The 57,671-nt window shown below is 28.4% G+C and carries 59 protein-coding genes, 2 tRNA genes and 1 pseudogene (2 of these 62 running past the window's edge); 36 read left to right on the plus strand and 26 right to left on the minus strand.

What is annotated here, in order from left to right:
• A pseudogene (locus WFJ11_RS00565) lies at positions 1–14 on the plus strand (double-cubane-cluster-containing anaerobic reductase); it begins 1,262 nt to the left of the window's first position.
• Positions 14–268: a DUF3343 domain-containing protein gene (locus WFJ11_RS00570; RefSeq protein ID WP_039868531.1), complete on the plus strand. Its 255-nt coding sequence runs from the start codon at positions 14–16 to the stop codon at positions 266–268. The pseudogene WFJ11_RS00565 and the gene WFJ11_RS00570 overlap by 1 nt, the downstream one beginning before the upstream one ends.
• Positions 269–308: 40 nt before the next feature.
• On the opposite strand, the gene WFJ11_RS00575 is transcribed toward WFJ11_RS00570, so the two are convergent.
• From WFJ11_RS00575 to WFJ11_RS00610, 8 genes are all read right to left on the minus strand, one after another.
• Complete coding sequence (locus WFJ11_RS00575; protein ID WP_293439565.1) at positions 309–761, minus strand: hypothetical protein; 453 nt, start codon at positions 759–761, stop codon at positions 309–311.
• Positions 762–778: 17 nt separating this feature from the next.
• Complete coding sequence (locus tag WFJ11_RS00580) at positions 779–1,210, minus strand: hypothetical protein (protein ID WP_313961308.1); 432 nt, start codon at positions 1,208–1,210, stop codon at positions 779–781.
• A 30-nt stretch (positions 1,211–1,240) separates the two neighbouring features.
• Positions 1,241–2,311: a PIN/TRAM domain-containing protein gene (locus WFJ11_RS00585; protein WP_313961307.1), complete on the minus strand. Its 1,071-nt coding sequence runs from the start codon at positions 2,309–2,311 to the stop codon at positions 1,241–1,243.
• Positions 2,312–2,320: 9 nt separating this feature from the next.
• Positions 2,321–2,800, minus strand: coding sequence for a CarD family transcriptional regulator (locus WFJ11_RS00590; RefSeq protein ID WP_009354432.1), 480 nt, complete (start codon positions 2,798–2,800; stop codon positions 2,321–2,323).
• Between the two features lie 102 nt (positions 2,801–2,902).
• Positions 2,903–3,805 carry a ribonuclease H-like domain-containing protein gene (locus WFJ11_RS00595; RefSeq protein ID WP_338817455.1) on the minus strand — a complete coding sequence of 301 codons (903 nt, stop codon included), beginning with the start codon at positions 3,803–3,805 and terminating at the stop codon, positions 2,903–2,905.
• A 77-nt stretch (positions 3,806–3,882) separates the two neighbouring features.
• Positions 3,883–3,966, minus strand: a tRNA-Leu gene (locus WFJ11_RS00600).
• 5 nt (positions 3,967–3,971) lie between these two features.
• Positions 3,972–4,048: transfer RNA gene (locus tag WFJ11_RS00605), tRNA-His, on the minus strand.
• Positions 4,049–4,135: 87 nt separating this feature from the next.
• Positions 4,136–4,636, minus strand: a complete 501-nt coding sequence (locus WFJ11_RS00610; RefSeq protein WP_009354671.1) for a Fur family transcriptional regulator — start codon at positions 4,634–4,636, stop codon at positions 4,136–4,138.
• A gap of 111 nt (positions 4,637–4,747) precedes the next feature.
• Between WFJ11_RS00610 and WFJ11_RS00615 the strand changes: the two genes are divergently transcribed.
• The 10 genes from WFJ11_RS00615 to WFJ11_RS00660 all read left to right on the plus strand — a co-directional run bounded on the left by WFJ11_RS00615 (position 4,748) and on the right by WFJ11_RS00660 (position 14,784).
• Positions 4,748–5,704: a metal ABC transporter solute-binding protein, Zn/Mn family gene (locus WFJ11_RS00615; RefSeq protein ID WP_338817456.1), complete on the plus strand. Its 957-nt coding sequence runs from the start codon at positions 4,748–4,750 to the stop codon at positions 5,702–5,704.
• A gap of 116 nt (positions 5,705–5,820) precedes the next feature.
• Positions 5,821–6,384: a metal ABC transporter ATP-binding protein gene (locus WFJ11_RS00620; RefSeq protein WP_338817757.1), complete on the plus strand. Its 564-nt coding sequence runs from the start codon at positions 5,821–5,823 to the stop codon at positions 6,382–6,384.
• Entirely contained in the window at positions 6,384–7,187 is an 804-nt protein-coding gene (locus WFJ11_RS00625; protein WP_009354672.1) for a metal ABC transporter permease, read from the plus strand. Before WFJ11_RS00620 ends, WFJ11_RS00625 begins: the two co-directional genes overlap by 1 nt.
• Before the next feature lie 97 nt (positions 7,188–7,284).
• On the plus strand, positions 7,285–8,271 hold the full coding sequence (locus tag WFJ11_RS00630; protein ID WP_313961303.1) for a lipoate--protein ligase: 987 nt from the start codon (positions 7,285–7,287) through the stop codon (positions 8,269–8,271).
• Positions 8,272–8,281: 10 nt separating this feature from the next.
• Positions 8,282–9,136, plus strand: a complete 855-nt coding sequence (lipA, locus tag WFJ11_RS00635) for a lipoyl synthase (protein WP_009354854.1) — start codon at positions 8,282–8,284, stop codon at positions 9,134–9,136.
• Positions 9,137–9,238: 102 nt separating this feature from the next.
• A complete protein-coding gene (locus WFJ11_RS00640) occupies positions 9,239–10,168 on the plus strand; it encodes an alpha/beta fold hydrolase (protein ID WP_313961302.1) in 930 nt (309 codons plus the stop codon).
• 35 nt (positions 10,169–10,203) lie between these two features.
• On the plus strand, positions 10,204–10,818 hold the full coding sequence (locus WFJ11_RS00645) for an SAP domain-containing protein (RefSeq protein ID WP_313961301.1): 615 nt from the start codon (positions 10,204–10,206) through the stop codon (positions 10,816–10,818).
• 345 nt (positions 10,819–11,163) lie between these two features.
• Positions 11,164–12,474: an NCS2 family permease gene (locus WFJ11_RS00650; protein WP_313961300.1), complete on the plus strand. Its 1,311-nt coding sequence runs from the start codon at positions 11,164–11,166 to the stop codon at positions 12,472–12,474.
• A 126-nt stretch (positions 12,475–12,600) separates the two neighbouring features.
• The gene (locus WFJ11_RS00655) at positions 12,601–14,193 is read left to right on the plus strand and encodes an ABC-F family ATP-binding cassette domain-containing protein (RefSeq protein ID WP_338817457.1); all 1,593 of its coding nucleotides are present in this window, start codon (positions 12,601–12,603) and stop codon (positions 14,191–14,193) included.
• A 252-nt stretch (positions 14,194–14,445) separates the two neighbouring features.
• The gene (locus WFJ11_RS00660) at positions 14,446–14,784 is read left to right on the plus strand and encodes a hypothetical protein (RefSeq protein WP_338817458.1); all 339 of its coding nucleotides are present in this window, start codon (positions 14,446–14,448) and stop codon (positions 14,782–14,784) included.
• Positions 14,785–14,854: 70 nt separating this feature from the next.
• Here WFJ11_RS00660 and WFJ11_RS00665 read toward each other — a convergent pair whose 3' ends face one another.
• The gene (locus WFJ11_RS00665; RefSeq protein WP_338817459.1) at positions 14,855–16,228 is read right to left on the minus strand and encodes an amino acid carrier protein; all 1,374 of its coding nucleotides are present in this window, start codon (positions 16,226–16,228) and stop codon (positions 14,855–14,857) included.
• Positions 16,229–16,585: 357 nt separating this feature from the next.
• Here WFJ11_RS00665 and WFJ11_RS00670 point away from each other — a divergent pair, with 357 nt between their 5' ends.
• The 3 genes from WFJ11_RS00670 to WFJ11_RS00680 are packed head-to-tail and all read left to right on the plus strand — an operon-like array spanning position 16,586 to position 18,435.
• Entirely contained in the window at positions 16,586–17,020 is a 435-nt protein-coding gene (locus WFJ11_RS00670) for a hypothetical protein (protein ID WP_313961296.1), read from the plus strand.
• A gap of 14 nt (positions 17,021–17,034) precedes the next feature.
• Positions 17,035–17,733: a hypothetical protein gene (locus tag WFJ11_RS00675; RefSeq protein ID WP_338817460.1), complete on the plus strand. Its 699-nt coding sequence runs from the start codon at positions 17,035–17,037 to the stop codon at positions 17,731–17,733.
• A 15-nt stretch (positions 17,734–17,748) separates the two neighbouring features.
• On the plus strand, positions 17,749–18,435 hold the full coding sequence (locus WFJ11_RS00680) for a hypothetical protein (protein WP_338817461.1): 687 nt from the start codon (positions 17,749–17,751) through the stop codon (positions 18,433–18,435).
• Positions 18,436–18,626: 191 nt separating this feature from the next.
• Here the strand turns inward: WFJ11_RS00680 and WFJ11_RS00685 are convergent, their stop codons facing one another.
• From WFJ11_RS00685 to gcvT, 4 genes are all read right to left on the minus strand, one after another.
• Positions 18,627–19,646 (minus strand): NADPH dehydrogenase, encoded by a 1,020-nt coding sequence (locus tag WFJ11_RS00685; RefSeq protein ID WP_338817462.1) that lies wholly within the window; start codon positions 19,644–19,646, stop codon positions 18,627–18,629.
• Between the two features lie 144 nt (positions 19,647–19,790).
• Complete coding sequence (gene gcvPB / locus WFJ11_RS00690) at positions 19,791–21,239, minus strand: aminomethyl-transferring glycine dehydrogenase subunit GcvPB (RefSeq protein ID WP_338817463.1); 1,449 nt, start codon at positions 21,237–21,239, stop codon at positions 19,791–19,793.
• Between the two features lies 1 nt (position 21,240).
• Positions 21,241–22,584, minus strand: coding sequence for an aminomethyl-transferring glycine dehydrogenase subunit GcvPA (gene gcvPA / locus WFJ11_RS00695; RefSeq protein ID WP_009355000.1), 1,344 nt, complete (start codon positions 22,582–22,584; stop codon positions 21,241–21,243).
• A 26-nt stretch (positions 22,585–22,610) separates the two neighbouring features.
• On the minus strand, positions 22,611–23,714 hold the full coding sequence (gene gcvT / locus WFJ11_RS00700) for a glycine cleavage system aminomethyltransferase GcvT (RefSeq protein ID WP_338817464.1): 1,104 nt from the start codon (positions 23,712–23,714) through the stop codon (positions 22,611–22,613).
• A 683-nt stretch (positions 23,715–24,397) separates the two neighbouring features.
• On the opposite strand from gcvT, the gene WFJ11_RS00705 reads away from it, so the two are divergent.
• The 7 genes from WFJ11_RS00705 to WFJ11_RS00735 all read left to right on the plus strand — a co-directional run bounded on the left by WFJ11_RS00705 (position 24,398) and on the right by WFJ11_RS00735 (position 29,083).
• On the plus strand, positions 24,398–25,513 hold the full coding sequence (locus tag WFJ11_RS00705; protein ID WP_338817465.1) for an ATP-NAD kinase family protein: 1,116 nt from the start codon (positions 24,398–24,400) through the stop codon (positions 25,511–25,513).
• A gap of 353 nt (positions 25,514–25,866) precedes the next feature.
• Positions 25,867–26,235: a YtxH domain-containing protein gene (locus WFJ11_RS00710; RefSeq protein ID WP_009354316.1), complete on the plus strand. Its 369-nt coding sequence runs from the start codon at positions 25,867–25,869 to the stop codon at positions 26,233–26,235.
• Positions 26,236–26,245: 10 nt separating this feature from the next.
• A complete protein-coding gene (locus tag WFJ11_RS00715) occupies positions 26,246–26,716 on the plus strand; it encodes a hypothetical protein (protein ID WP_009354606.1) in 471 nt (156 codons plus the stop codon).
• 58 nt (positions 26,717–26,774) lie between these two features.
• Positions 26,775–27,527 carry a formate/nitrite transporter family protein gene (locus WFJ11_RS00720; protein WP_338817466.1) on the plus strand — a complete coding sequence of 251 codons (753 nt, stop codon included), beginning with the start codon at positions 26,775–26,777 and terminating at the stop codon, positions 27,525–27,527.
• 11 nt (positions 27,528–27,538) lie between these two features.
• Complete coding sequence (locus tag WFJ11_RS00725) at positions 27,539–27,901, plus strand: LysR family transcriptional regulator (protein WP_338817467.1); 363 nt, start codon at positions 27,539–27,541, stop codon at positions 27,899–27,901.
• A gap of 126 nt (positions 27,902–28,027) precedes the next feature.
• On the plus strand, positions 28,028–28,363 hold the full coding sequence (locus WFJ11_RS00730; RefSeq protein WP_009354766.1) for a carboxymuconolactone decarboxylase family protein: 336 nt from the start codon (positions 28,028–28,030) through the stop codon (positions 28,361–28,363).
• Between the two features lie 222 nt (positions 28,364–28,585).
• On the plus strand, positions 28,586–29,083 hold the full coding sequence (locus WFJ11_RS00735; RefSeq protein WP_338817468.1) for a QueT transporter family protein: 498 nt from the start codon (positions 28,586–28,588) through the stop codon (positions 29,081–29,083).
• A 237-nt stretch (positions 29,084–29,320) separates the two neighbouring features.
• Here the strand turns inward: WFJ11_RS00735 and WFJ11_RS00740 are convergent, their stop codons facing one another.
• On the minus strand, positions 29,321–29,959 hold the full coding sequence (locus tag WFJ11_RS00740; RefSeq protein ID WP_041954673.1) for a flavodoxin family protein: 639 nt from the start codon (positions 29,957–29,959) through the stop codon (positions 29,321–29,323).
• 131 nt (positions 29,960–30,090) lie between these two features.
• Between WFJ11_RS00740 and WFJ11_RS00745 the strand changes: the two genes are divergently transcribed.
• The 3 genes from WFJ11_RS00745 to WFJ11_RS00755 all read left to right on the plus strand — a co-directional run bounded on the left by WFJ11_RS00745 (position 30,091) and on the right by WFJ11_RS00755 (position 32,169).
• Complete coding sequence (locus tag WFJ11_RS00745; protein ID WP_338817469.1) at positions 30,091–30,912, plus strand: undecaprenyl-diphosphate phosphatase; 822 nt, start codon at positions 30,091–30,093, stop codon at positions 30,910–30,912.
• A gap of 103 nt (positions 30,913–31,015) precedes the next feature.
• Positions 31,016–31,612: a hypothetical protein gene (locus WFJ11_RS00750; RefSeq protein ID WP_338817470.1), complete on the plus strand. Its 597-nt coding sequence runs from the start codon at positions 31,016–31,018 to the stop codon at positions 31,610–31,612.
• A gap of 113 nt (positions 31,613–31,725) precedes the next feature.
• Positions 31,726–32,169: a hypothetical protein gene (locus WFJ11_RS00755; protein WP_338817471.1), complete on the plus strand. Its 444-nt coding sequence runs from the start codon at positions 31,726–31,728 to the stop codon at positions 32,167–32,169.
• 407 nt (positions 32,170–32,576) lie between these two features.
• On the opposite strand, the gene hpf is transcribed toward WFJ11_RS00755, so the two are convergent.
• Complete coding sequence (hpf, locus tag WFJ11_RS00760) at positions 32,577–33,101, minus strand: ribosome hibernation-promoting factor, HPF/YfiA family (RefSeq protein ID WP_009354801.1); 525 nt, start codon at positions 33,099–33,101, stop codon at positions 32,577–32,579.
• Between the two features lie 164 nt (positions 33,102–33,265).
• Here hpf and ymfI point away from each other — a divergent pair, with 164 nt between their 5' ends.
• Complete coding sequence (gene ymfI, locus WFJ11_RS00765; RefSeq protein WP_338817472.1) at positions 33,266–34,003, plus strand: elongation factor P 5-aminopentanone reductase; 738 nt, start codon at positions 33,266–33,268, stop codon at positions 34,001–34,003.
• Between the two features lie 111 nt (positions 34,004–34,114).
• Complete coding sequence (gene rpsD / locus WFJ11_RS00770; protein ID WP_029950238.1) at positions 34,115–34,714, plus strand: 30S ribosomal protein S4; 600 nt, start codon at positions 34,115–34,117, stop codon at positions 34,712–34,714.
• A 95-nt stretch (positions 34,715–34,809) separates the two neighbouring features.
• Here rpsD and brnQ read toward each other — a convergent pair whose 3' ends face one another.
• Positions 34,810–36,090 (minus strand): branched-chain amino acid transport system II carrier protein, encoded by a 1,281-nt coding sequence (brnQ, locus tag WFJ11_RS00775; protein ID WP_293439456.1) that lies wholly within the window; start codon positions 36,088–36,090, stop codon positions 34,810–34,812.
• A 280-nt stretch (positions 36,091–36,370) separates the two neighbouring features.
• Between brnQ and WFJ11_RS00780 the strand changes: the two genes are divergently transcribed.
• Complete coding sequence (locus tag WFJ11_RS00780; RefSeq protein WP_338817473.1) at positions 36,371–37,027, plus strand: hypothetical protein; 657 nt, start codon at positions 36,371–36,373, stop codon at positions 37,025–37,027.
• 157 nt (positions 37,028–37,184) lie between these two features.
• Positions 37,185–38,978 (plus strand): oligoendopeptidase F, encoded by a 1,794-nt coding sequence (pepF, locus tag WFJ11_RS00785; protein WP_338817474.1) that lies wholly within the window; start codon positions 37,185–37,187, stop codon positions 38,976–38,978.
• Positions 38,979–39,049: 71 nt separating this feature from the next.
• Here the strand turns inward: pepF and WFJ11_RS00790 are convergent, their stop codons facing one another.
• The 7 genes from WFJ11_RS00790 to dnaX form a co-directional block, all read right to left on the minus strand.
• Positions 39,050–39,367, minus strand: a complete 318-nt coding sequence (locus WFJ11_RS00790; protein WP_009355097.1) for an AzlD domain-containing protein — start codon at positions 39,365–39,367, stop codon at positions 39,050–39,052.
• A 20-nt stretch (positions 39,368–39,387) separates the two neighbouring features.
• Positions 39,388–40,104, minus strand: coding sequence for an AzlC family ABC transporter permease (locus tag WFJ11_RS00795; protein ID WP_009354625.1), 717 nt, complete (start codon positions 40,102–40,104; stop codon positions 39,388–39,390).
• 25 nt (positions 40,105–40,129) lie between these two features.
• The gene (gene recR, locus WFJ11_RS00800; protein WP_338817475.1) at positions 40,130–40,738 is read right to left on the minus strand and encodes a recombination mediator RecR; all 609 of its coding nucleotides are present in this window, start codon (positions 40,736–40,738) and stop codon (positions 40,130–40,132) included.
• Between the two features lie 2 nt (positions 40,739–40,740).
• On the minus strand, positions 40,741–41,082 hold the full coding sequence (locus tag WFJ11_RS00805; protein ID WP_009355034.1) for a YbaB/EbfC family nucleoid-associated protein: 342 nt from the start codon (positions 41,080–41,082) through the stop codon (positions 40,741–40,743).
• 236 nt (positions 41,083–41,318) lie between these two features.
• The gene (locus WFJ11_RS00810; RefSeq protein ID WP_338817476.1) at positions 41,319–42,476 is read right to left on the minus strand and encodes a serpin family protein; all 1,158 of its coding nucleotides are present in this window, start codon (positions 42,474–42,476) and stop codon (positions 41,319–41,321) included.
• Between the two features lie 62 nt (positions 42,477–42,538).
• Positions 42,539–43,687, minus strand: coding sequence for a serpin family protein (locus WFJ11_RS00815; protein ID WP_338817477.1), 1,149 nt, complete (start codon positions 43,685–43,687; stop codon positions 42,539–42,541).
• Between the two features lie 46 nt (positions 43,688–43,733).
• The gene (gene dnaX, locus WFJ11_RS00820; RefSeq protein ID WP_338817478.1) at positions 43,734–45,395 is read right to left on the minus strand and encodes a DNA polymerase III subunit gamma/tau; all 1,662 of its coding nucleotides are present in this window, start codon (positions 45,393–45,395) and stop codon (positions 43,734–43,736) included.
• Between the two features lie 221 nt (positions 45,396–45,616).
• Between dnaX and WFJ11_RS00825 the strand changes: the two genes are divergently transcribed.
• Together WFJ11_RS00825 and WFJ11_RS00830 are read left to right on the plus strand one after the other, a co-directional pair.
• The gene (locus tag WFJ11_RS00825) at positions 45,617–46,297 is read left to right on the plus strand and encodes a membrane protein (RefSeq protein WP_338817479.1); all 681 of its coding nucleotides are present in this window, start codon (positions 45,617–45,619) and stop codon (positions 46,295–46,297) included.
• 87 nt (positions 46,298–46,384) lie between these two features.
• Positions 46,385–47,563, plus strand: coding sequence for a M20 family metallopeptidase (locus tag WFJ11_RS00830; RefSeq protein ID WP_338817481.1), 1,179 nt, complete (start codon positions 46,385–46,387; stop codon positions 47,561–47,563).
• A gap of 519 nt (positions 47,564–48,082) precedes the next feature.
• On the opposite strand, the gene WFJ11_RS00835 is transcribed toward WFJ11_RS00830, so the two are convergent.
• Positions 48,083–49,237: an NADP-dependent malic enzyme gene (locus WFJ11_RS00835; protein WP_338817482.1), complete on the minus strand. Its 1,155-nt coding sequence runs from the start codon at positions 49,235–49,237 to the stop codon at positions 48,083–48,085.
• A 172-nt stretch (positions 49,238–49,409) separates the two neighbouring features.
• On the opposite strand from WFJ11_RS00835, the gene radA reads away from it, so the two are divergent.
• On the plus strand, positions 49,410–50,777 hold the full coding sequence (gene radA, locus WFJ11_RS00840) for a DNA repair protein RadA (protein ID WP_009354665.1): 1,368 nt from the start codon (positions 49,410–49,412) through the stop codon (positions 50,775–50,777).
• A 36-nt stretch (positions 50,778–50,813) separates the two neighbouring features.
• Here radA and WFJ11_RS00845 read toward each other — a convergent pair whose 3' ends face one another.
• Complete coding sequence (locus WFJ11_RS00845; protein ID WP_338817483.1) at positions 50,814–51,359, minus strand: DUF6648 family protein; 546 nt, start codon at positions 51,357–51,359, stop codon at positions 50,814–50,816.
• 36 nt (positions 51,360–51,395) lie between these two features.
• A complete protein-coding gene (locus WFJ11_RS00850) occupies positions 51,396–51,821 on the minus strand; it encodes a hypothetical protein (RefSeq protein ID WP_009354595.1) in 426 nt (141 codons plus the stop codon).
• Positions 51,822–52,130: 309 nt separating this feature from the next.
• Between WFJ11_RS00850 and WFJ11_RS00855 the strand changes: the two genes are divergently transcribed.
• From WFJ11_RS00855 to WFJ11_RS00870, 4 genes are all read left to right on the plus strand, one after another.
• Positions 52,131–52,835, plus strand: coding sequence for an ABC transporter ATP-binding protein (locus tag WFJ11_RS00855; protein ID WP_009354479.1), 705 nt, complete (start codon positions 52,131–52,133; stop codon positions 52,833–52,835).
• 1 nt (position 52,836) lies between these two features.
• Positions 52,837–56,058 (plus strand): FtsX-like permease family protein, encoded by a 3,222-nt coding sequence (locus tag WFJ11_RS00860; protein ID WP_338817484.1) that lies wholly within the window; start codon positions 52,837–52,839, stop codon positions 56,056–56,058.
• Between the two features lie 21 nt (positions 56,059–56,079).
• Positions 56,080–56,376, plus strand: a complete 297-nt coding sequence (locus tag WFJ11_RS00865; RefSeq protein WP_338817485.1) for a GNAT family N-acetyltransferase — start codon at positions 56,080–56,082, stop codon at positions 56,374–56,376.
• A gap of 223 nt (positions 56,377–56,599) precedes the next feature.
• Positions 56,600–57,671 carry the 5' portion of a type I restriction-modification system subunit M gene (locus WFJ11_RS00870; RefSeq protein WP_338817486.1) on the plus strand. Its footprint extends 509 nt past the window's final position, so only the first 1,072 of its 1,581 coding nucleotides appear in the window; its start codon is at positions 56,600–56,602; its stop codon lies beyond the right edge, outside the window.

Genomic DNA, 57,671 nt, shown 5'->3' on the forward strand with positions numbered 1-57,671 from the left:
AGATGTTAAGCTAATGCTATATTATATATTCTTTAAAGATACCAAAAGTGGACAGGAGCTTTATAAATTAATGAGAGAAAATGGAATAAAATGCACAATAGCACCAACTCCAAAAACTGAAGATCACTGTTGCGGAATAAGTATTTTATTTTATGATATTGAAGATAAAGCATTAATTAAAAAATTGATTTTTGAAAATGGTATCGAAATTTTAAAATTTTATGAAAAAGAGAAAGATATAAATCCGGATAGGATGAAATTTTGTTAAAAAAACTTCGACAATTATGTCGAAGTTTTACTTTTTCTGATTATCTTTCAACACTGAATTTAAAAGTTTCTTCATCTTTATCAAAAGTTAAAGAATAAGTTTTTCCTTTTTCAACTTCTAGTGAAAGTTTTGTAGGTCCCCAAGTTGTAGTTACATTTTTATGTAGAACTCCAGGTCTTGTATAGCTGTAAGTAAGTTCTACATCAACAGTTCCTGGTAATGCATAAATTACAGACTTAGTTCCTTCATAAGCGATTTTTGGATAAGCATTTGGACTTAAAATTGTTCCAGAAAGTGTTTTTGTAGTAATTGCATTAAAACCAGTATTTAAATAGATTTTAACCGCATCAGGATGATCTGAAAGCCATTTATCATATCCTTGTTTTCTTTTTTTCATCCAAATAATCATTCCAACAATGTAAACAATAAAAACAGCAGGAATGATATAAGCCATAATACCCATATTTTTAATCATTTGTGAAAAATTATTCATAATTTCCTCCTATATATTTATTCCGCTTTAAGCGTAATTGATTCTGCTTTATCTCCGACTATACTAAGATCTTCAATAAGTTTTTGGAACTGATTGTAACCTAATAATGATAAATCATAACTTTTAGTGTTATCATTTGAATCGATAACATATAAAGTAAAAATATCATTCTTAACTCTAGCTTTAATTGCACATTCATCTATTACATATTCATCAATTTTTTTACCTTTCACTATTGTGAGTGTTTCATCAGTAACTTTAACATATAACTTTCTGTCTCCAAGAGTCATAACTAATGATGAAATAGCCACAATTGATACGATAATTACATTAACATAAAGTTGAACAAAAAATCGTAGAATAAATGCTAAAAATGCACAGGCTGCAACCAATATTACTAATTCCTTTACAACTTGAAAAGAAGTTGATTTGTAAATTCTCTCGTTCATAAAATCCTCCCTTGTAATTACATAATATATCTATTTTAAATTCTTTCTAGTAAAAATCATTTTACCTGCGGGAGTTTGCAATATACTCGTTACAGTTGTTTCTATTGTTTGACCAATATAATCTTTCCCATCTTCAACTACAATCATAGTTCCGTCAGAAAGATAACCAAGACCTTGTTCAGGTTCTTTACCGCGATTGATAACTTCAACAATGAGCTTTTCACCTTGGATTACAACTGGTTTTACTGCAAGAGCAAGCTCATTTATATTAAGTATAGAAATTTTTTGAAGAGATGCAACTTTGTTCAAATTGTAGTCATTTGTAATAAGTTTTCCGTGATAATCTTCTGTCAATTTTAAAAGTTTATGGTCAACTTCTTTGATATTCTTGTAATCTTTATCTACAATTTTTATTTCAATATTTTTTTCATTTTGTAGTAAATCTAAAATATCAAGTCCTCGTCTACCTCTTTGTCTTCTATTTGGGTCTTCAGAATCTGCAATATATTGCAATTCTTTAACCATAAACATAGCAATAATAATTGGACCTTCTAAAAATCCAGTTTTTATTATATCGTAAATTCTTCCGTCAATTATAACAGAAGTATCTAAAATTTTAGGACAAGAGTGTCCTTTTTTAATATTTTTTTCTCTTGAAAAAAGTTTAAATTTCAATATTTCTTCTTTTTTGTCTCTTGCAATTTTAATTCCAATAAATCCAAGTGCGATATATATAAATATAGTAATTGTTGCACTTAGTAAATTTCCAATTACTGGAAATTTAATATTAGAAATTGGTAAAGAAATTAAAAAAGCTATAACTAATCCAATTATAAGTCCAACAATTGCAGAAACAATATCTGAAGTTGGAGTTTTTTGAACTTTTTTAATCATATCATCAAAATTATCTGTAAGTTTCTTAAAAATTATCGGGAATAATAAATAAAAAATAATACCAAAAATAATTGCAAAAATAGAATAAATTGAAACTAAAACAGATTTATTTAATTCTAATTCTGTTACTTGACCAAATGCGTAAGCTAATAAAATTCCTATAAGCCCACCAAAAATAAGGGTCAAGTACCTTAAAATTTTAAGCATACCTTCCTCCTAGTGTTCCATAGAATAATCTATTATTTTGTTGATTTTGTTTTTCGGAAAACCGCTGACCATAACAAATTCAGAAATTAAAATTCGTCTTGCAAGGTTTAACATAAACAATTCTTTTAAAGAAAGTTTACCTTTCTCATTTCTAATAGCTAAGCCTTTAAAGACATAAGCTATCTTAAAAATATCTGAAGACTTAAGTCTTTGTGTATTTTCTTTGTATCTTTGTACCCAATTATTAGGCATAGGGCAATCGACATCATTAAGATAATTGTAAACTTTATCAAGGGTATCTTCATTGACAAGTTGTCTAAACTCAAACTTATCAATATCTACTTCTTTAATAAATATATGCAAATTTTGCTCCATTGGAAGTTCAATCACATAAAATCGTTCGCAATCGTCACCTAAGTACTTGTTTTCTATACTTTTAATCAATCCTGCACCATGCATAGGATAAAATATTTTGTCTCCAACGTCCATAGCAAACTCCTAAATTTCACCAACAACTACATAACAACCCTCCAATATTATTATACACTAAAAGATGAAAAAATTAAAGGATTTTTTATCAATTTACCGAGATTAAATTAAATTCAGTAAAAGGAGTAAATTTTCTTTAATTATTTTATTATTTTTTATTATCAGAATAAAGTTTTCAGTTAAATTCTGAGATTTTTTAAATATCTTATTTTCATATTTTGATTTAAAAACTTTGGCTTTTATATTGTTTTCAATTAGACCTTCTTCTAATTCTAAAGCTATTTTGATTTCATATTTATTGCTTGTAATACTGTAATTATTTTGATGAAAATTTATTTCTGCTTTTTCTATATTTGAAAGTCTAGCAATAAGATAATTTTTTTGAAGATAAATATTTTTTAAAATTCCTTTAAATTTTTTATTATTTATAGTCAAAATTTTATTTAAGATGCTTTCCTTGTATTCATAAATATAGCTTAAAACTTGCAAGTCAATATAATTGTGATAAATAAGTTTTGAAAGCATCTCCTTATCCTTAAGCTCTTGATACATTTTATAAATTTTAGGCATTTCCTGCTGATTAACATGGTCATGAACATCAAATCCAAGTCTTTTTCCTAAATTTATAGCTTTTAGACTAGGTTCATCAAGAAAAAAATTTATTTTTTGGAATTGTCTATAAATATCTATATTCTCAAAGTCAACTTTTGAAATATTGTACTTTTCCATCTTTTTTCTAATAAATGGAAAATCAAACCTGTCTCCATTATATGAGATTACTTTTTTTGAATTTAAAAGCTCTTTTACCTTTAAAATGAGTTCTTTTTCTTCTGATTCATCTTCGATATAATATTGAGAATAAATTAATTCTTTTCCCTTTTTTTCACAAATTCCAAACATATACATAAAATCTTTAGTTCTACTAAGACCAGTTGTTTCTATATCAAATAGGGTATAGTCTTCAAAATTAGAGTCTGTTTTTTCTATATTTATAACTTTTTTCATAACAACTCCTTTTTTATTTTGTAAAGAAAAAAAGTAGAGTCAAAAACTCTACTTTTAAACTATTACAAATAGTAACATGGTGCAGGAAAGAGGACTTGAACCCCCACGTCAATGACACTAGATCCTAAGTCTAGCGCGTCTGCCAGTTCCGCCATTCCTGCATATATGGGGTGGATGATGGGATTCGAACCCATGACCTTCAGAGCCACAATCTGACGCCCTAACCAGCTAGGCCACACCCACCAAACTTTACATTCATATTAAATGCTTGTATATTATATCAATTTATAAAAACTTTGTCAAGTCTTTAATAATAATTTTTATAAATAATTATATACAATGTTCATCTTTACATTTATGTTTACTATCTGGTTCTTTACTGGAATCTTTTATAAATTCCAATTCTTCTTTTGAAAGTTTTTTCTGACAACTTTTACAAATACCTTTGATTTCTAAATAATGACCTGTTACGATAAATTCTGTTTTATTTTCTATGTCATCGATTAAACTATGTATTGGGCAATGATTTATCGGTATTATTTTTTTGCATTTTTCACAAATTAAACTGTGAATATGTCCATTATTTAATTGATAATATGTAGTTCCATCTATTTCTGCAGTTCTTTTTGCAATATTTTTTTCGCAAAATTGATTCAATGCTCTATATATACTTGAAATACTATATTTTTCGCCTTTTGTAGAGATTGCATTGTAAATATCTTCTGCTGTAGTAGGAACTTCTCTTTTTTCTAATTCTTTAAGAATTGCCATTCTATTTTTTGTGATTTTTAAATCATTATCTTTTAGAGTTTTCAAAAAAGCCTTTTTCATAAATACTCTCCTTTGCTTGATTTTTCGACAAAATGGGTATATAATATTCTGTATGTAAATGAGTGCTATTTGCAAATGCAAATAATATTGATTAATTAAAAAGGAGTCATTATGAAAAAAATCATAACTAAAATCATTTCCTTTGCCATTATTATATCACTTTTTACAGCCTGTGGCAAAGAAAAAGTAAAAAACAACGAAATGAACGAAGTAAAAGAAAATAAAAAAGTAATATATACATCATTTTATCCATTACAAAGTATAACAAAGGAAATTGTTGGAAATAAAATGGAAGTTAGAAAATTAATTCCTAATGGGCAAGAAGTTCATCATTGGGAACCAACTGCCCAAGATATGAAAAATTTATCTGAAGGTAGTGTAATTTTAGTAAATGGCTTAGGCTTAGAAAGTTGGATGGATAAATTCAAGGCATCTATTAAAGATTTAAATATTGTTGAAGTTTCAAAAGACGTTAATCTTTTGAAAGCGGAAGAAGAGCATGAAGAAAATGAAAATCATGAAAGCGAAGAAAAACATCATCATGGTGAATATGATCCACATATTTGGTTAAGTCTAAGAAATATGAAAGTTATTGCAAAAAATATTTGTGATCAAGTTGTTAAGATGGATAAAGACAATGAGACATATTATAGAGAAAATTTAGCCAAGGTTCAAAATAGACTTGATGATTTGGATAAAAAATATTCTGAACAGTTGCAAAATGCAAAAATCAAGTCAATTATAACTTCCCATGAAGCTTTTGCTTATCTACTTAAGGACTATGGTTTAAAACAAATTCCGATTGAAAATTTAACTTCTGATTCTGAACCTAATTTGGCAAAGATGAAAGAAGTTATAGAACTCGCAAAAAATGAGGGAATAAAATATGTTTTCTATGAAGAATTAAGTGAAAATAAGGTCGAAGAAACTATTGCTAAAGAAATTGGTGGAGAAGTTAAAATGCTTTATACAATAGAGGGACAAACAGAAGAACAAGCTAAGGAAAATAAAGATTATTTTGAACTTATGGAAGAAAATTTAAAAGCTTTAGTTGAAGCTACAAAATAGGAGAAGTATGGATAATATTATTTCAATAAAAAATTTATCTTTTTCTTATAGTGGAGGTATTAATGTTTTAGAAAAATCTTTCTTTTGATATTAAAGAGAAAGATTTTATAGCTATAATTGGAGCAAATGGTAGTGGAAAATCCACTTTGTTAAAACTCATTTTAAAAGAACTTAATCCTTCAAGTGGAGAGATATTTATATCAAATACAAATATTAAAAATTTTAAAGAATGGAATACAATTGGATATGTTCCACAGATAAATGCAAGTAATATTCCTAACTTTCCGATAACTGCTTTAGAGATTGTAACTTTAAATCTTTATGAAAAAATGGGCTTTTTCAAATTTTCTAGAAAAAGTCATAATGAACTTGCAAAAAGAGCATTATCTCAAGTTAATATGCTTGAGTTTGCAAATACACCTATAAATAAAATGAGTGGTGGACAACAACAAAGGATTATGATTGCAAAATCTTTGATTAATAACCCAAAGATTTTAATCTTTGATGAACCTACAACTGGTATTGACAAAGAAAGTAAAAATCAACTTTTTAAGATTTTAACACATCTAAACAGAGTGCATGGAATTACAATTCTGCTTGTAACTCATGAGCTTGAGATTATGAAAGATAATTTGACAAAGGTTGTAGAAATAAAAGATAAGAAAGTGGTGGTAAGATAATGTTTCAACTTGAATTTATGAGAAGAGCTTTTTTAGTTGGAATTATGCTATCCATTGTTATACCTTGCATTGGAGTTGTTATGGTAAATAAGAGAAATTCTATGATTGGAGATGCCTTGTCCCATGTTTCTCTTGCTGGTGTTACAATTGGTCTTATTTTTAGAGTAAATCCAATTATAACTGCCATAATTTCCTGTGCAATTGCAAGTTTTTCTATTGAAATTATGAGAAGATATTTTCCGAAAAATTCGGATATATCAACAGCAATAATGATGAGTTTAGGTATTGGGCTTGCAGCTGTTCTTTCTGATTTTGTAAAGGGAGCGGCTAATTTCAACAGCTTTTTATTTGGGAGCATTGTAGCAATTAGTGATTTTGAAGTTATTTTAGTTACATTGGTATTTTTCATTGTAATAACAGTCTTTATAGTTTTATACAAAGCACTTTTATATGTTTCTTTTGATGAAGTCGGAGCAAGGCTTGCAGGAATTAAAGTTCAAACTGTAAATATAATTTTTACATTTTTGATTTCTCTTTCCATTTCAATAGCTTCAAGAACTGTTGGAGTTTTGATGGTTTCATCACTTATGGTAGTTCCCGTCGCATGTGCATTAAGGATTTCAAAATCGTATTTTCAAACTGTTATTTACTCAGTACTATTTGGAATGGCATTTACTATTGCTGGAATTGTTATATCTTTTTATCAGGGGTTAAAGCCTGGTGGAACAATGGTTTTAACTGGAATAGCAGTGCTTTTTACAATAGTAATAGTTCAAAACTTAAGAAAGTTATTAAAAATTTAAAGAAAATCATTTTGGTTTTCTTTTTTTGTGCACTATTTTTATAACTTATTTTGTGGTAAAATATAGTTAAGTTAAAATTAATTTATGGAGAAATATTATGATTTTTGTTGAAAATAAAAATTTTGATCCTGCATTAAATCACGCAATCGAGCTTTATCTAATGGAAAATTATGATGAAGATATTTTTATGCTTTGGAGAAATAGACCTTGTATTTTGATTGGGAGATATCAAAATATTGATTTAGAAGTAAATTTAAATTTTACAAATGCAAATAATATGGATGTAATCAGAAGATTATCCGGTGGTGGTGCAATATATTGCGATACGGAAAATATGCAATATAGTTTTATAACCAAAAAAACTGGTGATGATGTAGATTCATCTTTTAAAAAATTTGCAAAACCCGTTGTTAATTTCTTAAATTCTTTGGGACTTAATGCAGAATTCACAGGAAGAAATGACATTCAAATAGATGGGGCAAAGGTAAGTGGAAATGCCCAATATCAAAATAAAGAAAAAATCCTACATCATGGAACTTTTTTGTTTAAGGCAAATTTATATAATCTAACTAATTCTTTAAAATCAAGAGATATTAAATTTAAAGGAAAAGCTGTTCAATCCGTAAGATCTAGAGTTGGATTTATTGGTGATATGATTGATATGGATGTCGAAAGCTTTATGGATAAAGCAATTGAATACATAAAAAAAGAATATAATATAACTGATACTACGATTTTAACTGAAGAAGAGATGAAAAAAATCTATGAAATAAGAGATTCCCTTTTTGCAACAAAAGATTGGAATTATGGAAATGGCTCTTTAAAGAAAAATAGAAAGGCTGAAAAGTATTCTTGTGGAGTTGTGGAAATAGGCATTGATGTTGAAAATGGAAGAATCAAAGACATTTCGATAGAAGGGGATTTCTTTAGTGAATTGGGTATAGATAAATTATGTAGTATATTAAAAGGAGTTCAATGTTCTAAAGAAGCTGTTGAAGAAGCTCTTAAGGATATTGAAATTGATAGATACATTAAGTCAATGGATAAAAAAGTTTTTATTGATGATATAATTAAATTATTTTAAGAGGTGTAATATGCTAAGAAAAAAAGCAGAAATAATGAGAAAGCCTGAATGGTTAAAATTAAAAATTCAGGGAGATAAAAATACAACAGATGTTGAAAGTATGATTGAAGGTTTAAACTTACATACTGTTTGTCATGAAGCAAATTGTCCTAACAAGATGGAATGTTATTCAAGAAGGACTGCAACTTTTATGATTTTAGGGAGAAACTGTACAAGAAACTGTACTTTTTGCAATGTAACAAGACATGCACCTGATCCCGTTGATTTAAATGAACCTGAAAATCTTGCTAAAGCTGTTCAAATTTTAGGATTAAAACATGCTGTTGTAACATCAGTAACAAGAGATGATTTGCCTGATGAAGGTGCAAATCAATTTGCTGAGGTCGTAAGACAATGTAGAAAGTACAATCCTGAAACTACTATAGAACTTTTGATTCCAGATATGTCAGGAAGAAAAGAATTAATGGATATAATCTATGAAACAAAGCCTGATGTGTTAAACCATAACGTTGAAACAATTCCTGCATTTTATCCAAAAGTTAGACCTGCTGCAAACTTCCAAAGAAGTTTAGAGGTATTAAGATATGCAAAGGAATGTGGACTTAAAACAAAATCAGGACTTATGGTAGGCTTTGGAGAAACTGAAGAACAAGTTGTTGAAGTTTTCAAAGCACTCAGAGATGTTGGATGCGATATGGTAACTGTGGGACAATATTTGCAACCTACAAAGTTCCATATTGCTGTTAAAGAATATGTACATCCTCAACAATTTGATAGATATAGAGATATAGCTTTTGACATGGGCTTTTTAAGAGTAAACTCAGGTCCGTTGGTAAGAAGTTCATATCATGCAGAATCACTTTAATTTTTAAACTCATTTTTACATTTGTAGAAATGAGTTTTTTTAACTATATTTATTTAGCAATTTGTGGTAAAATAAATATATATTGTGATTACGGGGTGTTTTATGAAAGAATTTTATATATATTCAAGTCTTGACAATAAAAAATTATGCTGCATCGACTTTTCTGAAAATTTAAAAAATCCGAAAATAGTTCTGCAAATTTGTCACGGAATGGCTGAACATATAAGAAGGTATAAAGACTTTGCTCTGTTCTTGGAAAAACATGGAATCAGAGTTTTTGGAATGGATAATAGAGGACATGGAAAAACTTGTGAAGACGAAGAAGAGAAAGGTCATATTGCTGATAAGGAAGGTAATATAAAACTTGTCGAAGATGTTTACGACCTTAATAAATATATAAAAGGGCAATTTCCTAATAAAAAAGTTGTAATATTTGGACATAGTATGGGCTCAGTTATAGTTAGAAATTTTTTAAATAAATATTCTGACTCGGTTGACGGAGCAATAATTTGTGGAACGACTGAACAATATGGAATGAAACACAGATTTGCAATGTTATTAGCTAGAATTTTATCGAGAAAAAATGGAACTAAAAAAAGTGAATTTGTAAATAGACTGGGCTTTAAAGGATATAATTCTAGAATTAAAAATAAAAATACAGATTTTGATTGGCTGACAAGAGATGAAAAAGTTGTTGATAACTATATTTTAGATAAAGATTGTGGTTTTCTTTGTACAAATACTTTTTTTCTAGATTTGTTGACTTTAATAAAAGAAGCATCTAATAAAAATAATATTGAAAAAATAAATAAAAAATTACCGATTTTGTTTATTTCAGGTAAAGCTGATCCTGTTGGTGGTTATGGAAAAGGAGTTTTAAAGGGCTATAGAAAATATAAAAAAGTCAGATTAAAAAATATAAAAATAAAACTTTATGCACAAATGCGTCATGAAGTTTTAAATGAAATTGATAAAGATAAAGTTTATCTTGATATCTATAAATTTTTAGAAAATATATATGAAAATAACTAAGAGAGAATAAAGATGATTTTTAAGGAGGAAAAACATTGACAAAAAGACCGGAGTTTCAAGAAATTAAAACGTTTGAAGAATTTTGTAAATATTATTGGTATCGTGAAGAACTTTCTCAAATATGTAAATTACTAGGTTTAGAATATAGAGGGACAAAACAAGAACTTAATTGTACTATTGAGGAGTATTTTAAAGGAAATATCATTAAAAAGACTGTAATAAAAAAAGAAAAGAAGAAAGTGGAAAATATTACTTTAGATACGCCATTACTTGAGTGTGGTTTTTCCTTTAATGCAAAGTTTAGAGAATACTTTTCTAATTTAACAGGAATTTCACCATTTAAATTTAATGCTGATATGGCGACATCTTGGAGAAAAGTAAAAAAAGACAAAGATTTGAATTTTACAATTCAGGATATGCTAAATGTGTATTATGGAAAATCGGATTATGCAAAGTATGATAATTCAGTATGTGAATGGAATCAATTTTTAAAAGATTTTTGCTCTGATGAATCTAGTTTAGACTATTCAAATAAGTTAAAAGTTGCTTCTATTCTTTGGAAAGAGGTTAGAGATTCAAAAAACGAAAAAAAATATTCGAGAAAATTGTTAGATAAGTATTCTCGTAAAGTAAAGGAATATCGAAAATAAATCCCTGTTAATCAGACTAATAAAGGAATATTAAATCATAAAGAATTATTATTCCTTTTTTAAAATTAAATTGAGAATATTAGCTAATAAATAGATATTGACAAAAGATTTATTTGCTGTTATTATATTGATGTGATATTGATAACTCAAAGAGAAAGTGCACATAGGGTTCCGAAGATTTTTCTTGCAGGTCCAAGCTGTGCAGGTGCTATGCACTACACCTAAGGGAGAAAAGCCCAGAAGGTAGGTTTCGCTTGAAGCCTACTTTTTGGGCGTTTATTTTTTAGCTGTTATTTTTTAAGAGTTATTTTTGTTTTTTGCAAAAAAATTTTTTTAGGAGGAATTATGAGCACGTTTTTTGAAAATTTTTTCAAACTCAAGGAACACAAAACAACTGTTAGAACAGAGATTTTAGCAGGTATTACCACATTTATGACTATGGCGTACATATTAGTTGTAAATCCTACAATTTTATCCGAGGCAGGAATGGATAAAGGAGCAGTATTTACAACAACAGCAATCGCATCATTCATAGGAACAGTTATAATGGCACTACTTGCAAATTATCCTTTTGCATTAGCTCCAGGTATGGGCTTAAATGCTTACTTTGCTTATACTATAGTAATTGGTAAAGGATACAGTTGGCAATTTGCTTTAACTGCTGTTTTATTAGAGGGGATTGTATTTTTAATTTTAACTTTTACAAAAGTTAGAGAAATGATTGTAAATGCTATGCCATATTCACTTAAACAAGCAGTAAGCGCAGGAATTGGTATTTTTATAGCATTTTTAGGATTGTATCAAGCTGGACTTGTTAAACAAGGAAAGGGAATACCTCTTGACTTAGGAACAATTACAAGTACTACTTCATTAATTACAATTTTTGGTATTTTATTTACTATTTTCTTACTTGTAAAAAAAGTTCCAGGTGCAATTCTATTTGGGATGTTAGCCACTACAGCAGTGTCAATAATTTGTGGAGTTTCTGAACTTCCAAAGGCAATTATAGGTAAGCCATCAAGCATAGCTCCTATATTTATGAAATTTGATTTTAGCAAAGTTTTATCAACTGAAATGTTTGTAGCTCTTTTTGCTTTTTTATTTGTTGACTTATTCGACACAGTAGGAACTTTAGTAGGGGTTGCATCAAAAGCTGATATGTTAGACAAAGATGGAAATTTACCAAAAGCAAGACAAGCTCTTTTTGCAGATGCTATAGGAACAACTGCTGGAGCAATGTTAGGAACTTCAACGGTAACTACATTTGTTGAAAGTGCAGCGGGAGTTGCAGAAGGCGGAAGGACAGGACTTACTTCAATAGTTACAGCTATTCTTTTCTTATTGGCTTTGATTTTCCAACCTATTTTTGCAGTAATTCCTACTTATGCAACATCTTCTGCATTAATTGTAGTTGGATTATTTATGATTACTGGAATAAAGAAAATTGATTTTGAGGATTATACAGAAGCATTGCCTGCATTTTTAACTATTATTATGATGCCTCTATCATATTCAATAGCAAATGGAATTGTTTTTGGTATAGTTTCTTATGCTGTATTAAAATTAATCTCAGGTAGAGGAAAGGAAGTTTCCCCGGTAGTATATATTTTAGCTTTACTATTCATATTAAAATTTGTAGCAGAAGCATTTATGTAATAAAAAAATATTATTATTTAAAAATGGGTCTTTAAGGCTCATTTTTTAGTTGATTATTTAAACAAAATATAGTATAATCTAACTTATGTTTAATTGAATTAAGTAATATTATTATGAGGTGAGAAAATGATTAGTGTAATAGATTTAAGTTTGAGTTTTCAAGGGCAAAAACTTTTTGATGATGTAAATTTATCTTTTACTCCGGGAAATTGTTATGGAGTAATTGGTGCAAATGGAGCAGGAAAGTCAACTTTTCTTAAGATTTTAGAGGGAAGACTTGAACCTGATACTGGAAGTGTTTCTATTAAGCCAAATACTCGTATGAGCTTTTTGGAACAAGATCACTTTAAGTTTGAAGATGAAAAAGTAATTGATGTTGTAATTATGGGAAATGCTCGTTTAATGGAAATCATTAGAGAAAAAGAAGCCATTTATGCAAAGGAAGATTTTTCGGATGAAGATGGAATTTTAGCTTCTGAACTTGAAGCGGAATTTGCCGATATGGACGGCTGGAGCGCAGAGGCAAATGCTTCTTCTCTTTTACAAGGTCTCGGTATTGGAACTGAATTACATGAGAAAAAGATGAGTGAACTTTCAGGTAAGGAAAAAGTTAAAGTTTTACTTGCAAAGGCGCTTTTTGGAAATCCTGAAATTTTAATCCTTGACGAACCTACAAATGACTTGGATATCAAGAGTATTTTATGGCTTGAAAATTTCCTTATGGACTATGAGGGAACTGTAATTGTAGTTAGCCACGATAGATATTTTTTAAATAATATTTGTACTCATATGGTAGATATTGACTTTAAAAAGATTAAGATTTTTGTTGGTAACTATGATTTCTGGTATGAGTCAAGTCAACTTGCAGCACAGATGTTAAAAGACCAAAACAAGAAAAAAGAAGATAAAATTAAAGAATTACAAAACTTTATCGCAAGATTCTCTGCAAATAAGAGTAAGTCAAAACAAGCTACAAGCCGTAAGAAATTACTTGATAAAATTCAAATTGAAGATATTCAACCTTCAACAAGACGTTATCCTTTTGTTGGTTTTGAAATGGAAAGAGAAGTTGGAAATCAAATTTTAGAAGTTAATGAAATTTCAAAGACAGTTGAGGGAAGATTAGTTTTAGACAAAGTTTCATTTATGGTAAATAAAAATGATAAAATTGGTTTTATCGGAGATGAACTTGCAATTACAACTCTTTTTAAAATTTTAGCAGGAGAGATGGAAGCTGACAGCGGAAGTTTTAAATGGGGAGTTACAACTTCAAAATCTTATTTTCCAAAGGACAATACAGAATTTTTCAAAGACACTCCATATAATTTGATTGACTGGTTAAGACAGTATTCAACAGAGCAATCTGAAATTTATATCAGAGGATTTTTGGGAAGAATGTTGTTCTCGGGAGATGAAGCATTAAAACCTGCTCAAAAACTTTCTGGGGGAGAAAAAGTTAGAATGATGTTATCATATATGATGCTTAAAAATTCTAATGTTTTAATCCTTGATCAACCAACAAATCATTTGGATCTTGAAAGTATAATCAGTTTGAATAACGGACTTAAGGCATTTAAGGGAAATATTTTATTTGCAAGTCATGATACTGAATTTATGAATACAATCGCAAATAGAATTATTCATATTGAAGAAAATGTATTTGAAGATAGACTTATGACTTATCAAGAATATATTGACAGATTTGTTGAAGGTCAATAATAAAATAAATCAATTTAATGAAAAATCCGAGTATATGCTCGGATTTTTTTGATATTAATACATAATTGTAACATTTTACAAAAATATGATAATATTTTATAGAAATATTTGTAATAATATTTCTAAAGTGCTATACTATAGGTCATTTAAATTAGAGTTTTATTTAATATGAGCATTAAAAAACTACTCAAAATTTTGTTTCATTACTAACAATGTAATCCAATTAAAACTATTATTTAAGGAGGAGATAGAATGTCTACAGAAAATATTATAAATGAAAATAAAGTAGAGAATGAAGAAGATAAAACTAGTCAAAATAACGAAGTGGGAACTAAATCTAATAATAAATCTACTTTTTTAAAAACTTTAGGTTATATTTTTTTATTTATAGTTTGGTCAATATTTTGTCTTTTTTTACGAGCATGGAGTGTTGTAGCCGGATTGCCTTATGATTCAATTGAATTTCGTGAAAAAGCACCTGTTTTATTAGCAGTTACAACTTTTGTATACTATGCAACTCCAATAATATGGATTGCTGTTCCACTTATAGTTATACTTTATATAATTGTAAAAACACCTGATAAAAAGTAGAAAATTTTTATAGAATGAAAAAATCCGAGTATGAAAACTCGGATTTTTTTTTAATAAATTTTATAGAAGGCTATCTTGCCTTATCTTTTAAGTAAAATTCTCCTTCAGTATGGAAAAATTCATCTTTAGCTTTTTTAATCTTTCCACTCATAAAGATTAGTCCTATCATATTAGGAATAACTACAAGGCCTAATGTTAAGTCTAGGAATACTCCAGCATGTTTAAATGAAAGTTTAGCAGCTACAACTATCATAATAGTTGCAACAAATCTCATAATTTTACCAACTTTTGTTCCAAATAGATATTCTGCAAGTTTTTCTACATAGAATACTATTACGATTATTGTAGAAAGAACAAATAAGAATAATGAAATTGAAACAACTATACTACCAATATTTCCAAAAATTGAATTAAATGCTCTTTCAACAGCGATTGATTGGTATTCAGGATTTTTCCATATTCCTGTTGTTAAAACTATAAGTGCAGACATTGTACAAACAATTATTGTATCAACAAATACTTCAAAAACTCCCCACATACCTTGTCTTGCAGGATGATCTGTAATAGCAGTTGAATGTGCATAAGGTGCAGAACCCATTCCTGATTCATTAGAGTAAACACCACGTGCAACTCCGTTAGTTATTGCTTTTTTTACAGCCCAACCTGCAGCACCACCAGCAATTGCTTTAGGATTAAAAGCACCAACAAAAATCATCTTAAAGGCTTCAGGAACTTTATCTATATTAATAGCAAGAACTATAAATCCGAAGATTAAGTAAATTAATGCCATAAATGGAACTAACATTTCAGTTACTTGACCAATTCTTTTAATTCCACCATAAACTACCAATATTACTAAAAGGAATACAAGTCCTATAGCAATATATCTATGAACTCCTAATTGTTCCAAAGGACCTGTTGCAGCAAGAGTTTGAACAGTAATTGAAGGTAAAATTTCAATCATAAAGAAAAATGCTACAAGTGAACCTAAAATTTTCCCTGCTTTTCCACCGATACCATGTTGTAAGTAGTAACAAGCTCCACCAACATACTCGCCTTCTTCATTTTTTTGTCTATAAAGAATACCGAGTACAATTTCACCAAATTTTGTTGCTTGACCTACTATGGCAGTAATCCACATCCAAAGTATAGAACCTGGACCTGCTATAAAAATAATTGAAGGTACAACCACTATATTTGCAGCACCGATAGATGATGCAAGGGCTGCAGTTGCTGCTTGGAAAGGTGAAACAGTTCCTTCTCCGGATTTGTTTTTACTAAACATTTTTCCGAAAGTTTGTTTCATTATATAAGGGAAATATCGAATTTGAAAAAATCCTAACCTTATAGTTAAAAAAATCCCGCCACCCACTAACAAAATCAAAAGTGGTGGTCCCCAAAGCCAGTCTGCAAACTTGGACAATACTGAAATTAATGAATCCATAAAAAATTCCTCCTTATTCAATTTTTTGAAAAACATTTTCTATAATAATGTTTTCCTTAAGAATATTATACAACTTTAATAATTAAAAATAGGGACATAAAGATAGTATTATTTTGTAAAATTTGACAAATTAAATTAGTAAATTTTAATGAAAAGTCTAAAAATTTTAAAAAAAAATCAATTAATTATCTTGAATATTTGAGTTGATTTTACACTAAAAATATATAATAATTTCCTTTATCAAAAATAGAAGCTATATATTTTATACTTAAGATATAAGTTAATAGCAGATATTGAATACAATTAGGGTGTATAGTATAATAGTGTATAGATTAAAGAATTAAGGGGACTTTTATTATGACTGATTTTTTTAGATATTATTTGATAGGATTTGAAACTATGTGGCAACATAGTATTACAAGAAATGCTATGATATTTCTTTTTATTGCTTTTTTGATTATAATATTTCGTAGAATTTCAATAGCACTTCGAAGTGGAGGAAGTGTTTTTAGACCTTATCATATTTCAAATGGAAATTTTTATATACACAATGCTTTCTATTTTTTAAATAGAGTTATACCTTTAAAAAAGATAAGATCAATTGAAGTTGATAGAATTAGGTCTGTAAGACTAAATGGAAGCAGATATATGCTAACTATTGAACTTAAAAATGGAAAGAGGACAGCCTTTTTTTTCGGTAGAGATAAAGCAAGTGATGAATTGGTAAGAAACTTAAAACAGGATACTAAAAGGTATAATATTAAAATTCATACTATTAATTTTGATAAGTAAAGATAGGAGATAATATGAAAAAGATAAAATTTCATAGTATTTATTATAGATTTATATTATTTATACTTACTTTTGCAATTCTTATTATAAATATGATAATAGCTGATAAAAATGCAATAATACAATTCTATAATTTTAATATAAAATTATTGAAATTAAATTATATTTTCATTGGAATTTTTATTGCTATTACATTAATTTTTTCTTTTATTGGTTGGAAATTTTATGTCTGTAAAGAAGGAATATACTTAAGAAAAATAGATTTATTCATTCCTTGGGAAGATGTTGATGCTATAAGTCATGTTTGGATTAATGAATTGAGTATAAGACCTAACGGGAAACAATATTTGTATAATAGAAAATCTTTAGTAATCTACAGAAAAGATAATAAACCTATTTGCATTTATAATATTTCTTTATTAGCTTTATACACAATAAAAATATTTAAACCTAGCATTAAAACCAATGTTATTATTGCTACATTGACTACTATTTTTAATGTTGCAGTTAATTTTGGAATACTTTATTATATTTTTTATAGAAAATTGGAATTTATAGATATAAAAGTATTTTTAATTTTTATTAGTATTTATGCTATTAAGAGCTTAATAGTACCATTAATAATGGTAATGTACGAAAATAAAATACATGGACAATACTTATTTCACGATAATGCATATAACAAAAATTCCTCAAAAGTAATTCAATTGTAAGTAATAAGGAGAGTTATGAAAAAGATAAAATTTCATAGTATTTATTATAGATTTATTTTGTTTATTTTTGCTATTTTTTTAACTAGTATAAATTCAATAGATAGAGTTAATAAAGTTACATTTGATTTTAAAGGGTTAAAAGTAGAATATTTAAATATTTGTTTTTTCGTTATTTCAATTGTTCTTATATGGTATTTTGAATTTTTTACTTGGAAATTATATATTTGTAAGGAAGGAATATATCTTAAAAAAATAGATTTATTTGTTCCATTTGAAGAGATAAATTCTGTGAGTCACGTTTGGTTTAGTTCATTAGGAAGTGTTAAAGACCGTTCAAGTTATAGTAGAAAATCATTGGTGATTTACAGAAAAAATGACAAGCCCATTGTCGTTTACAATATTTCTTTATTAGCATTATATTTTATAAAAAAATACAATTCAAAAGTTGAAATAAATATTATGTCTGCAACTTTAGCAACACTATTTAATGTTTTAGTTAATACATGGTTTCTTTATAGAACATTTACAGATTTTAATGGTATGATTAATTATACAGAATTATTTATCTATATCATTATATTTATAATAAAGTTATTAATACCATTTATAATGATTAGAATTCAAAATAAAATACATGGAGATTACCTAGAACATGATGTCCCATGGTATGGTTGGGGAAATGACAAGGTTATTAAGTTGTAGTTATGAAAAAGGTCAATTATTAATAAGAACCCCACCCTTCCACGATGCTTCGCATCGGGTGGGGAACCCGGGAACCTTGTTACTTCGTAATAAGAACCCCACCCTTCCACGATGCTTTGCATCGGGTGGGAACCTGGGAACCTTGTTGTTTCACAATATAAAAAAGTAGCTTATTACAAGCTACCTTTTTATTAAAATTTTATTGCAGAGTATGAATATAGAGGATAATCTATTTCTTTTCCTTCATTAAAATATGCTCCAGCACCATAAACCCAGTTTGGATTTTTAAGTAATGTTCTTCCTTGGTAAATCATATCACATGCATCACTTTGAAGCAAATATTCACATAATCCATAGTCTTCTAAAAGACCAACAGCAGAAACTGTAAGGCCTGCTTTTTTTATTTCTCTACTTAATTCCGCTTGGTATCCCGGATAAACTAGTGGACTTTTTGGTACAATTCCACCACTTGAAATACTATTGAAAACAACTCCGTCTTCTTTTGCAAGTTTTAGAATCTTTATAATGTCTTCTAAAGAATTACCTTTTTCATCATATTCATTAGCAGAAACTCTAATATGAACATCTATGTCAATATTTTTAATTGCTTTTAAAATATCTCCTAAAAATTTATATCTTTTTTCTAAACTACCACCGTATTCATCATTTCTTTGATTTGATAGGGGAGATAAAAATTGATTAATCAAATATCCATGTGCAGAGTGGATTTCTACAAAGTCAAAACCCGCTTGTTTTGCAAGTTTTACAGAATTTATAAAATCATCTTGTAAAGAAATAATTTCTTCTTTAGTCAATTCTCTTGGTGCTTTTTCATCTGCAAATGGAATTGCACTTGGTGCTACAATATCATCATAGGAAGCATCTGCTTTTCTTCCTGCATGACTTAATTGAATTCCAATTTTGCAATCATAATTATGAACTCTATCTACAAGCTCTTTAAAAGCTTTCATTTGAATTTCATTGTATAATCCTAAATCTACTTTTCTAATTCCACCAGTAGGATTAACCATAGTTGCTTCTATAATTATTCCTGCAACACCGCCTAAAGCTCTTGCCACATAGTGATCAAAATGCTCTTTAGTTAAAACTCCATCTACAGTTTTTGAATGGAACATACACATTGGTGCCATAACAACTCTATTTTTAAATCTATTTCTACCTATTTCCATAGGGCTTAAAAGTTTACTCATAAAAAACCTCCTATATTTTTCTGACTAATTTATACCCTAATTTTTTTAGATAATGATTATTTATTAAAATATTTTCTAAAAAACAGTTTAAAAATAGGTAACAAAAAAGCTGTTACTTTCATAACAGCTTTTTAAAAATTTATACTATTTTGTATATTTTAAGATTAATTCTTTTGCAGCTAATGTTTCATCAGGACGTTTAATTTCTGTATCATGAGGTGCTGCATGAACTATTTCAGGATTTGTTTCAGCTTCTTTAGCAATCTTAATTAGAGATTCTGCAAATCCGTCAAGAGTTTCTTTTGATTCACTTTCAGTAGGTTCAATCATCATTGCTTCATGAACAATCAATGGGAAGTATACAGTTGGTGGATGATATCCCATATCCATCAATCTCTTAGCTACGTCAAGAGTTACTAATCCGTTAGGATTCTTTAATCCACCGAGTACAAATTCATGTTTGAACTTAACATTTTCAGGAAGATTGTAGTAACCTCTTAATTTATTTGCTAAGTAATTAGAATTTAATACTGCATAATCACTTGATTTCTTAAGTCCATCAGCGCCTAAAGCTAAGATATAAGCATAAGCTCTAACTAATACACCAAAGTGTCCATAGAAATCTTTCATCTTACCTAATGTTTTTGGAACATCATAAGATAAGCTGTATTTTTCACCATTTTTAACTACAATAGGAACTGGTAAGAAGTCTTTTAAGAAATCTTTACATCCAACATAACCTGCACCAGGACCTCCACCACCGTGAGGAGTAGAGAATGTCTTATGAAGATTGTAATGAATTGCATCAAATCCCATATCTCCAGGTCTAACATGTCCTAAAATTGCATTGGCATTTGCTCCATCATAATATACTAAACCGCCAGCATCGTGTACGATTTTTGTAATTTCTTGAATTTCTTTTTCGAATAATCCTAATGTATTAGGGTTAGTAAGCATAAGTCCTGCAGTATCATCGCCAACAGCTGCTTTTAATGCTTCAATATCAACTAATCCGCTTTCACAAGATTTAATTTCGATAATTTTATAACCTGCCATTGTAGCTGTTGCAGGGTTAGTTCCGTGAGCTGAGTCAGGAATTATAATCTTATCTCTTTGGAAATCTTTGTTGTTTTCATGATATGCTTTAAATAACATAATACCTGTTATTTCACCATGAGCTCCGGCAGCAGGTTGTAATGTGCAAGCATCCATACCTGAAGTTTCATTTAAAGCTTCTCCAAGTTCATACATTAATTGCAAAGCACCTTGAGCTCCACATTCAGGAATATTTGGATGAAGTGTTGCAAAACCTGGAAGAGCACACATAGCTTCGTTGATTTTTGGATTGTATTTCATTGTACAAGATCCTAGTGGATAAAATCCTGTATCAACACCAAAGTTTTTATTTGAAAGATTTACAAAATGTCTAACAACTTCTGGTTCAGAAACTTCCGGTAAATCAATTTCGCCATCATTTAATAGTTCAGCAGGAATTAGCTCTTTAATACATACATCTTCAACATCCAATTCTGGTAATTTATGACCAATTTTACCAGGTTTTGATAGTTCAAATATTAATTTATCGTATTTCATATTATGCTTCCTCCAATACCTTACATAGTTTGTCTATTTCTTCCTTAGTACGTTTTTCAGTAACTGCAAACATAATAACATTTTCTAATTCAGGATAATACTTTCCAAGATCGAAACCGCCGATTATACCATTTTCAAATAATTTCTTATTTAATTCACAAACCGGTTTTTTAGCTTTTAATGCAAATTCTTTATAGAAAGGTGCATCAAAAACTTTTTCGAATTTACCTGTTTCTAAAAGTTTCTTATAAAGATAATGAGATTTCTTTATACATTGTTTTGAAAGTTCTTTAAGACCTTCTTTACCCAAAAGATCCATATAAATTGCTGCAGTCAAAACATTGATACCTTGGTTAGAACAGATATTTGAAGTAGCTTTATCTCTCTTAATATGTTGTTCTCTGGCTGATAGAGTAAGAACCCAACATCTCTTTCCATCTCTGTCAACAGTTTGTCCAACTATTCTTCCTGGAATCTTTCTTAAAAATTCTTTATTAACAGCCATAAATCCTAAGTATGGTCCACCATATGAAATAGGAATACCTAGTGATTGAGCTTCACCAACAACTACATCAACATTACAATCAGATGGTTTCTTTAAAGTTCCTAAAGAAGAAGGGTCAACAGAAACTACTGAGTAACATTTTTTATATTCATGTGCTAGTTCAGAAACCTTAGTTACATCTTCAATATTACCGAAGAAGTTTGGATTTTGAACTAAAACAGCTCCAACTTCATCATTTAATTTTGCTTTTAAATCATCAATACAAGTTACACCGTTACAAGTTTTAACAACTTCCATTTCAATATGTTGAGCATGAAGGTAAGTTTTTAAAACTTCTCTTGACCAAGGTGCAATAGCTTCAGAAACTAAAACTTTTTTCTTCTTAGCATGATGTGCAGTCATAATTGCTGCTTCAGCTAAACTTGTTCCTTGATCATAAAGTGATGCATTCGCATATTCCATACCAGTAAGATTAGAAATCATTGTTTGGAATTCAAATATATATTGTAAAGTACCTTGACTGATTTCTGGTTGATATGGAGTGTATGAAGTTAAAAATTCACTTCTACTGATTATTGTTGGAATAACAGCAGGAATATAATGATCATAAGCTCCAGCACCTAAAAATGTTGTATATTCACTTGAAGATGCATTTTTACTTGCTAACTTAGTTAGATAGTTATATACTTCCAACTCACTCTTTGCTTTTGGAATATTTAATTCTCTCTTTAATTTTAATTCTTCAGGAATATCTGAGAATAAATCTTCAACAGAATTAACACCAAGGCTATCTAACATATCTTTAACATCTTGTTCTGTTAGAGAAATATAAGGATACATATAGAATTTACCTCCTAATAATTTAATTATTTTTTAAGAAATTTCTTGCTTATTAATACAGCAGGAACCTTTTTATTTCTAATTTCAACTTGAACTTCATTTCCTACTTCAGCTTGATCAGCATCAACAATTACATTTGCAATAGTTTTGCCTAATGTAGGTGACATATAACCAGTTGTAACAAATCCGATTTCTTTATCACCTTTAAATACTTTTGCTCCATGTCTTGCAATACCTTTACCAGTCAATTCAAGACCGATTAATTTTCTAGGAACACCAGCTTCTTTAAGTTTAGTTAAAGCAGCCTTACCAATGAAATCAGCTTCTTGTTTTAATTTTACAAAATATCCAAGTCCAGCTTCAAGCGGAGTGATTACATCATCCATTTCATTTCCGTAAAGAGGAAGAGCAGCTTCGAATCTTAAAGTATCTCTACAACCTAAACCGCAAGGCATAACTCCATCTTCTTTACCAATTTTTAGAATTTCATCCCATAATTTATTCATATTTTCAGCTGAACCATAAATTTCGAATCCGTCTTCACCTGTATAACCAGTACGAGAAACTAAGAATTTTCCACAATCTCCAAGTTCAACATTTTCTTTAAAAGTAAAGAATTTTATATCATTTGCTAAATCAACATTTTTAGCTAATTTTTGTAAAACTTTTTCAGCCTTAGGGCCTTGTAATGCAATTTGTGCAGTTTCTGATGAAATATTTTTTATTTCTACATCATAGTTTCCTTTTTGTTTTAAGAACCAAGCAAAGTCTTTGTCAGTATTTGCAGCATTAACTACAATATACATATCATCTTTACCTTTTCTGTAAACTAGTAAATCATCAACAACTCCACCGTTTTCATTACATAATAAAGAGTAAATAACTTGTCCATCACCAATAGTTGTCAAATCATTAGTGATTAAATGATTAACATAGTCAAAAGCGTCTTTTCCTTTAACAGTAACTTCTCCCATATGTGAAACGTCGAATAATCCAGCATTATTTCTTACTGCATTATGTTCAGCAGCCAATCCTTCATATTTAACAGGTAATAACCAACCTGCGTAATCTACAACTTCTCCTCCATATGAAATGTGTTTTTCGTACAATGGTGTTTTTTGTGCAGCCATATCAAATTCCTCCTTAAATTTTAATAGAAATCAATTACCTCTCATAAGATAACCCTTTTTCCTTAATGTAATTATAGTATAAAAAAATAAAAAATACAATAGTCTTTTTACAAAAACATAAAAAGTTTTTTATCAAACTAAAATAATTATTTATATAATTAACAAAATAGATTAATAGGAAAACAAAAACGTTTTTATTTTAACTTATAGATTAGTAATATATAAAAAATATACCCTTAATATTAAAAAAATTATAAAAAAATAGAGAAGTTTTTTATAATTTTATTAAAAAACTTTATCTACAGAAATATAATTGGTAAGAAATCTTATAACTATTAGTAAAAAAATAAAAAACATTAATTTTTTAAAAAGTTTTTCAAAAAATCAAAAAAATTTTTAATATTTTTATAAAATTTTTTTAATTTTACATAAAATATGTTACAAAAGTTAAAATAATCAAAAAATGATGACTATTTGTCAAAAAAATTTTTATTTTTTTATATTATTTTCTTAATGAAAAAATTTAAGATATATATCCTATACACTAAAATTATTTATTAAAAAAATAGAAACGTTATTCAAAAATATTGATTTATTATTTTATACTTGATATTATTAGGGTATAAAACTTTTATAAAATATTAATTCAAAAACAATTTAGTATTCAAATAGAGGAGGACATTATGAAAAAAATTGGACTTTTGGTAAATCCCATTGCTGGAATGGGTGGTAGAGTTGGACTTAAAGGAACTGACGGAGCAGATATTTTAGAAAAAGCAATTTCGCTTGGTGCTGTTCAAGAAGCTCCTGAAAAGGCAAAGAAAGCTTTAGCTAAAGTTGTTGAATTAAAAGATAAGTTTAAAATTTATACTGCAAGTGGTCTAATGGGTGAAGAAGAATGTAAAGAGCTTGGACTAAATTATGAAGTTGTCTATAATTCAGCTGAAAAATCTTCAGTTACAGATTCAAAAGAACTTTTGAAATACTTTTTAGAAAATGGTATTGAATTGATTTTCTTTGTCGGTGGAGATGGAACAGCTAGAGATGTTTATTCTGTTATCGAAGATAAAATAGCTGTAATCGGAGTTCCTGCAGGAGTAAAAATCCATTCACCTGTTTATGGAAATACTCCTGAACAAGCTGGAAGTTTGCTTTTTGAAGTTATAAATGGAGTTGAGCTTCCGGTAATTGAAAAAGATGTTGTGGATATTGACGAAGATGCCTTTAGAGATGATAGAGTGGAAGTTAGACTTTACGGTTATTTAAAAGTACCTTATGATCAAAGGTATTTACAAAACAAAAAATCACAAACTCCTCAATCAGATAGTGATGCTCAAGTTTCAATTGCATGCGATATAATTGATGATATGAAAGATGATATCTTTTATATAATTGGATCAGGAACAACTCCTATGTACATTATGAAAGAATTGGACTTGCCATATACTGTACTCGGTGTTGATATAATAAAAAATAAAAAACTTGTAAAAAAAGATTGTAGTGAAAAAGACATACTTGAAGTAATCGGAGATGAAAGAGCTATTTTGGTTGTGACTCCAATGGGGGGTCAAGGTTATGTTTTTGGTCGTGGAAATCAACAACTAAGCGCAAATGTTTTAAGAAAAATTGATAAAAAAGATATCATAATAATTGCTACAAATGGAAAGTTGGAGAGTATAACATCAGGACATCTTGTAGCTTATACAATGGACGAAGAAATAGATAAAAAATTAAAGGGCTATTATAGAGTTAAAATTGGATATGAAAGAGAAAAAATGATGTTAGTTGATAATGAATAAAAAATTAGGCGATAGAAATATCGTCTTTTTTTGTCTAGTATTTGAATTATAATTTTTTTAACTTAAATATATGTGAATATTCTATCATTAATTTTGTATAAAAATTTTATACATTTTTATTTAGTACTACCTTTTTGAGCTAAAGTGTGTTATAATAATATTGTCTAAGGTTCCTGTCTGATTATGCCTACAGAATTAATAAGGGATTACGGAGTTCTTACTTTGATGGCAGCTCCATTGTGGAGAAACCGTGAGATTTAAGACAGTTTGCCCACCTTCAAATGCGAAGGTTTATATAATGGCAGGAGCCAAAAGACATTTTTAATAAAATAATAAATAATTAGGAGGTTTTTATGAGCTTATCAAAGTATATTGAACAAAGACGTTTAGAAAGAGAAAGAGAAGTTAGAAGAAAAATAAGAAAAGAAAAAGCAGTTAGTGCTGCAAAAATTGCTGCAGGAGTTGCTGTTGGTGCAGGAGTAGGAATCTTATTTGCTCCTAAATCAGGTAAAGAAACTAGAGAAGATATCGTTAGAGTGACTAAAGACGGTGTTGAATATGTAAGCGAAAATGTAAATAGTGCAGTTAAAGTGGTTGCTGAAAAAGCTAAAGAAGTTAAAGAAGCTGTTGGAGAAAAATATGACGATTTCGCAAATAGAAATATGACAGAAATTTCTCCAGAAGTTGAAGAAATGGATATAAAAGAAGAAATAGAAGAATAGTGAGGAAAAAATGGTAACAATTGATTTAGATTTAACTTTAAGAGTTATTCTTTATTTAGTGGCTATAGTTTGTTTGCTAGCTTGTATTTGTTTCTTTACTAAGTTGATAAAAGTTTTTAGTAGAATCAACAAAATTTTAGAAAAGAGCGAAGAAAGTTTGGTTGCAAGTGCTGAAAAATTACCAAGTTTGGTTGAAAATGCTGATAAAGCTATTGCAAATTCAAACAAAATTCTTGAAAAGACAGATGAAATTCTAGCCGATACAAAAGAAGATATAACTGATAGTGTAGAAAATGTGAGTTTGACACTTGAAAATGTAAGAGAAATTACAGATGATATTACAACATCTACAAGATTTGTTGCAGAACAAGTTGTTGATACTACAATGGATATTAGAGAAAATGTAGATAGTGTGGTTGATAAAGTAGATATGATTATGAATATCATAGAAACAATTAAATCTTATTTTAAGAAAAAATAATTTTATTATAACCAACTTTTTAAAAATTTCTATTTTTTAAAAAAGATAGGAGGACATTATGGGAGTTATAGGGAAATCAGAATTATTAGAATCGTTGTATAAAATCGGAGAGGGAAAGGCAAATTATAAATTAAATAAAATGCTAATTTTAGCGTTTTTAGCGGGGTTATTTATTGCGTTGAGTGGACTATCTTATGTAGTCGTAAATACAGGAATGGCAAGTTTAAATCCAACTTATGGAAAATTTATTTCAGGAGTTTGTTTCTCATTTGGACTTTTTGCTGTTGTTGTTGCTGGTGCTGATTTATTTACAGGGAATGTTTTGATGGTAGCTCCTGCATTGGGAAAGAGAATTACATTTCCAAAAATGTTTAGAAATTGGGTATTTGTTTACCTATTTAACTTTGTCGGTTCTGTTTTTGTAGCGTTAGTTGTTTATTTTGCAAGTGTTATGACACCGGATATGCTTGCATTTTTACATAAAATTACTCTTGCAAAAACTACAGAAAGTTTTACAGTTCTTTTATTTAAGGGAATAGGTTGTAATATTTTCGTCTGTTTAGGAGTTTGGATGTCCTATGCGTGTAAAGATGGAGTTTCAAAATTCTGTGCATGTGCAATTTCTGTTATATTGTTTTTAATTTGTGGATTTGAGCATAGTGTTGCAAATATGTTTTATCTTTCATATTCTTTTATAATATCAGACATAGGTGCTGGTGCAGTTATATATGATTTAATTCCTGTTACATTAGGAAATATAATAGGGGGAAGTATAGTAGCTGTTTGCTATTACTTTGCTTATAAAGATTAGGAGTTGTAATTATGTTGGAGTTTCCAAGAAATTTTAATATCAAAATAACTTTATATAATGAAGATTATTCATTTGGAAATGGATTATATCGATTGCTTTTATTGATTGATGAATATAAATCAATTAACAGAGCATGTAAAGAAATGAGAATGGCTTACTCAAAAGCCTATAAAATGATAATTCGCTCCGAAAAAGATTTGAACTGCAAACTTCTTGTAGGAAAAATTGGGGGAAAAGGCGGCGGTGGATCAACACTAACACCTGAGGCTAAAGAATTAATAACTTTTTATGAAAAAATAAATTCAAAAACAATGGAATTTGTAGAAAAAGAAATTTTAAACTTTAAAAAAGAAATTACTAAAACGGAGAATTAAAAATTCTTCGTTTTTTTATAAAATTTTTTAATAATATTCATAGAAAATTATTATAATTGATAAGTATTATACTTAAATAAAGATGGGTATGTAATATTATATAATAATAAAAGGAGGTCTTTTAAAATGGATCATGTAAAAGGATTACAAAATGTTGTAGAAAACTCAAAAAATTTAGGAGCTGCTATTCCTAATGAAATGAAAGCTTTTAGCAATCTTTTCGGAGAAGTTATGAAAGAAGGAGCATTAACTGTAAAAGAAAAAGAATGTATTGCTCTTGGTATTGCAGTAGCTGTTCGTTGCGAAGGCTGTATTGAAGCTCATGTAAGAAATATCATTAATTTGGAAGTTTCAAGAGATGAAGTAGCAGAAATAGTTTCCGTTGCTGTTCTTATGGGTGGTGGACCTTCAACAGTTTATGGAGCAAAGGCTTTAGAAGCATTTGACCAACTATCTAAGTAAAAAACAAAAAGTGGTGTTTTCACCACTTTTTTTGTTGAAAATAAACGGCAGGGTTTAATTGTTATTGAAAAAAAAATATTTTTATGTTAAAATTATACGGTAATTTTTATATAAATTAAATTTAGAAAAATAGTGTTTTGCTTGGCACCCACTTTAAAAATCAAGTGCTGGGGCACATTTGCCCTTTTTTTGTTGAACAAAGCACTCCAAAAAGGAGGAAATATGAACGTAAAAAAAATTACAAGACAGGGAATGGTTGCAGCTATTTATGTTGTATTGACAATTCTTTCAGAATCTTTTGGATTGGGATATGGAAGTTTACAATTTAGACTTTCAGAAACTTTAGCAATTTTACCGTTTTTTAACCCAGAATACACAATTGGTGTAACATTAGGTTGCTTTTTAGCAAATATTGCTAGTACAGTAGGAATTGTCGATATGGTAGTTGGGACTTTGGCAACATTTGTGGTTGCATTGATTATGACTAAAATGAAAAACTTTTATTTGGCTTGTTTAGTTCCTGTAGTTGTTGGTATGGTTCCAATAGCATTGGAAATATATTTATTGATGCCAAATCCTGTTGGTTTTTGGGGCATTTTAGGAGAACTAGTTCTTTCTGAAGCTTTAGTTATCTATGCAGTAGGAGTTCCTGTTTTTTATATTTTATGTAAAAACAAAGCTTTTACAAAAGCTCTTGAGTTTAAAAGAGATATAAAATAAATGTAAAAATTGGTGTGGTTATTCATACCAATTTTTTTTATTGTGAAGCAACAAGATTCTAGAAATCCACCCGATGCGAAGCATCGTGGAATTGTAGGGTTCTTCTCCTAAAATTTAATAAAAAGTATATATTTTTTAATGTTTTTTAAATATTAATATTTTATTTTTATTAACTACAATTTTTTATAAAAAAAGCTGAAGAGTTTTTATCTTCAACCTTATTTTGTAAAATAAATTTTATAAGCTCAGCTCTTTTCCAATATTAAGAGCGTTATGTAAGTCTATTGGAAAGTTTTCTAGATTAGATTTTTTCTTTTTTTCTTTATCAAAACTTGTCATATCATATCTATCGTAATCCTTTACTTGAAGTGTATTATAACTAGGATATAATATTACTTTTCCATTAAGCGAATTCCATTCTTTAGCATAATTTTCAAACTTTTCTTTATACATTTTTTCATAAAAATGTAAGGTTGCATTCATAGTTACAAAAAAAGCTACATTTACTTTTTTAGTAAAATAATTGCTATAGTCGTCGTATGAAAGTGAGCAAAAATGTAATCTTTCCATAAGTGCAAAATAGTGACTTGTAGGTCTTCCTAAATAAATTGGAGTTCCTATAAAAAGAGTATCAGAGTTAAAAATTTTATCAATTATTGGAGATAAGTCGTCTTTCCAGTAGCATTTACATTTTTCTACATTTTTTCTTTTGCATAGCATACAACTCCTACAACCAGTAAATTTTAAATCATATAAATCAATATATTCAACTTCTGCACCTACAGATTTTGCACCCTCTACTGCAGATTTTAGTAATTTTGCTGTATTCCAATTTTTTCTTGGACTCATATTTATTGCTATTACTTTTTTACTCATATAATCACTCCTTTTTAATAAGTATCTTTTCTTTAAATACCCTTTTAGTAAATAAAATATTTACACCCCTTTTCAAATTTATCAAAATGTGGTAAACTTTGACTATATATTTAATATTAAGGAGAGTTATTATGTGGTTATTAGACATAATCAAAGTTATTATTTTAGGTATTGTTGAAGGAATTACTGAATGGTTGCCTGTAAGTAGTACTGGTCATATGATTTTGGTCGATGAATTTTTACAATTAAATCAATCAGCTGAATTTAAAGAGATGTTTTTAGTTGTTATTCAGCTTGGAGCGATTCTTGCGGTTGTAATTATGTATTTTAATAAGTTGAATCCTTTTTCTAAAAAGAAAACTAAGGAGCAACAAAAAGATACAATTAATATGTGGTTAAAGGTTATTGTAGGGGTCATTCCTGCAGGAGTTTTGGGAGTGCTTTTTGATAAAACTTTGGAAAAATATTTTTATAATTTCCCAACAGTTGCATTTACTTTAGTCTTATACGGTATTTTATTTATAGTTGTTGAAAACAATCCGAAATTTAAGAAACAAAATATAAAAAGATTTGAAGATTTAAGCTATTCATTAGCTTTTTATGTAGGATGTTTTCAAGTTTTAAGTTTAATTCCTGGAACTTCAAGATCAGGAGCTACAATTATTGGAGCATTAATCCTTGGACTTTCAAGAAGCTTAGCTGCAGAATTTTCATTCTTTATGTCAATTCCTGTTATGTTTGGAGCAAGTTTATTAAAACTTAGAAAATTTGGCTTTGCTTTTAGCTTTTTCCAATTTTTTATCTTAATACTTGGGATGTTTGTAGCATTTGTAGTTTCCGTTATGGCAATCAAAATGTTGATGAGATATATTAAAAAACATGACTTCAAAGTTTTCGGATATTATAGAATAGTACTTGGTGTAATTTTAATTTTATATTATATTATCCGTTAATATAACTTAAATATTTATATAAAAAGTTAAATAGATTAGCTCTATTTGACTTTTTTTGTTATATTTGGTAAACTGAGTTAACATTATAAAGGAGGGAAAATCTATGAAAAAAAGATTTCTGATTACTGCTTTAATAATTTGTTTTTGCGGAGCTCTTGTTTCTTGTAAATCAAAGGAACAAACTGAAGAAAAACCAAAAGAAAATAATCAAGTAACTGTTAAAGAAAAACAAGTTAAAGAGAACATTAAAGAAGAAGACGAAAAGAATAAGGAAGAAGAGAAAGAAGAAAAGGAAAAAGAAGAAAAACCAACTGAAGAAAAGAAAGATGAAAAAGGATTGAACTTCGTTGTTAAAAACTTAGGAAATAATGATGTGAAAAAAGTTGCAGAAAAAAATGATAAAATGTCTTTTGATATCTATACAGTTGGAATGAATTTTACTGTAAAAGTAGATGAAAAAGAATATTCTTTAAAAGATGCCATTTCAAATGGAATTTTAGATGAGGATAAGTTTATTGAAAAAATTGAACAAGATAAGAAAGATAATAAATGTACAAGTGAATTATCAAAAGATGGAAGTACATTAATATACAAATATAAAGATTATTCTATAGTTAAATATAATGCAGAAGATGAAGATATGTATATTACTAAAGAACAAGATTTAGACTCTTTAGAAAAAATATTGAATAAAAACTAGGTGAAAAAGGTCAACAACTGAGAATTGTTGACTTTTTTAATATCAAAATTAAAAATAATCATAATTTAACTTTTATTAAACTATGATTTTTATAAATGAAAGGATGTGTTTTTATGTGTAAAGAATGTTATGTAAATGAAAGTAGGATTACTCCGCTATTAAATCCTATAGATTGTTTGGAGAACCATATTCAGTATATTTGTGGTACTTGTGGAAGGTGTATTTGTATTGATCACGATCCCGTAAGAGATTTGCAACGTTGGAATTTCCCTTTTAAGTCTTTAGAGATTGCAAAATTATATTTGCGAACTGCAGATTACACAATGAAAAAACCTTGTGGAATTTATGAGATAAAAAGTGAAAATGGAAGACTTTCTTATAAGATTTTTGAAGGGGAAGAAAGTTTAAAGACATATTTAAAAAGAAATAAGGGAAAAACTTGTGAAACTATGAAACCTGCTTTTATAGTTGATGAATACCGTGAATATGAAAATACAGAGGTTAGAAAATTAACTTCTGAAGAGGTGAAGAAATATATGTCAGAGAGGAAAAAGTAAAATTCATCCTTAAAGAAGCTTTAAGTGAATTTCAATGTATCTTTGATACATTCACTTTTGTTTTCAACAAAAGTGTGAGATCTTTCGACTCCGTTACACTCTGCTCAAGATGACGTATAAGGAATAATGCTTCGTTTAATAGCTTGACGTTAAATGTAAATAATCTTAAAAATTAAAAAATTGCCAAGGAAATAAAAAGTTTTACGTCATAGCAACTAGTATAGCAATGATCCCAACACGTCATTTCGACCGAAACGAAGCTTTGCTGAGTGTAGTGGAGAAATCTCCTAAAGTCCCTAGAATATCAAAAAGTTCTGTATTGAAAAATACTTTTTAAGAATGAAAATTCCACAAAAAAATCGCAGACCTTTCGTCTGCGATTTTCATTTAAAATATTATTTTATTACTTAATCAGCTATTATTAAACCATAATTTCCATCTTTTCTCTTATAAAGAACATTTGTTTTTGAATCTTTTGCGTTTTTGAAAATGAAAAAGTCATGATTTAAAAGTTCTATTTGTAAAATGGCTTCTTCTTCAGACATTGTAGCTACATCAAAGTTTTTAACTCTTACAATCTTTGATTCTTCTTCTTCCAAAGGTTCAGCTATTTTTTCAAATCTTATAGTTTCTAATGCTTGATATTTCTTTTGTAACTTTGTTTTGTTTTTTCTGATTTGTCTTTCAAGATTATCTAAAACTATATCTATTGAAGTATACATATCATTTGTACTTTCTTCTGCTCTAAGTATTGTACTGTTTGGTAAATAAATTGTAGCTTCAAAAATTTTATCATTTTTAACTGCACTGTAAGTAACTTTACCTTCGATATCCTTAGAGAAAAATTTATCCAATTTCTCGAACTTCTTTGCAGTAATTTCTTTTAAAGCATCTGTAATTTCAATGTTTTTACCTATAAATTGTAATTTCATACCAATACCTCCCTAACATTTTTTATAATTACATAAAATGTAAATATAATGTTACTTATATTATACCATATTTTACCATTAAATAACTAAACTGAACCTTAAAATTTTCGTTTTATATTTTTTTGTGGTATACTTAATTAGTATTTATTTTAAAAGGAGATATTATGAAAAGAGATACTGTACTTATAACTGGCTCATCAAGGGGAATTGGCTCTGCGATTGCAAAGACTTTGGCAAAAGAAAATTATAATATAGTTATAAATTATAAAGAAAATGAAACAGAGGCAAAAAAAGTTTTTGAAGAGATAAAAACATATAATCCAAATGTCTTGATGATAAGAGCTGATATAAGAAAAACTAATGAAGTTGAAAATATGTTTAATGAAATAGAAAAAGTATTCGGAAATGTTGATATTCTAATAAATAATGCTGGAATTGCTAGTGTAAGATTTTTTCAAGATATTACAGAAGAGGAATGGGAAGATATTTTTAATGTAAATGTTCATGGTTCATATCGTTGCATAAAGAGAGCTATTCCTTCAATGATAAATAATAAATATGGGAAAATAATCGGAATTAGTTCAATATGGGGAGTTACAGGAGGATCACTTGAGGCTCATTATTCAGCTACAAAAGGGGCGATTATTTCTATGAATAAGGCTCTTGCAAAGGAACTTGGATATTCTGGAATAACTGTAAATACAGTTGCGCCGGGAGGAGTGGATACTGATATGTTGAAAGATTTACCAAATGAGAGCATTGACGAGTACTGCTCAGAATTTCCTCTACAAAGACTTGCTAAGCCAGAAGAAATTGCAAATGCTGTAAAATTTTTAATTTCAAAAGAAGCTTCTTATATAACAGGACATGTTTTAAATGTAAATGGGGGAGCTTTTATTTAAAAAATATTGAAAAAAACATAAAAAAGCTATTTACAAAAGATAAAAAAAGTTGTATAATCTAAACGTGGCTATAAATTATCGCGGCAAATAATTTATGGGGAGTATGAAAATATGGCAAAAATGATGGGACCTAGATTTAAACAATCAAGAAGACTAGGCTTAAATGTATGCGGACACCCAAAAGCTAACAAAAGAATGGGTAAAGGTCTTGCAAGAAACGACAAAAAATTAACAGAATATGGTTTACAATTACTTGAAAAACAAAGATTAAGAGCTTACTATGGAGTTATGGAAAAACAATTCAGAACTTATGTAGAAAAGGCACTTAGACAAAAAGAACGTATAACAGGGGATGCTCTTGTTATGATGTTAGAAACAAGATTAGATAACCTTGTTTACAGAATGGGTTTTGCTTCTTCAATTAGACAAGCAAGACAAATGGTAGTTCATGGACATATGCTTGTTAATGGAAAGAAAGTTGATATACCTTCATACGCAGTACAAGTTGGAGATGAAATCACTTTAAGAGAAAAATCACAAAAAGTTGAAATGTTCAAAGAAAACTTTGAATCTACATTCTTAGGAGTTGTTCCTTACATCGAAAAGAAAGAAGGATTAAAAGCAACTTTAACAAGAATGCCTGAAAGAGACGAAGTTCCAATTGAAATTCAAGACTCATTAGTAGTAGAATTCTACTCAAGATTAATTTAACAAAACAAAGCACGAATTATCGTGCTTTTTTGTTTGTAAAAAAAGGTGATATTATAATATAATATCACCTTTTGTCTTAAATTACTATTTTTTTATTATTTCTTTTTAAGAAATAATGCTATTACAAATGCTATAAAACTTGGAATTATCCAGTTAAAACCTACATTGCTCAATGGCAAAATAGTTATAAATTTAAAAAGTCCTGTTTGTTCATAAAACACTTGAATAAAACTAATTGTAACAGCTGTAAATGTAGGTAGTTTAAAGATTAAATCATTTTTAATTCTATCTTTAAAAAATGCAAGTATAATTAAAACAATTGTTGGCGGATATACTACAGCAAGTATTGGAGCACCTATTTTTACAATTCCGTTAACTCCAATTATAGCTGTTACTGCACCAAAAATGCAAATACAAAGTACAAAAGTAGAATACTTTACTTTTCCTTTTGTAATATTTACTAAATATTCTCCAGATGCAGAAGTAAGCCCGATTGCTGTTGTCAGACAAGCAAGGAATGAAGCCAAACCTAATGCAACTTTTCCTGCATTTCCTAAAAGATTTTGTGTTACATTTACGATAATTTGTGATTGCTCAATATTAAGTCCATATTCTGCAGAAACAGTTGCTCCTAAATATGTAAGTCCACCATAAATTAATCCTAAAGTAGTACAAGCAATAATCCCTGATTTAAATAACATCTTAACCTGTTGTTTAGGTTCGTTATAACCTTTATTTTTTAATGTTAATAATAAAACTGATCCTACTGCTAAAGATACGAAACAGTCCATTGTTTGATAGCCGTCAATTAATCCTTTTCCTAATACACTATCTATTTTAGCAGTTTCTGCTGGAACACCAAGTGGGGAAATAATTCCCTTAACGATAATTACAACAAGTGCAAGAATTAAAAAAGGAGTTAAAAATTTTCCAATAATATCAACAACCTTTGACGGTCTTACTGTTAAAAAGTAAGTTAAAGCATAAAAAATAATTGCTACTATAGATATTGTAAAGATATTATGGAAACCTAATATTGGCTTAATTCCCATTTCATATGCAGTCGCACCTGTTCTTGGAATTACAAGAAGTGGCCCAACACACATAATAACCATAAAACTTAAAACTAAAGCAGGTTTCTTTCCAATTGGACTAAAAAATCTCATTATATCACATTCATAATATGTAACGGCCATTAAAGCTACAAGAGCAAGACCAACAGCAGTAACTGTAAAACCTAAAAATGTGATAAACCAAGAGCTACCTGAAAGAACTCCCAAATATGGGGGAAAAATCAAATTTCCTGCTCCAAAAAACATTGCAAAAAGCGCAAAACCAAACGTTAACATATCAACTATGCTATTCTTTTTGTTCATTACATTCTCTCTCCTTAAAAATAAAAAAACTAAAATAACAAAAAAATACAAAACTTCGTATTTTGTCTAAACATATTTTACAAGAAATTAAGAAAAAACTCAATAGGAAAAACGGTTTTTTATAAAGATTTTTTGTGATTATTCTTAAATTTAAAGAAATTTATTATATTTTTTAACATATCAATTTAATTCAATATTACTTGAAAATAGAAAATGTTATATGGTATAATTTAATTAGGATGGAATGTTTTAGTATTTGATTGATTGTAGGAGGATTTTTATGAAAATAAAAAGAATTATAATATTTAGCTTTTTCTCCATATTGGTATTATGGTCTTTTAGTACAAATAAATCCATAGCTAAAGATGTTCAAGATGAAATTCAGGATAAAGACAAGGCATTGTCAAAAGAAGTAGATTTTGCTTCTGATGCCATTGCAAAATTTTATAACAATAGAGATTTGGGTGAAAAAAATAATTTAGAGCTCTATTTTTCAAAGGATGTCCTAAAACTTATGAATTATAAAATTAAGTATAATAATTTAAAGAGTAAAGAATTTAATAATTATTACTATAGATATGAAGTTACGGTAAAACCTGTAGATGTTGAAAAGTGGAAGCAAGACGGAAATTCTTTTAACTTTAATTTGCAGGTTATAACTGAATTTGCTTATTCTAAATCTGATGAAATTAGTGGTAATTCTTTAGTTTTAGAATTTACTGTTACTAAAGATAAAGAAGGTAATTTAAAGATTACAAGATGTTACCAAAGTGTTCATTCTGAAGTTGATGAAGCAAAATTCTATGATATGCTTTCTAAAAACGAAGATGTAGATAAATGGTTAAATGAAAATTTTGAAGAAGCAAAAAAAGGTTTGGAAAAATCAAAGGATTATTTTGGATTGGATTATTATAGGATTATCGCTGTTTGTTATTGATAAAGCGAAAATTTCTATTAAAATCGAGATTATTATTTATATTTTAATCTCGATTTTTTGTTAAATATTATTAAATATTTTATAATAAACTAATGAAAAAACTTTTTAAATATGGTAGAATAGATATTGTGGAAGAAAACATTTTTGGAGGTATGATATGAAAAGAAATGAAGTAGATAAAAGTTTAACTTGGGATTTGACTGATCTTTTTAAAACAGAAGAAGATTATAAAAAAGCCCTTAAAGAAATAGTAGATAAAACAGATGAACTTGTAAAGATTTATGAGGGGAAACTTGACTGTTATTGTACTATTAATAGTTGTTTGGAAGATTTAAAACCTATTTATGTATTGTTTGATTTAACTGCAAATTATGCAAGTTTGGACTATGAAACAGATTTAGGTGGAAAAGAACAATTTGAAAGAATGGTTGATTTTGAAAATACTATTGCTCCAGTTTATGCCAAACTTAGCTTTGTAGAAACTGAAATTTTAGCAAACGACAAGAGAATTATAGAAAAGGCTATGAAAGAAAATTCTGAAAATAGAAGATTTTTAGAAAAACTTTTAGACAGAAAAGATCATACTTTATCAAAAGAAGTTGAAAGTACACTTTCAGCTTTGTCAGGAAGTTTTGAAACTCCTTATAGAGTTTATCAACAATCTAAAATGCAAGACTTATCTTTTGAAGATGTTGAAGTAAATGGTGTAAAAACTCCAATGACTTACAATGTTTTTGAAGGAAGTTTTGAAGTTGATTCAAATACTGAATTTAGAAGAGATGCTTTTAAGAAATTCTACAAGACTTTAGCAAAATATGAAAATACATTTGCAAGTGCATATTATAGCAATGTTCAACAAGACAAGGCAATGTCTAAAGTTAGAAAATACGACAGTGTTTTTGATTATCTTTTGTCTTCACAAGAAGTTACAATGGATATGTATAATAGACAATGTGATGTTATTATGGAAAAACTTGCACCACATATTAGAAAATATGCAAGACTTCTAAAGAGAGTAAATAAATTAGATAAGATGACTTTTTCAGATATGAAAATGCCTTTAGATTCTGAATTCCAAAAAGTTTATAGTGTTGATGAATGTAAAAATATGGTTATAGAAGGTTTGTCTGTTTTAGGAAATGATTATAAAGCATATTTGGAAAGAGCTTTTGATAATAGATATATTGACTATGTGGATAATGAAGGAAAAGCATCAGGGGCTTTCTGTGCAAGTCCATACAAAGTGCATCCTTATGTACTTTTAACTTGGTCAGGAAATATGTCTGACATTCTTACTATTGCTCATGAACTTGGACATGGTGGTCATTTCTCACTTTGCCACCAAAATCAAAATATTTTAAATGTTGATTGTTCAACTTATTTTGTAGAAGCACCTTCAACAACAAATGAATTGATTATGGCTCATTATCTTCTTGAAAAAGCAAAGACTGATAGAGAAAGAAGATGGATTCTTTCTGAAATCATTTCAAAAACATATTATCATAATTTCGTAACACATTTCTTAGAAGCATATTATCAAAGGGAAGTTTATAAAATTATAGATAAAGGTGGAGCTGTTGATGCCGAAACTTTAAATACTATTTTCAAAGAAACTATGGAAAAATTCTTTGGTGAAGATGTTGAACTTGTAGATGGAGTTGAAAGAACATGGATGAGACAACCTCATTACTACATGGGACTTTATTCATACACTTACAGCGCTGGTTTAACAATCGGAACACAAATGTGTCTAAATATTTTAAAAGATAATTCAAAGGCAAAACAATGGATTGAAGTACTTAAAGCTGGAGGAAGCAAAAATCCAGTTAATCTTGCAAAAATGGCAGATGTTGACATTACAACAGATAAGCCACTTCTTAATACAATAGAGTATATTGGAAGTCTAATTGACGAAATGGAAAGATTAACTGATAAGATAGAACAAGAATAATTTACAAAAGATACTGATTAAATCAGTATCTTTTTTTGCATGAAAAAAGGAGCTTTGAGCTCCTTGTTTTTTTAAATAAATAAATTCATATAAAGAAATGTTGTAAGTATTGATGCAAATACAGTCAGTACCATATTTCTAGTTATATATGAAACTACTGAAGCAACCCCAATTGTAACTACATACATTAATTTATTAGCTGATTCTGCAACTAAGACTTCTCTTAAAATTAGTACAGACATTGAAGTATAAGGTACAATTTTAAAGAAAGTCATTAATTTTTTATTAAAAGTTTTTCCCTTAAGAAAGAATAATGGAAGAACTTTTGGAATTATAGTTACAGCAGCGGCAATTAATGTACCAACTATATAATAGTAATATTTATCCATAATTTCTTATTATTCTCTCCTTATTCTTTTATTTCTTCTTCATCTTCTAAAGTTTCATCGCCGATTAAGAATATACCTACTATTGAAGAAAGTATTATTGAAAAAACTATATCCCAGCCAAGTGGAAATAATTTTGTATAATAGATAATAGCATATATTATTGCTGTTACAATGACAACTCTTACTGTTACTAGATGTTTCTTTACATTTGGAACAAGAAGTGCTACGAAAAGTCCAAGGAGACCAACACTAAAAGCCACTTTTATATTCTGTGGTAAAAAGTCTCCCAAAAAGTAACCTACTATCGTGAAAATTCCCCAGATAAAATATGGAGGAATTTGTACTCCAAGTGTAAAAGGTGTATTTACTTTTTCTTTATTAAATGAAAGTATAGAAAAACTTTCATCTGTTAATAACCATCCTACGATAGGGAATGCTTTGTGATTTACCTTATCTACAGTCGCTCCAAGTGTAGCAGACATAAGGAAAAGTCTTGTATTCAATAAAAAAACGGAAACTGCAATTCCAAAAAGAGGAACACTTGATGTTAAAAAACCTACCAACATAAATTGAGCAGCTCCTGAATATAAAACAAAAGAACTTAAGAAAGCATGCAATAAACCTAGCGAATTAGTATTGCAAAGAATACCAAAAGTTATCGCTGACGGAATATAACCTATCCATATAGGAATTGAATGACGAACTCCTGATAAAAAGTTATTATTTGTCGATTTCATATTTTCCCCCATAAACATTAGAAACCTAATATTCTATCTCTCTTCTATCTTCTAATGCCTTTAAAAATGTTAATTCATCATAATTATCTACACTTCTACCTATCGGAATTCCATTTGCAATTTTTGAAATTTTAAGATTTTTGAATTTCTTTAGCAAATCGACAATATAAAGCTCAGTCAATTCGCCGTCAATTGTTTGACTAATAGCGAAAATAACTTCTTTTACATTATCTTTTTCAATTCTATCTAAAAGTGAATTTACATTTAAGTCATCCAAAGTTATGCCCTCTCTTGGAGTAACAAGACCATTTAAAATATGATAAGTTCCTTTATAAGCCTTAGTTTTTTCCAAACTAATAACGCCTTGCATATCTTCTACAACAGTAATAATTGACTTATCTCTTTTTTCATCAGCACAAATACTACAGATTTCATCTTCTGTTAAATTTCCACAAATTTTACAATGATGAGTATTCTTTTTCATATTTATAAGACTTTTTGCAAATTCAATTGTGTAATCATCATCCATTTCTAAAATCTTTAAAGCCATTTTAGTTGCGGATTTTCTTCCGATAGTTGGAAGTTTTGACAAATAATGAATAACTTCATCTATAGATTTAGTATAATTGTTCATTTTTATAATCCTGGAATATTAATTCCGCCTGTTATTTTATTGATTTCTGAATCGTGTTTTTCTTGAGCTTTTCTATTAGCTTCATTTATAGCTGTCATAATTAAATCTTGTAACATTTCAATGTCATCTGGATCAACAACTTCAGGATCAAGTTTAATGCTTAAAACTTCTTTTTTTCCATTGACAGTTACTTCAACTGCTCCACCACCTGAAGTAGCAGAAACTTCTTCTTCATCTAACATTTTTTGAGTGTTTTCAAGTTCTCTTTGCATTTTTTGCATTTGTTTCATCATATTACCCATATTCATACCGCCACCGTATTTAGGGAAACCACCTTTAGCCATAAACTACCTCCTAAAAATAACTTAATTATTCTAAACTAGTTTTACATTGTTATTGAAATTTTTTTGTTAATCAAATAACATAAAACTTTAAAAATTATACTTTATAATAGCATTTTTTTGAGTAGAAATCAATAATTTACAATAACAAGATAAAGTAAATTCAACAAATTTAGATATAAAAAAAGCAATATCGAATAAGAAATCCGATACTGCCTTTAACCGACTTTGAATTATATTTATTTTTTACTTGGATCTACAATATAAGCAGAAAAAGTTATCAATTCAGTCTTACTATTTTCATCATAATCTTCAATGAATATATAGAAAGGTCTATCCATTTTAATATCAATATTTTTATTTTTTACTGGCATACTTGTTTCTTTAACATCTACTTTTGTTACTGCTTTAGCTTTTGCACCTTTTTCATCCATTTTTAGTGTAGAAGTTTGTTTAGCCTTACTAACCTTAACATTCATATCTGGCAATAATCTTTCTATTTTGAATTCATTTAATAATTTTCCAAGTCCAATCTTTGGAAATAGATTCATAAAATCAACCTGTGATTTAATATCTATCTTTGGCAAATAGAAATTTACATCATATCTTTCCTTACTTTCTTTAAAAGTATTTATAAGATTATATAATTGTTCTGCAGAAAAATTTTGTTCTTCTTTAGGCTTTATAAAATAAATATTTGAATCATTTGACCTAATAGAAAATATTTCCATTACATCATTAGATATAGCTGTTACATTTTCAAAATGATTATACATTGTATCAACTTGTATTTTTGCACCGTCAGATTTTGTAAAATCTCTTTTTTCAGTCTTTTTTTCATCAAATGGTTGTTTCCATTTTACCTCGTAATTAATTGTGTCGATAAAACTTGCTACAACATCATCAGATATTTTTTCCTTATCCAAAACTTCATCTAAGTTGGATTTTTGAAATTTTTGATAAACTTTAGTTCCTTCTTCTGCTGATTTAACTGTTTTAATATTGCCATAATTAATATTTTTCGTTTCGCCTTTGATATTTTGTAAGTTTATCAAAATTAAATTCGCCAACTTTGTGTTTTTAAATTTTAAATTTTGAAGGTGAGCTTCGTCATAAAATTTAAAAAGTTGTAAATTTTCTCTATCATCAGTACAAAGAGAAATTAAATCCAAACATCTTTGGATAGAAAGAGGGGATAAAACTAAATTATCATCAGTTTTTTTGTTTTTTAATAAAGCTGTAAAAATATCCATATTTACTTTATTTATCTGCTTTGCCTGTGATGCATCAAATACCAGTTTGTCTCTGTTTTCTGGAAATAATTTCTCCGTCTTATTGCAAGATACTAAAGATACTAAAATGAACATTAAAAAAATTGTTTTTAATAGTTTTTTCATAGCATACCTCCGTTCTTAATACTACGATAACTTAAAAATCAACATTCTAACCGATAAAATTTTTAATTACTTGGATCTGTTATAAAGGCTGAAAAAGTTATTAGATTTGATTTACTTTTTTCATCATGGTCTACTATGATAATATAAAAAGGACTATCCATCTTTATAGTTATCTCTTTTTTACTAGGAATAGCTGTGGCCTTATTAGTTATTTTTGTAACAGCCTTAGCTTTTGCACCATTCTCATCAATCTTTAGAATTGAATTTTGCTTTGCATCTGTTACTTTAACTCCAACATTTTTTAATAATTTTTCTAATTTATAACCGTTTAACATCTTCTCAAGCCCAAGCTCAGAAAATAATGATTTAAAATCAACTTCTGATTTTGTTTCTATCTTTGGCAAGAAGAAGTTTACATCAGCTTTTTCGCTATTATCATTAAAAGCCTTTATACATTCCATCAATTTTTTAGAAGAAAAATAATTTTTAGTTTTAGGCTTAATAAAATAAACTTTTGATTCGTTTGCACTTAGTACAAAAGCTTCTTTTTCATTATCTGATATGGCTAAACTATCCTTAAATTGATTATACATTGTATTGACGTTAATTACAGAATCATCTAATTTTGTGAATTCCTTCATTTTTGTATTTTTTTCATCGAACTTTTTATCCCACTTTGCATCATAATTCACAGCATCAATAAAAAATATAATGAAGTCGTTCTTGAATTCTTCTTTATCTAGAACTTCTTTCAAATTCTTTTTTTGAAAATCTTGATATACTTTAGTAGCATCTTTTCCGTTTTTAACAGTTTTAATATTATCATAGTTTAAATTTTTTGTATCTCCAGTAAAAATTTTAGTATTTATTAAAATTAAATTTGCTAAATTAGAATTTTTTAATTTTAAGTTTTGAAGATGAGCATCATCATAATTCTTTAAGAACTCTAAATTTTCTCTATCCTCCGTGCAAAAAGAAATCAAATCCAAACATCTCTGAATTGAAAGGGGAGATAAAACAAAATTTTTCCCCTCATTAGATTCTAATAGCTTAGTAAAAATCTCTAAATTTAATTTGTTTATGGAATCTGTCTTGTCGATGTTAAATGCAAGTTGTTCTCTATTTTCTGGAAATGGCTTCTCAGTTCTTAAACAAGAAGTAAGTGAAATAGAAACAAAAAGCAATAAAATAACTTTAAATAGTCTTTTCATAAGATACCTCCGTTCTTAATACTACGATAGCTTAAAAATCAACATTCTAACCAATAAAATTTGCATAAATTGTCAATGAGTTTTGAACAGGCATATTAACCTTTGTAAAAAATTCATTCAAAACAGCTGTTTCTTTTAAAACAAAACAATTATTTTCATCTAATTTATAACTTCCAAACTTAAATAAATATTCTTTACAATCAATATGTAAGAAATTTTCTTTTGGAAAATAGTAAATCTCTTTAACGCTTTCATCAAAGAGTTTAGAAACAGTTTTTCTGAAAATAGTTTCTTTTAAAACATCCTTAAAAGAAGTTAATTCAATTTTTTCGTGAATCTCATTATTTTCTTCTATAGGTTGTTCAACATCTTCTATATTTTCTTCTTGTTCTGTTTCTTCGATATTTTTTATATCATCTGTATTTTCTGTATTTTCAGTATTTTCTATATCTTCTATAATTTCCGTATTTTCTATATCTTCTATAATTTCCGTATTTTGAACAGATTCAATATTGTTTTCTGCTACTTCATTTGAAATATCTTCTCTTTCTACTAAATCAACTTTTACATTTCCACTTTTAATAATTGTTTCAAGGGTTTCAAGTCTCTTTTCAATTTCAGATTTTTCTTTCTTAAATGAACAGATTTTTATAATTAAAAGTTCAGCTAGAGCATTTTGCATATCACTTTTTTTCATCTTATCTTCAACATCTAAAAGATTTTCTAAAATGAAAATAAGTTCATCCATTTCAAATTTATTTGAATGTTCTAAATATCTCTTATACTCAACATCATTTAAAGTTGTAAGCTCTTTTTTTATACTCTTTACTAAAATTATATTTCTAAAATGTTTGATTAAATCAATGATTATATTATGTGGAGTCTTTCCATTTTTTACCAAATTTCTAAAAGTTTCAATAGTTTCGTTTTTAGATGAATTTAAAATTGACTTTGAAAGCTCAAACAACATATTTAAGTTCACAAGTCCTAAACATTCATTAATATCATCAATAGTAATTTTTTCTTTTCCGGTTGCAACAACCTGATCCAAAAGACTTAAAGCATCTCTCATTGCACCTGAAGAAAGCTCAGAAATTAAATTAATTCCATCTTCTTCTATCTCTACATTTAGATTATTTAAAACATAGTTTATATTTTCAACAATGTCTGAATTATTAATCCTTTTAAATTCAAACCTTTGACATCTTGAAATAATTGTATCAGGAAGTTTGTCAATTTCTGTTGTCGCAAGAATGAAAATTAAATGCTTAGGGGGTTCTTCTAAAATCTTTAAAAGAGCATTAAAGCCTTCATTTGTAATCATATGGGCTTCATCGATTATATAAACTTTGTATTTTACAATTTGTGGGGGATAGATTACTTTTTCCTTTAATTCCCTTATATCGTCAATACGTCTGTTACTTGCAGCATCCATCTCCACAACTTCAAGAGCCTTGTCTTCTAAAATCATTTTACAATTTTCGCATTCGTTGCAAGGATTCCCATCAATAGGATTTAAGCAATTTACCGCACGAGCGAAAATTTTAGCACAACTTGTCTTTCCTGTTCCTCTTATCCCTGAAAAAAGATAGGCATGTCCTAAATTTCCAGTTCTTATTTGATTTTTTAAAATTTCAACAATATGAGCTTGACCAACAACTCTTGTAAAATCTTTTGGCCTAAACTCTCTATAAATAGCTTGTTTCAAAATTGCACCTCTAATATTTTAATTAATGTACTATATATATATATATTATATCATAAAAACAATTTATTATCATAAATAAAAAAGAGATATTAAAAAACAAGTTTTTTAAACTGTAAAAATCTAATATTTATAAAAATTAACAAAGTCCTTTATAAATCCATTTTTAAACATTGACAACTATTTCTATTTTTTATAAAATAATCGGGTAGGAGAGAGAAAAAATGAAGAAAGATAAATTATTTATTAGAATTGCCATGTCAATAATCGGAATGATTATTTTGGGGATAGGTGTATTTTTTACAATTAAAGTAAATTTGGGAGTTGACCCTGCAAGCACAGTTGACCTTGGAATGTCTAAACAATTAGGACTAAGTTATGGAAATTGTGCAGTAATTTTTAATATAGTATTTTTAAGTGCAATATTTCTTATTGATAGAAAATATATAAATATATCATCAATTTTAGCTATTTTTGTAATAGGTTATACAGTTGAAGCTATGAATGTTCTTTTTGGTTGGCTTAATTTACAAGATTTAGAAATGATTTACAGAATTATAATTTGTTTCATTGGAACATTTATTATAGCTAATGGTGTTACAATTTATATTTTTACAGATTTAGGAGTTGGTGCAACTGACGGAATTTCTGAATTAATAAGTGATAAGACAAAATTTTCCTATAGAACTGTAAGGGTTATTTCTGATCTTGTGCTTGTTATTATAGGATATTTGATGGGTGGAGTTGTCGGAATTGGAACTTTGATAATAACATTCTTTGCAGGACCTTTTATTCAATTCACAAGAAAATTGCTTGCTCCTTCTCTTAAAAAAATATTGGGAGAAGAGTTAGTTGAGTCTGTTAATAAAGACGAAGAAAAATTTGAAAAAGAAGTTATTGCTTAAATTAAATAGGGGGGAACCCTATTTTTTTTTATTGCAAAAAGTGGTATTATATTTCTATATTATTCTATTAAAAACAAGGAGGTTTTTATGGATATTTTAAAATTAGTAAAAGAAAAAGAAGAAAAAGTTATAAAGATTAGACGAGATTTACATCAAATTCCAGAGCTAGAATTGGAACTTCCAAAAACTATGGAATATATTTCAAAAGTTTTAGATGAAATAGGAGTAAATTATAAAAAACTATTAAATGGGAATGCAATTGTGGTTCAAATCGACGGAGAACAAAAAGGTAAATGTATTGCAATAAGAGCTGACAGCGATGCACTTCCTGTCGTTGAAGAAACCGGACTTCCTTTTGCATCTACAAATGGAAATATGCATGCTTGCGGACATGATGGACATACTGCAATGGCACTTGGAGCTTGTATGATATTAAATGAAAATAGAGATAAACTTAAGGGAACTGTAAAAATATTTTTCCAACCTGGAGAGGAAACACCGGGAGGAGCTTTACCTATGATTGAAGAAGGCTGTATGGAAAATCCAAAAGTCGATGCAGTAATTGGACTCCATGAAGGTTGTTTGATTCCTATTGAATATGGAAAGATAGGAGTAAAAGCAGGAGCTATAATGGCATCAGCAGATATTTTTGAAATAAATGTAAAAGGAAAATCCTCACATGCCGCAACACCTCATCTTTCTGCTGATCCAATTGTAGTTTCATCAGAAATTGTTCTTGGACTTCAAAAGATAATTTCAAGAGAAATAAATCCTATTTCAAATGCAGTTTTGACTATTGGAATAATTAGAGGAGGAACTGCTCATAATGTAATTCCTGAATCTGTTTACATCAAAGGAACAGTTAGAACTTTAGACGAAAAAGTAAGAGAATTTATCGCAAAGCGAATTGAAGAAATTGCAGATGGAATCGCAAAAGCCTACAATTGTGAAGCTGAAACAATTTATCACTTTATGTATCCTGTAGTTATGAATGATGAAAAATTTACTGAATTTTTTATAGAAAATACAAAAGAAGTTTTAGGAGAGGATTCAGTTGAAATTATAAAAAATCCGAGCATGGGTGGAGAAGATGTTGCTTATTTCCTACAAAGAGCAAAAGGAACTTACTTTATGCTTTCAAATCCGAAAATTTATGATGGAGATAAAATATATCCTCATCATCATAGTAAATTCGATGTTGAAGAAAGTTTATTTTACAAAGGAATGTGTGCAGTTCTGGGAACTGTTTTTAAATATTTAAGCTAGAAAAATGGATTGTCGATAAACGACAATCCATTTATTTTTTATCTAACTAAAATATTTTTTGTAGATCATTTACTGTTTGCGTTAAGCTATTAAACGAAGTATTATTACTTATACGTCATTTCGACTGTAGCGAAGCGAAATGGAGAAATCTCATACTTTTGCTTGAAAAGCAAAAATAAATGTATCGAAGATATATAAGTTAGAAGAATTTCATCCTAAAGAAGCTTTAGGAGATCTTTCGACTCCGTTACACTCCGCTCAAGATGAGGTGTTGGGGGCATTACTTTACTAGTTGTTATGACGTAAAACTTTTTATTTTTTTGGAAATTTTTTATTTTTTAAGATTATTTACTGTTTACGTTAAGCTATTAAACGAAGTATTATTCCTTATACGTCATCTCGAGTGTAGTCGAGAGATCTCACACTTTTGTTGAAAACAAAAGTGAATGTATCGAAGATACATCCAAAAAATATAACCAAAAATCCCCAACATTGTTGAGGATTTATTTTAAATATCTACTATTTAACTTTTTCTGCAACTGCTTTCGCAACTGTATCAGCTACATTTTCTTCAAAAGCTGAAACAATAATATAATCTTCTCTAATTTTGTCATCAGGAATCATACTTGCAAGTCCGTATGATGCAGCTAATTTCATTTCATCAGTAATTTTCTTAGCCTTTGCTTCTAAAGCACCTTTGAAAATTCCAGGGAAAGCAACTACATTGTTAATTTGGTTAGGCATATCGGATCTTCCTGTTGCAGCAATTCTAGCTCCAGCTTCTTTTGCATCTGCATAAAGAATTTCAGGTTGAGGATTTGCCATTGCAAATACAATCGCATCTTTATTCATTGAAGCGACCATTTCTTTAGTAACTAAATCTTTTTGACTTACACCAATGAATACGTCAGCACCAACAAATGCTTCTTTCATAGTCATATCTTTTTGTTCTTTATTTGTAATTTCAGCTAATTCTTTCTTTACAAAATTATAATTTTCTGAATGTTTTTTATTAATTGCGCCTTTTGAGTCGAATGCAATTACATTTTCAACACCTAACATCATAATTAATTTTATGATTGAATATCCAGCAGCGCCAGCTCCTGAAACAACAACTTTAATATCCTTAGCTTCTTTTTTAACTAATTTTAATGCATTGATTAATGCAGCTGTAACAACTATTGCAGTACCATGTTGGTCATCGTGGAATACTGGAATGTCAAGTTCATCTATTAATGTTCTTTCAATTTCAACACATCTTGGAGAAGAAATATCTTCAAGATTAATTCCACCAAATGTAGGAGCAAGAGCTTTTACAATTGAAATAATTTCCTTTGGATCTTTTGTATCTAAAACTATAGGAACAGCATTAACTCCGCCGAATTTTTTAAATAAACAGCATTTTCCTTCCATAACAGGCATTGCAGCTTCAGGACCTATATCCCCAAGACCTAAAACAGCAGTTCCGTCTGAAATAACAGCAATAGTATTAGCTTTACTTGTATATTTATAAGCTAAAGAAGGGTCTTTGCTTATTTCCATACAAGGTCTTGCAACACCTGGAGTATATGCATAAGTTAAATCCTCAGCATTTTCCAATTTTGCTTTTAATTCTGTTGATAATTTTCCTTGCCATTGTTCGTGAAGTAACAATGCTTTTTCGTAAACATCCATTTTTTTCTCTCCTTTATAATAAAATTATTCATTCGTTGTTAATATACTACAAAGATTTCTAAAAGTCAATACAAGCAAATAATTCAATTAATAATTTAACTTGCAAAAATTATTCAAATTTTGCCTATTGCTTTTTGAAATTTTTTACATTAAAATATAGTTGGTGATTAAAATGAAAACAAAGAAAAAATATATATGTTCTAATTGCAAGAAAGAGTCATTGGGCTGGCAAGGAAAATGTAGTTTTTGTGGTAGTTGGGGAACTATAGAAGAGATTGAAGTTTCCGACGTGAAGAGTTCAACTGACAAAATTGTTGCAAAGGGGAAAGTTGAAAAGCTAAAAAATGTAAATGTAAATGAAAATGATAGATTTATAACTGGAATTGATGAGTTAAATCGTGTTTTAGGTGGTGGAATTGTAAGAGACAGTGTTAATATTTTAACTGCAAGACCTGGTTGTGGTAAAAGTACATTGCTTTTACAACTTGCACTTGACTTTGCAAGTAAAAATGTAAAAACTATCTATATTTCTGCAGAGGAAAGCTCATCTCAGATAAAGTCAAGAGCAAATAGAATTGTAAAAGAAATTCCAGAAAATATTTGGATACAATCTACACAAAGTATGGATGAGGCTTTGAATTCTATCGAAGAGGTTGATGCAGAAATTGTGATTTTAGATAGTATTCAAACTGTTATGTTAAGTTCAATTCCGTCAAGGGCTGGTTCTCCAACACAGACTGTTGAATGTATAAACGAATTAGTTAGAGTTGCAAAAAATCCTAAAAGGCCAAGAGCAATTTTTATAGTTTGTCATATGACAAAGCAAGATGAAATGGCAGGACTTAGGACTTTGGAACATATGGTGGATTCTGTTTTGCTTTTAGAGGGAGAGTCTGACGAAAGTTTAAGAACTCTTACAAGTACAAAAAACAGATTTGGAAGAACTGGAGAAATCGGACTTTTTAAAATGGAAGAGTATGGACTTTTAGAAATTAAAAATCCATCAGAATTTTTTGTAACTCAAAGAGAAAAAGATATTTGTGGAAGTGTACTATCTGTTGTAAAAGAGGGAAGCAGAATGTTAGTTGTTGAAGTTGAAAGTCTAGTTTCTCAATCTTTTACAAGTTATCCCGCGAGAATTGGAGATAGCCTTAAAAAAGATCAATTAAATACATTGCTTTCTATTTTAGAAGAAAGAGCCGGATTTAATTTATACAATAAAAATGTAATTTTAAAGACTACGGGAGGACTTAAAATTTCAGAGCAATCTGTTAATCTAGCTGTAATTATTTCCGTTGCATCTTCAATTTTAAATAAATCAGTTCCAAGAGATAATGTATTTATCGCAGAGGTTGGACTTACCGGAGAACTTAAAAAAGTTCCTAATTTAAGCGAAAGACTAATGGAACTTGACAGAATGGGATACAAAAAGGTCTATATTTCAAATGAAGTTGTGGATATTAAAAATTTAAAAACATTAAAAGTCGAAAAATCTAAAACACTAAAAGAAGTTATTGATAAAGTTTTCAGAAATGTTTAATATAAAAAACAAGGTTGTGTAGCGCTACACAACCTTTTAAATATTTGTATTAACATAGTCATTAATCTTTGAAATTCTAATCTCATCAATAAATATATTCTTTTCTTTTAACTTCTGTAGAATTTCAACATTCATTGAATGAAAAATTGCAAATTCAACATCTTTAACGACAATTTCAAAAAGAGAATTGTTAAGTCTTTTTGAATTCATATCTATAAAATACGCTTCTGTAGTTTTTTCATCTAAGAAGTCAATCATCTTTAAAAGAAATTTATCTTTTTCCGCATAATAATTATTAGATTTCATAAGATTTTCATTATATTTTTTTTGCTTTTTTTTATTATTTGAATACAAAATTGATTTTTGTTTAAAAAATTTTGCTAAAATATTGTAATATTGATAATTATACATTCCTTCTTCCAGCGAAGATATATTTAAAAGTGGTTTCATATTTAAATTTTGTATCAATTCATAATTTTTTTCCAAAAAAGATATTTTATCAATTTTTCTTATCGAAAGTTCTAAAATCAAATCATTTCTCTTTTTGAAAAAAGTTTCAAGTTGTTTTGTTGGAATATTCATATCACAAAAAAAGCACCTTAACGATGCTTTTTAAATTTAGTCTAACTTTAGTTCGACACAAGTTGCTTGAGCTCCTTCGCAAAGTTCTTCTTTAGGAATATTAATTCCCATGAAAACTTCAAGATTGTGCTTTTCGCAAAATGTTTCGACATCCTTTTTAAATTTGCAAAGCATATCGCCATTCATTTCAATTATTGAATATATACCGTCGATATAAATTTTTTCTACATCGTAGTCTCTTGAAACAATTCCGAAGATAAATCCGAATAATTTATCAAGATTTTCAATGCCGTATTCCTTAGCATTTGTCAATCTAACACTGTGGTCTAAGCTGAAAATATGAGAATCATCTGTGTCAATAAAAATTATATTTCCATTTCCCTTTCTCACTTCTTCATTTGCTTTATCTATCAACCATTTAGTTTTTCCAGATCCTGATGGACCAAGTACAAAATTTAACATTTAAACCACCCCTTAAACTCTTTTTCTCATTATACCATTTTGAAATAAATAAAACAAGTGTTTTTTTATAAAAAAGATTAATATAAACTATTGAAAAATAAATATTTTTTATTAAGTTTAACAAAAATTCTGCAAACGATATTAAGATTGTATAAAATTAAAATCATAAAAAATAAAATTTTGATAGTTTATTTGAAAATATACTATTTTGCGACCTTGATTTTTTTTCGCTTTTGTGCTAAAGTACAATTAGATAATTATGTATAATTTTAATATTTGAATATAAAAATATATTAAATAGGAGGAATTATGGCTTTTGTTGAATTTAAAAATGTTTATAAAAAATATAATGAAGGAAAAAGTTCAGAGATCGTTGCAAATAGAGATGTTTCTTTTGAAATAGAACACGGAGAATTTTGTATTATCGTAGGTCCTTCAGGAGCTGGAAAATCTACAATCCTTAATATATTAGGTGGAATGGATGATGCAACAAGTGGTGAAATCTTTATAGATGGAAAAGATATTTGTAAATTTAATAAAAGACAACTTAATGATTACAGAAGATTTGATGTAGGTTTTGTTTTTCAGTTTTACAATCTAATTCCAAATTTAACTGTTTTGGAAAATGTAGAACTTGCAGGGCAAATCGTAAAGGAAAGTTTAAATCCGGCAGGAGTTTTGGAATCTGTTGAATTGTCTCATAGACTTAAAAATTTTCCAAGTCAATTATCAGGGGGAGAACAACAAAGAGTTGCAATAGCGAGAGCTCTTTGTAAAAATCCTAAACTGCTTTTATGCGACGAACCTACAGGAGCTTTGGATTATCATACTGGAAAGAGAATTTTAGAGCTTTTACACCAAAGATGTAAAAGTACGAATACAACTGTAATTTTAATAACTCACAATCAAGCAATTACTCCAATGGCAGACAGAGTTATTGAAATTAACGATAGTACTGTAAAAAAAGTGATATTAAATGATAGTCCTAAGAACATAAAGGAAATTGAGTGGTAGTATGAAAAAATCATTGTTTAAAAATTTTTACAGAACAATCTTTAGAACATTTCCGAAATTTATTTCCATTGTTTTTATGATTGCTCTTGGAGTAATGGTTTTTGTTGGACTTAAAATAACTCCATACATTATGAGAAGAAGTGTCGATGAACGTGTAAAAGAAGGAAATTTATATGATTATAAAATTTATTCTAATTTTGGCTTGCAAAAAGAAGATGAGGACATAATTTCCAATTTAAAAAATCTAAAAGATGTAGAATATGGTTACAGTATAAATCTTAAAGACGAAGAACGAGAAGTTGACCTTACCATAGAAAGCAAGGCAGAAAAAATTAGTACTGTTCAAGTAATAGAAGGAAATGACATCGAGTCTGACTCTGATATTTTGTTGGATGAAAGACTAAAAGATAAATATAAAATTGGAGATGAAATAGACTTTAAAAATGTCAAAAAATTTGGAATTTTTAAAGATGAAGTAAAAAAATTAAAACAAAATAAATTTACAGTAAAAGGCTTTATTAAAAGTTCAGAAGTTTTAGCTACATTGCTAACAGGGACTACTGAAAATGGATATTTGGCAATAATATCAAAAAATGCTTTTGACTTTAGCTATTATTCTTATGCAAAAATTACTTTTTCTGACCTTAATGACTTGAATAGAAATAGTAAAGAATACAAAAAGCTATCAAACGAAAGAAAAACAGAGTTACAAGATTTGTTTAAAGGTAGAGCTGGAGAAGTTTACAATGTCATTTATTCTCAAAAGAGAGAAACTTTAGATGATAGTAAAGAAGAAGTTAATAAAAATAAATTTGACATTGAAGAAAGTGAAAGAAAATTACAACAAAATCTTGAAAAAGTTCAAAGTGGTCGAAAAGACTTAAGAAGAGCTTTTGCAGATTTAAATTACCAAAAAAATCAATTTATTACTCAAATAACTAAAAATAAAGAAAAATTGACAACTGCTCTAAACAGTTTGAATTCAAAAAAGAGTGAAATAAATAAAAATAAGACAGAAATAGTTGAAAAAAATAAAACTTTAATAAAAAGTAAAGAAGATATAGAAAAAACAAAAGCACAAGTTGATGCTGGAATAAAAACAGTAAATGAAGAACTAAGATTGCTCGAAGAAAATTATCAATCAAAATTAATTGAGGAAAATGAATATAAGGTAAAGAAAGAAGAAATAAATAAAAAATTAGCGGAATTGAATTCATCTTTACAAACAGTTCAAAAGAATTTAGATTCAGTTAATTCAAATCTTTCCAGTATTTCTGCTAAACTTACAGAATTATCAGGAGCCGAACAAAAACTAAATTCAGAAATAAAGACTTTAGAAAGTCAAATGTACCAATTGGAAAAACAAGCCAAACAAGGAATACTAAAATTTGATGAATACTATGCAAAATTAGTTCAAAAAAAATCAGAAGTCGAAGAAAACAACTTAAAATTAAATAAAGGCAAGGGAGATTTAGAGGATGCTAAAGAAAAAGTCCTTGATGCAAATAGTAAAATTTCTGACGGTGACGAAGTCTTATCCAAATTGATAGAACCAAATTACAATATTGAAGAAGGATTTGTTTCATCAATGATGTCAAAAGTTTATTTTGCAGCTAATGGAATCTATGGTGTTTCAAATGTATTCTCACTATTTTTCTATTTCATTGCCCTTTTGGTATCACTTACAACAATGACTAGAATGGTAGATGAAAATAGAATACAAATAGGAACTTTAAAAGCTCTTGGTTATAGCAATATTGATATAGCAAAACAATACTTTTACTACGGACTTTTAGCAAGTATCATTGGAGGAATAATAGGAACTATCCTAGGTTTTAAAGTGATTTCTCCACTTGTTTACAGATCCTACTTAAAAGCCTTTATATTTACAAAAGTTTTTGACAATTACTATCCACAAATAATTATTGCAGGAATATTAATTGCAATTTTCTGCACAGCTTTTGTGTCCTATGTAACATGTATAAGAACTTTAAAAGAAAAAATTTCATCACTTATGAGAGCAAAGGCTCCAAAGTCAGGAAACTTTGTTTTTCTTGAAAAAATACCTTATATTTGGAAAGAACTTTCATTTTTGCAAAAAGCAACTCTAAGAAATGTCTTTAGATACAAACTAAGACTTACAATGACAATTATAGGTGTAATGGGTTGTATGGGACTTTTAGTGCTAGGATTTGGAATAAAAGACAGCTTAGACGGAGTTTCCGATTTACAATACTCAAAATATACAAAATATCATTCATCAGTTATCTACAATCCAATGTCATTGGAAAAAGATTTGGAAAAATTTAATGAAGATATAAAAGCAAATAAGGACATTAAAGAAAGTATTGATTTATCTTTAGTATCTGTAAATATAAAATCCAAAAAGAGCTTTGATGAAAAAATAGGTGTCTTTACAACTGACAATTTGAGTGAGTTTTCTAAGTTCTTTGGACTATATAATGGAGACAAAAAAATTGACAAATTAGATGACGGAATTTATATAAATAGAAAATTAGCCGAAAAATTTTCACTTTCCGTTGGAGATGAAATAACCTTTATAAATAACAATAAAGAATATAAGGGAGTCGTTGCAGGAATCTTTGAAAATCATGTTGGCAATTTCTTTATAATGAACGAAAAAACTTATGAACAAACTTTTTTCAGAAAACCTATAAAAAATACAAAGCTACTAATTTTAAATGATGGAAGCAAGAATAATATCGAAAAAGTAATAAATGAATTAGAAAAAGATCCAGTTGCCGTAAAAGGCACAAACATACACTCATTGAAAAGGATAATTGATGACGCATCTTACAGCATAAACTCAATTATTTTAGTAATCGTAATATGCTCAGGCTTTTTGTCAATCGTAGTTTTATACAACTTAAGTAATATAAACATCTCAGAAAGAAAAAGAGAAATTGCAACACTTAAAGTTTTAGGATTTTATCCTTTAGAAATTGACAACTACATCTACAAAGAAACTGTAATACTAACAATAATAGGAATAGGGCTCGGAATCTTTGTAGGTCACAGTCTGCACATAAATATAATGGAACAACTTGCTATGGACTCAATCAGATTTTTCAACAAAGTAAAACTTATAAGCTACATTTACTCAGCACTAGTAACACTATTTTTCACATTTATAGTTTACTTCGTAGTAAAAATAATGCTTAGCAAAGTTCCAATGATAGAATCATTAAAAGATGTTGAATAGAAATAATCAGGAGTGATAATCTTGGAATATTTTTTTAATATAGAAACAAAAAGGTGTAGGATAAGACAATTTAAACAATCAGATGTAGATGACCTATATTTGATATTAAGTAACCCTAAAGTGATGGAGTACATTGAAGCACCTTTCACTTTGGAAAACACAAAAGAATTTTTAAACAAAAATGCTCTGTCTTATCCTCCACGAGTTTTTGCTTTGGAATATAAAGAAAACAAAAAATTAATAGGACATATTATTTTTCACGAATACGACAAAGACAGTTACGAAATTGGCTTTATTTTAAGTCAAGACTATTGGTGATGTGGCATAGCAAACGAAATAACAAAATCACTCATTAACTATGCAAAAAATAAAAATATCCATTCACTCATTATCGAATGTGATAAAAAACAATTAGCAACACAAAAAATCGCAACAAATAACAATTTTAAGCTAATAAGTAGCGAGGATTTGTTGGTTTATGAATTAATTTTATAAAATTGCAGTAAAATAAATAATTTAAAAATAAAGAGAGGGAGAGAAAATGTCGGATTTTTCAAAAGAAAATAATGAAACTGCACAGAGAGCAGAGCTTCATAGAAAAATATGGGCTATTGCAGATGATGTTCGTGGAGCCGTAGATGGCTGGGATTTTAAACAATATATATTGGGAATTTTATTTTACAGATTTATTTCTGAAAACTTAAGAGATTATTTTGATGAAAATGAACATTTAGCAGGAGACCCTGATTTTAAATATGCAGAAATTTCAGATGATGAAGCAAAAAGAGATTTTAAAAGTGGAACAATAGAAGAAAAGGGATTTTTCATTTTACCTAGTCAGCTTTTTCAAAATGTAGTAGCAAAAGCAAAAGATAATGAAAACTTAAATACTGAACTTGCTAATATTTTTTCTGACATTGAAAAAAGTGCTATCGGCTCAGAATCTGAGGACGACATAAAAGGACTTTTCGATGATATTGACACAACAAGCAATAGACTTGGTGGAACTGTTGCAGAAAAGAATAAGAGACTAAGAGATATCTTAACAGGAATAGCTCAAATTAATTTTGGAGATTTTAAAGATAATCATATTGATACTTTTGGGGATGCTTATGAATATCTAATTTCTAACTATGCAAGTAATGCTGGAAAATCCGGTGGGGAATTTTTTACTCCACAAACCGTATCAAAACTTTTAGCAAGAATTGTAATGGATGGAAAAGAAAAGATAAACAAAGTGTATGACCCAACTTGTGGAAGCGGAAGTTTACTTTTACAAATGAAAAAGCAATTTGATGAACATATCATAGATGAGGGATTTTTTGGTCAAGAAATTAATATGACTAACTTTAACTTGGCTCGTATGAATATGTTTCTTCACAATGTAAATTACAATGCCTTTTCTATCAAAAGAGGGGACACATTACTTAATCCGCTACATAATGACGAAAAGCCTTTTGATGCAATTGTTTCAAATCCGCCATATTCAATTAAATGGATAGGAGATGCAGACCCTACTTTGATTAATGATGTTCGTTTTGCTCCTGCTGGAAAATTAGCACCGAAATCTTATGCAGACTATGCTTTTATTATGCACTCACTAAGCTATCTTT

Source organism: Parvimonas micra, from assembly GCF_037482165.1.
Taxonomy (GTDB): Bacteria; Bacillota; Clostridia; order Tissierellales; family Peptoniphilaceae; genus Parvimonas.

Excerpts from the sequence above, each read along its gene's own strand:
- brnQ (WP_293439456.1), bottom strand. The coding sequence starts at position 36,090 with ATGAACAAAAAGAATAGCATAGTTGATATGTTAACGTTTGGTTTTGCG.
- WFJ11_RS00675 (WP_338817460.1), top strand. The coding sequence starts at position 17,035 with ATGAAAAAGATAAAATTTCATAGTATTTATTATAGATTTATATTATTT.
- WFJ11_RS00710 (WP_009354316.1), top strand. The coding sequence starts at position 25,867 with ATGAGCTTATCAAAGTATATTGAACAAAGACGTTTAGAAAGAGAAAGA.
- WFJ11_RS00630 (WP_313961303.1), top strand. The coding sequence starts at position 7,285 with ATGATTTTTGTTGAAAATAAAAATTTTGATCCTGCATTAAATCACGCA.
- WFJ11_RS00595 (WP_338817455.1), bottom strand. The coding sequence starts at position 3,805 with ATGAAAAAAGTTATAAATATAGAAAAAACAGACTCTAATTTTGAAGAC.
- hpf (WP_009354801.1), bottom strand. The coding sequence starts at position 33,101 with ATGAAATTACAATTTATAGGTAAAAACATTGAAATTACAGATGCTTTA.
- WFJ11_RS00685 (WP_338817462.1), bottom strand. The coding sequence starts at position 19,646 with ATGAGTAAACTTTTAAGCCCTATGGAAATAGGTAGAAATAGATTTAAA.
- WFJ11_RS00570 (WP_039868531.1), top strand. The coding sequence starts at position 14 with ATGCTATATTATATATTCTTTAAAGATACCAAAAGTGGACAGGAGCTT.
- WFJ11_RS00790 (WP_009355097.1), bottom strand. The coding sequence starts at position 39,367 with ATGGATAAATATTACTATTATATAGTTGGTACATTAATTGCCGCTGCT.
- WFJ11_RS00750 (WP_338817470.1), top strand. The coding sequence starts at position 31,016 with ATGAAAAAAAGATTTCTGATTACTGCTTTAATAATTTGTTTTTGCGGA.
- WFJ11_RS00640 (WP_313961302.1), top strand. The coding sequence starts at position 9,239 with ATGAAAGAATTTTATATATATTCAAGTCTTGACAATAAAAAATTATGC.
- WFJ11_RS00810 (WP_338817476.1), bottom strand. The coding sequence starts at position 42,476 with ATGAAAAAACTATTAAAAACAATTTTTTTAATGTTCATTTTAGTATCT.
- lipA (WP_009354854.1), top strand. The coding sequence starts at position 8,282 with ATGCTAAGAAAAAAAGCAGAAATAATGAGAAAGCCTGAATGGTTAAAA.
- WFJ11_RS00795 (WP_009354625.1), bottom strand. The coding sequence starts at position 40,104 with ATGAAATCGACAAATAATAACTTTTTATCAGGAGTTCGTCATTCAATT.
- WFJ11_RS00625 (WP_009354672.1), top strand. The coding sequence starts at position 6,384 with ATGTTTCAACTTGAATTTATGAGAAGAGCTTTTTTAGTTGGAATTATG.
- WFJ11_RS00660 (WP_338817458.1), top strand. The coding sequence starts at position 14,446 with ATGTCTACAGAAAATATTATAAATGAAAATAAAGTAGAGAATGAAGAA.
- WFJ11_RS00845 (WP_338817483.1), bottom strand. The coding sequence starts at position 51,359 with ATGAATATTCCAACAAAACAACTTGAAACTTTTTTCAAAAAGAGAAAT.
- WFJ11_RS00815 (WP_338817477.1), bottom strand. The coding sequence starts at position 43,687 with ATGAAAAGACTATTTAAAGTTATTTTATTGCTTTTTGTTTCTATTTCA.
- ymfI (WP_338817472.1), top strand. The coding sequence starts at position 33,266 with ATGAAAAGAGATACTGTACTTATAACTGGCTCATCAAGGGGAATTGGC.
- WFJ11_RS00585 (WP_313961307.1), bottom strand. The coding sequence starts at position 2,311 with ATGCTTAAAATTTTAAGGTACTTGACCCTTATTTTTGGTGGGCTTATA.
- WFJ11_RS00835 (WP_338817482.1), bottom strand. The coding sequence starts at position 49,237 with ATGGATGTTTACGAAAAAGCATTGTTACTTCACGAACAATGGCAAGGA.
- WFJ11_RS00665 (WP_338817459.1), bottom strand. The coding sequence starts at position 16,228 with ATGGATTCATTAATTTCAGTATTGTCCAAGTTTGCAGACTGGCTTTGG.
- WFJ11_RS00850 (WP_009354595.1), bottom strand. The coding sequence starts at position 51,821 with ATGTTAAATTTTGTACTTGGTCCATCAGGATCTGGAAAAACTAAATGG.
- rpsD (WP_029950238.1), top strand. The coding sequence starts at position 34,115 with ATGGCAAAAATGATGGGACCTAGATTTAAACAATCAAGAAGACTAGGC.
- gcvPA (WP_009355000.1), bottom strand. The coding sequence starts at position 22,584 with ATGTATCCTTATATTTCTCTAACAGAACAAGATGTTAAAGATATGTTA.
- WFJ11_RS00855 (WP_009354479.1), top strand. The coding sequence starts at position 52,131 with ATGGCTTTTGTTGAATTTAAAAATGTTTATAAAAAATATAATGAAGGA.
- WFJ11_RS00655 (WP_338817457.1), top strand. The coding sequence starts at position 12,601 with ATGATTAGTGTAATAGATTTAAGTTTGAGTTTTCAAGGGCAAAAACTT.
- WFJ11_RS00580 (WP_313961308.1), bottom strand. The coding sequence starts at position 1,210 with ATGAACGAGAGAATTTACAAATCAACTTCTTTTCAAGTTGTAAAGGAA.
- WFJ11_RS00830 (WP_338817481.1), top strand. The coding sequence starts at position 46,385 with ATGGATATTTTAAAATTAGTAAAAGAAAAAGAAGAAAAAGTTATAAAG.
- WFJ11_RS00755 (WP_338817471.1), top strand. The coding sequence starts at position 31,726 with ATGTGTAAAGAATGTTATGTAAATGAAAGTAGGATTACTCCGCTATTA.
- WFJ11_RS00705 (WP_338817465.1), top strand. The coding sequence starts at position 24,398 with ATGAAAAAAATTGGACTTTTGGTAAATCCCATTGCTGGAATGGGTGGT.
- WFJ11_RS00730 (WP_009354766.1), top strand. The coding sequence starts at position 28,028 with ATGGATCATGTAAAAGGATTACAAAATGTTGTAGAAAACTCAAAAAAT.
- WFJ11_RS00670 (WP_313961296.1), top strand. The coding sequence starts at position 16,586 with ATGACTGATTTTTTTAGATATTATTTGATAGGATTTGAAACTATGTGG.
- WFJ11_RS00575 (WP_293439565.1), bottom strand. The coding sequence starts at position 761 with ATGAATAATTTTTCACAAATGATTAAAAATATGGGTATTATGGCTTAT.
- WFJ11_RS00680 (WP_338817461.1), top strand. The coding sequence starts at position 17,749 with ATGAAAAAGATAAAATTTCATAGTATTTATTATAGATTTATTTTGTTT.
- WFJ11_RS00725 (WP_338817467.1), top strand. The coding sequence starts at position 27,539 with ATGTTGGAGTTTCCAAGAAATTTTAATATCAAAATAACTTTATATAAT.
- radA (WP_009354665.1), top strand. The coding sequence starts at position 49,410 with ATGAAAACAAAGAAAAAATATATATGTTCTAATTGCAAGAAAGAGTCA.
- WFJ11_RS00825 (WP_338817479.1), top strand. The coding sequence starts at position 45,617 with ATGAAGAAAGATAAATTATTTATTAGAATTGCCATGTCAATAATCGGA.
- WFJ11_RS00610 (WP_009354671.1), bottom strand. The coding sequence starts at position 4,636 with ATGAAAAAGGCTTTTTTGAAAACTCTAAAAGATAATGATTTAAAAATC.
- WFJ11_RS00860 (WP_338817484.1), top strand. The coding sequence starts at position 52,837 with ATGAAAAAATCATTGTTTAAAAATTTTTACAGAACAATCTTTAGAACA.
- pepF (WP_338817474.1), top strand. The coding sequence starts at position 37,185 with ATGAAAAGAAATGAAGTAGATAAAAGTTTAACTTGGGATTTGACTGAT.
- WFJ11_RS00745 (WP_338817469.1), top strand. The coding sequence starts at position 30,091 with ATGTGGTTATTAGACATAATCAAAGTTATTATTTTAGGTATTGTTGAA.
- WFJ11_RS00650 (WP_313961300.1), top strand. The coding sequence starts at position 11,164 with ATGAGCACGTTTTTTGAAAATTTTTTCAAACTCAAGGAACACAAAACA.
- gcvT (WP_338817464.1), bottom strand. The coding sequence starts at position 23,714 with ATGGCTGCACAAAAAACACCATTGTACGAAAAACACATTTCATATGGA.
- gcvPB (WP_338817463.1), bottom strand. The coding sequence starts at position 21,239 with ATGAAATACGATAAATTAATATTTGAACTATCAAAACCTGGTAAAATT.
- WFJ11_RS00740 (WP_041954673.1), bottom strand. The coding sequence starts at position 29,959 with ATGAGTAAAAAAGTAATAGCAATAAATATGAGTCCAAGAAAAAATTGG.
- WFJ11_RS00590 (WP_009354432.1), bottom strand. The coding sequence starts at position 2,800 with ATGGACGTTGGAGACAAAATATTTTATCCTATGCATGGTGCAGGATTG.
- WFJ11_RS00735 (WP_338817468.1), top strand. The coding sequence starts at position 28,586 with ATGAACGTAAAAAAAATTACAAGACAGGGAATGGTTGCAGCTATTTAT.
- WFJ11_RS00715 (WP_009354606.1), top strand. The coding sequence starts at position 26,246 with ATGGTAACAATTGATTTAGATTTAACTTTAAGAGTTATTCTTTATTTA.
- WFJ11_RS00805 (WP_009355034.1), bottom strand. The coding sequence starts at position 41,082 with ATGGCTAAAGGTGGTTTCCCTAAATACGGTGGCGGTATGAATATGGGT.
- WFJ11_RS00615 (WP_338817456.1), top strand. The coding sequence starts at position 4,748 with ATGAAAAAAATCATAACTAAAATCATTTCCTTTGCCATTATTATATCA.
- WFJ11_RS00780 (WP_338817473.1), top strand. The coding sequence starts at position 36,371 with ATGAAAATAAAAAGAATTATAATATTTAGCTTTTTCTCCATATTGGTA.
- WFJ11_RS00720 (WP_338817466.1), top strand. The coding sequence starts at position 26,775 with ATGGGAGTTATAGGGAAATCAGAATTATTAGAATCGTTGTATAAAATC.
- recR (WP_338817475.1), bottom strand. The coding sequence starts at position 40,738 with ATGAACAATTATACTAAATCTATAGATGAAGTTATTCATTATTTGTCA.